This is a genomic window from Amycolatopsis sp. lyj-90 (assembly GCF_046549035.1).
GTDB lineage: Bacteria > Actinomycetota > Actinomycetes > Mycobacteriales > Pseudonocardiaceae > Amycolatopsis.
Genome location: NZ_JAJPWP010000006.1, coordinates 448,527 through 504,915, shown reverse-complemented (window position 1 = coordinate 504,915; position 56,389 = coordinate 448,527). Strand labels below are relative to the sequence as shown.

Sequence of the window (56,389 nt, the reverse complement as noted above, 5' to 3'; positions counted from 1 at the left end):
AGTGCTCCGGCGTCCGTCGGCACTCCCGCGGTGGGGCGGCGGCGGGCCAGTTCCAGCACCGTGGGCAGGCTCGCCGAACCGACGAGGTGGACGTGGAGTTCGACCTTGGGCAGGGCGTGCACGAACGCGCGCAGCGTCTCACCCGTGAGGAATCCGGACATGACAAAGCTCCCTGGGAAAGAAGTGAAGGGTGACGTGCGAAGGGAGCGGGCGGCTCAGGGAGCGAGGTCGCCGCGTTCGGTGTCGGCCCCGTAGAGCGGGAGCTTGAACAGCGTCACGGGGTCAGCTTAGCCGCCCGGAGCGGGTCCGGTCTGGCATTTCGGGCAGAACCAGGTCGGCCTCGCCTGGTACCCGGCGCCCTGTGGGGCGACCCGGAGCCGTCCGCCGCAGCGGAAACAGCCCTGTTTCGTCCGTTCGTAGGCCCAGTGCTCGCGGCCGCGGCGCAGATCGCCGGTGGTGGTCTGCGAGGTGCGCCAGGCGTTGGCCTTCAACAGTTTGCGGCCGAGCGCGACGGCCTTCGCCGGGTCGACCGCGGACACCGGCGTCCACGGCGTGACACCGAGCAGGAAGCACATCTCGACCTTGTACATGTTCCCGATCCCGGCCATGATCCGCTGATCCAGCAGGGCGTCGCCCAGTTCGCGATCCGGGTTCGCGGCCAGTGCGGTCGCCGCCCGTTCCGCGAGCTCGTCCGTCCATTGTGGATCGAGCAGATCCGGGCCGAGATGCCCGACCAGGCGGTGTTCTTCGTCGGTGGGCACGAGTTCGAGGTCGTGGACCCGGAAACCGACCGCCTGCACGCCTTCGGCCGCCAGGACGACGCGCGCGTGATGAGCCGGATGGCGCCAGCGCGCGCCCGCCGGATAGACCGCCCACTTGCCGTCCATCCGGAGGTGGCTGTGCAGGGTGAGGTCGCCGGAGAAGCGCGTCAGCAGATGCTTGCCGACCGTGCCGACGCCGAGCACGTCGCGGCCGGCGAGATCCGTCGTGGCCAGCTGGGGGACCCTGAACTCGCCTCGTACGAGGGTCTTCCCGGCCAGCGCCTTGTCGAGGACCTTGCCTGCGAGGAAGACGGTGTCGCCTTCGGGCATCGGCGCTAACCCGTGCCGGTGTCGCTCAGCTTGGCGGGCGCTTCGGTGGTCTCGGGCTCCGGAGGGTCCTCGTCGCCGCGGACGCGATGCCGTCCCGCCCGGCTCGAGCGGAGGACCTTCGCCAGCACCATGTTGAAGGTGAGCGCGATCTCCTGGGCGCCGGGGGAGTGCCACTCGTGGATCGGGCTGCACGCGCCCTGCGCCTGCTGCACGGCGAGCCGGTCCGGGATGGCCGTCGGCATCACCAGCGGGCCGAAGTTCTCCCGCAGCTCGGCCACGCGGAACTGGTGCTCGTAGGAGCGCACGCGGAGCTTGTTGACCACGACACCGATCGGCCGGAGGCCCGGGTTCTGCTCCTCGCGGATCTTCTCGATCGCTTCGAGCGCGCGGCGGGCGCCGGAGACGGCGTACATCGTCGGCTCGGTGACGATCAGGGCGCTGTCCGCGGCCACCAGCGCCGAACGGGTCAGCCTGCCCAGTGACGGCGGGCAGTCGAGGATCACCAGTTCGTAGGGCTCCTCGCGCAGCGGGTTCGTGTGCAGTTCGTCGAGCGCGCGGGACAGATTCTCCAGACGGCGGATGTCGGCGTCGGGCTCGTTGAGCATCTCGAGCTCTTCGGCGCCGACGAGGACGTCGATCTGGTCGCTCCACACGCTGGGCGCGATCGCGCGTTCGAGCACCGAGCGCACCGGCGTCTCCAGGACGTCCGCCAGCGTGCGATCGGTGAGGGGCGGGTCCAGCGAGGTGGTGGCGTTGCCTTGCGGGTCGAGGTCGGCCACGAGGGTCCTGGCGCCCCTGCGCAGGGCGGCGGACGCGACACCGAGGGCGACCGTCGTTTTACCGACGCCACCCTTCAGGCTGAGAACAGCGACCGTGTGCACTCGACACAGCCTACGGGCAGTCGGCGGGGTGGCTCCTTGGCAAGGTGTCGAACACCGCATCGGACTACACCCGCAGGTCGCTCGAGGGCGGGCATTACGCTGTGCGTTTATGAAGACGGACACCGTGGCCACGCGGGGATCGGGGGCGGTTCGCCGGGTTCTCGAAGCAGAACTCCGGGCCGCACGCGCGCGAGGCGCACAACAGCCGCACGTCGTCGACGTCGGAGGCGGCAGCGGCGGCTGGGCGGTGCCGCTCGCCTCGGCGGGCTGCCTGGTGACCGTGGTCGAGCCGAACCCCAACGCGCTGGCGACCCTGCGGCGCCGCGCCGAGGAGGAAGGCGTCTCCGGCAGCATCACCGTGATCGCCGACGACTCCGACGCCCTCGGCGCCCACGTCACGGCCGGATCGGCCGACCTCGTGCTCGCGCACGGCCTGCTGGAAGTCGTCGACGATCCGGCGGCGGTGCTCGCGGCGCTGGCCACCGCGGTCAAGCCCGGCGGCGCGGTCTCGGTGCTGGTGGCGAACCGCCACGCCGCGATCCTGCAGCGCGCGCTGGCCGGACGGCTCGGCGAGGCGCGGGAACTGCTCGCGGCCGAGAGCGGCGTCCTGGGCGGCGGCCGGGAGACCGTGCTGCGGCGCTTCGACGCCGAGGCCCTCAGCGCGCAGCTGGTCGCGGTGGGGCTCGAGGTGACCTCCCTGCAGGGCGACGGCGTCGTGGCGGACTTCGTGCCCGGCGGGGTGCGGGAAGAGGACCTGGCGGAATTCGAGCTGGCGGCGGCGTCCGTTTCGCCACTGCGGGACATCTCCAGCCGGCTGCACGTCCTGGCCCGCCGTCCCGCCTGAGCGCTGCTATGAAAGGCCCGTTACTTGCAAATTTTGCAAGTAACGGGCCTTTCATGTCACACGGCGGCGGGAACTGTCGGTGGTCCCGGCTAGCGTCCACCCGTGGGACGAAATGCCGAACTGCCCGGTGGGATGAGCCGCTACCGGGTCACCACCGGGGCCACCACCTGGCCGGACGACACCGGATGCGGCCTGCTGCACGTCGACATGGACGCCTTCTTCGTGTCGTGTGAGCTGCGCACGCGCCCGGAGCTGGCGGACAAGCCGGTGGTCGTCTCCGGTGGCGGTCCGAGGTCGGTCGTGGCGGCCGCGAGCTACGCGGCGCGCGAGTTCGGCGTCCGGTCGGCCATGCCGTTCTCGACGGCCAAGCGGCTCTGCCCCCAGTTGATCTGCATCACCCCGACGCCCGGGCTCTACGGCGAGGTGTCCAAGGGCGTCATGGGGATCTTCCGCGAGCTGACGCCGCTGGTGGAGCCGCTGAGCCTGGACGAGGCCTTCCTGGACGTCAGCGGGGCGCTCAAACGGCTGGACTCGTCGCCGGCGCGGCTCGGCGCGGTGATCCGGGAGCGGGTCGCCGCCGAGTTCGGGATCAGCTGCTCGGTCGGCGTCGCGAAGATCAAGTTCGTCGCGAAGCTGGCGTCCGGGATGGCGAAACCGGACGGCATGGTCGTCGTCCCGGCGGCCGAGACGCTCGCGTTCCTGCATCCGTTGCCGGTGTCGGCGCTGTGGGGCGTCGGCAAGCGCACCGAGGAGCAGCTGCGGCAGCAGGGCCTCGACACGATCGCCGACCTCGCCGCCGCGCCGTTGTCCAGGCTGAGGCGTTCGCTCGGGCGGGCGCTGGGGGATCACCTCTACGCGCTCGCGAACGGGCACGACGAGCGCGAGGTGGTCCCGGAGACGCCGGACAAGTCGATCGGCGCCGAAGTGACCTTCGACGTCGACCTCCACGACCGCTCGGCGCTCGGGCTGGAACTGCTCCGGCTCTCGGAGCGCGTCGCGGCCACCCTGCGCCGCCGGGGGCTGCGCGGGCGGACGGTGTCGATCAAGGTCCGGTTCGCGGATTTCAAGACCATCACGCGCGCCAGGACGACCGCCGTCCCGGTGGATGTGGCCCGCGACATCCACCGCACCGCCGTCGAACTCCTCGCCGAGCACGCGCCGTCGGGCGCAGTCCGCCTGATCGGCGTAAGAGTCGAGGGATTGAACACGGAGAGTAGCGGAGAACAGCTACTTTTCGACTCACCCGAACCCCGTTGGCGGGATGCGGAAGTCGCCGCCGACGTCGCACGGTCGAAGTTCGGCGCCGCGGCGGTGCGGCCCGCGTCACTGCTGACCCCCCGTGACCAGTGACATTGCCTGTTCGGCCGTCTTCCAGAGAGCCGAGTCGGGTGGTTTCGCCCAATTCGATCCCTTCTGGATACGGGATCGGGTAGTCGGACGAGCGCGGGGCTCGTATCCTGGACAGAGACACCCCGCCTGGGGTTGTCTGTTGGGTCCATGACGTTGCGCGGCCCGGCGCCCGCGACAGCTGTGCCGGAGGAGGAAAGATGCCACTCTCCGAGCATGAGCAGCGGCTGCTCGATCAGATCGAGCGCGAGCTCTATGCCGAGGACCCCAAGTTCGCATCCACGGTGCGAGGCACCCGGTTGCGCCGCCCCGCCCGCCGACGGCGTTTGCAGGGCATCGCCCTGTTCGTAGTGGGCGTCGCACTTCTGGTGCTCGGCGTGGTGGTCAACATCCGGGTGGCCGAGATCCCAGTGATCAGCGTGCTCGGGTTCCTCGTGATGTTCTTCGGAGTCATGTTGGCCGTCACGTCGATTCGGCAAGGAGCCGAAACGGAAGGCGGTAAGGACAGCGCTGGCCAAGGGGCAGGCGGAGGTGGCGGCGGCAAGTCGTCCCCGCGCCGCAGCTCCTTCACCCAGCGCATGGAAGAGCGTTTCCGCCAGCGCTTCGAGGAGCAGTAGCTCTCACACACGCGAACATGCCGACGGGGCACGGCCCCGTCGGCATGTTCGCGTGTGTGAGAGCTGGAGCGGAAGGGGCCCATACCCGCATCGGACGCGGTGAAGGGCGCTTTCCCCGCATCCCATGCGGGGAAAGCGCCCTTCACGCCGTCTACTTGCCTCGCCGCAGCGACCGCGGGAACAGGCGGCCCTTCCAGGACATGGGCGCGTTCCGCTTCAGGCTCTTGCGGACCTCGTCGAAGGCCGGGCCCAGCTCCTGGTCGTCCGGGGGCTGGTCCGAGTACCAGGACTTCTCCACGACGCCGATGACCGTCCGCAGGCCGGAGCGGCCCTCTTCGTCCAGACGGTGCTTCTCGACGACCTTCCGGCCCGCCACGCGCACCGTGTCGCCGTCGGAGAGCGGCAGGCCGCGGTCCGCGCACTCGTCCATCAGTTCACGCCAGGCCGCGTCGGCGGCGGCGGGGGAGTGGGACGCGATCTTCTGCAGTCGCAGCCGCCGCTTGATCTCCCGGATCGTGGTCGGCGTGCCGAGCCCGCCGAGCACGACCACCACGGCCAGCGCGAACCACCACGACACCCACGCCGCCAGGAACGCGAACGCCCCCACCCACAACCCGATCGCGATCAGGGGCAGCCAGTTCGTCACGTTCGGGTTGTCCAGGAACCCACTGCCTTCACGGACCGCGGTGGGCGAGTCCGGTTCGCGGGACGGCGAAGGCGACGAGCGCAGGAGCGCCCGGTATCTCAACCGCGACCGCACGATGACGACCACGGACAGCGCGGCCGCCAAGCCGCCGAGAAGACCGGCGAGGATGGCGGGCCACAGCGGCTCTTCCTCCTGCTGGTCCGCGCCGCCGTCCGCGCCGGGATCCGCGCCCGGGTCGCGGGGGGTGCCGGTCGCGGGGGCGCTCGACGCCGGCGCGCTCGGGACTTCCTGGGTGTCGTTGGTCGCGGAGCTGCTCGTGTCCGTCTGCAGGTACGGCGGGACGACCGCGCGACCGTCGACCAGCGGGGTCGGGTCGAAGCTGACCCAGCCCTTCGTCTGGAAGTAGACCTCGACCCACGCGTGGGCGTCCTCGGAGCTGATCGAGAGGTGATCGCCCTTCGGTGTCCCGGAGGTGAAGCCGATGGCGACCCGCGACGGGATGCCGACCGCCCGCAGCATCACGGCCATCGCGGACGCGAACTGCTCGCAGAACCCGCGTTTGCCGTTGAGGATGAAGTCGGCGAGCGCGTCGGAGTCGGTGGCGTCGGCGGTCTTGGTGTCGTAGACGAAGCCGTTCTGCGCGGTGAAGAACGACCAGATCGCCTGGGCCTTGTCGAAGTTGTTGGACTCGTTCTCCGTGATCTGCTTGGCCTTCGCGGTCACCCGGGGGTCGACGTTCTCGACCAGGGTGAACTGCGGCGGCACCTCGGCCAGCCGGGCGTCGTCGAGCCGGAGTTCGTCCTTCGACGGTTCCTTGATCGCCGCGGTCTCGGTGTAGGCGGGCGCGTTCTGCTTGGTCGTGGTGAACACGGCACCGCCGACGGGGTCGTACAGCCAGTTGTCGGCCAGCCCGTTGAGCGTCCGCGGCACACCGTAGATCGGCAGCCAGTTGTCGACCCAGTTCGTCGGTTCGATCCGGATCTCGCGCCCGGGACCGGCACCGTCGTCGCCCTTGACGGCCGGAAGCGGCTGGTTGGCCTGCACTCCCTGCTGGGCGCGGCCGTTCTGCGCCAGCCCCCAGCCCTTGTTCGGCGTGTACGTGTCGAGGGTGAACGCGCGCAGCAGCCGCTTGTCCGCGCCCATCCCGTAGACCTTGAACAGCTCCACCTTCTCGCCCTGGTCGAGCAGGCCGCGCAGCTGCGTGAACGGCTCGACGCCGAACCCGCCCGCGCCACCGCGGCCCGAGCCGGTCCCGCCGGGAAGGCTGCCGACCGTGCCGACACCGGTGGCGGCCGCGCCGATGACCAGGCCCAGCGCGATCGCGGCGCTCACCACGCCGACGGGGGCGGACAGCGTGCTCGCCGAGTTGCCCAGTCCGGGCGCGTCCCGGTTGCGCCAGCGGCGATGCCGGTGGTTGCCGTCGACGGCGAGCAGCGCGGCGAACGCGGCGGCGCCGAGCAGGAACGTCCACCACGGCAGCATTTCCTCGGCCAGCGCGGCGGGCACGGCGTACACGCACAGCAGCACCAGGCCGGTCGCGGCGGGCGCGGCGGCGGCCACGGCCAAGGTGTCGACCAGCACCGCGACCAGGCCGATCGCGATGGTGACCAGGCAGAGGATCGGCGGCGTGCCCTCGATCGGCGGCAGTCCGACGCGGATCTGCTCGGCCGCCGCGGCGAGCACGCCGCGCAGTTCTTCGAGCGCGTCCGGGCCGGGGATGATCTTCAGGATCCCGCTGGTGGTGAACGCTCCGGTGATCAGGAACAGCAGCACCAGCAGCTGCGCCAGGCCGACGACGATGGTCGGCGCGCGCAGCGAGCGCAGGGCGAGCCCGGTGGAGGCGATCAGGACCACCGCGACCAGCAGGTAGCCGAACCAGGCCCAGCCGTTGACGACCCCGGTCAGCGAGGTGGAGGCGAAGAGCGTGGCGAGCCCGGCGGCGATCGGCGCGAGCACGCTGCTCGTCCAGACCGGCGGTGGCGCTTCGGGACGAGGCTTGGGGGTGTGCGGCAGGGGCGGCGCGGTCGCGGTCACAGGCCGCCTCCGATCAGCGTGCCCCGGCGCATGGCGGTCTGGCACAGTTCGGCCCAGACCTGCTGCATGGGCGACCCGGGGCCGGCGACGACGACGCCCCAGCCCGCGGCGCGCAGCAGCGCCGCCGACTCTTCGGTGGCGGCGGCACGGGTTTCGGGCCGGTTGACGCCCGAGGACCAGCCGGGGGTGTCGAGCAGCACGGCGAGGCTCCGGATCCCGCGCGGGCGGTACCGGGACAGCTCGTGCACGGATTCGTTGCTGACGGTGCCGAGCACGGCGATGAGTTCCTGTCCTTCGGCCGGGTCGTGGCCGAGGGTGATGTCGCGCTGGTGCGCGGGCTGGAGTGCGGCGAGGACGTCGAGCACGACGTTGTCGTAGTGCTCGCCACCCTCACCGGGGGTGTCGGCCAGGGTCTGGCCGTGTTCGGTGATCAGCCGGACGCGGTGACCGGAGCGGCGCAGGTGCAGCCCGACCGAAGCGGCGAACGAAACGGCCCATTCGAGGCTCGCGGCGGGACCGGTGCCGTGGTGCGCGGCCGCGCGGTGGTCCAGCAGCACCGTGGTGCCGCCTCGCCACGGCCGCTCCTCGACGCGGACCATGATCTCGTCGCGGCGGGCGGTCGAGCGCCAGTGGACCTTCCGCAGGTCGTCGCCCTGGCGGTACTGCCGGACGATCACGTCCGCCTCGCCCTGTCCGGCGTGCAGGCGGATGCTGCCGTCGTCACCGGCGCCGATCCCGGCGCCGCTGGGCAGGCCCCACAAGCCGACCACCTTCGGCACGACGACCAGCCGCGAATGCCCGATCAGCTCGCGTTCGAACTCGCACAGCCCGAACGGGTCGGTGATCGTCGCCCGCAGCGGGCCGACCTGCTGGATCCCCCGCAGCACCGGCTGCAGCGGGTACCGCAGCGCGACCCGCCGGTCGTGCGGCAGCCGCTCGACGACGAACCGCGGCCGCGAACCGAGCGCGTAGGGCACGCCGTCTTCGAGCAGCACCTCACCCGCCGGGAGCCTGCCGTCACGCCAGAGTTCGAGCTGGACCTCGCCGGGCGAGCCGACGGAGACCCGGTCCGGGCGCAGCGCGCGCGCCGCGCCCAGCCGCAGCCGGGTCGCCGAGATGAAGAAGGCGACCAGCAACGGCAGGGCGACGACGAAGATCGCGACGCGCAACAGGTCCCGTTCGTTGAGCACGAACGAGCACACCGCCGCGGCGACGCCGGCGGCGAGGAGGCAGCGGCCGCGTGTGGTCAGGCCGGACAGAGCACGCAGCATGCGCTGTTTTCCCTAACGTCAGCGGTGGTTCGTGCCCGGGGAGCCCTGCGGGACGGGAACGCGGTGCAGGATCGCGCGGACCACGTCGGTGGCGGAACGCCGGGCGGCGTGCGCTTCGGTGGTGAGCACCATCCGGTGCGCCAGCACCGGGACCGCGACCGTGTGCAGGTCGTCCGGGACGACGAACTCGCGGCCCGAAAGCGCGGCCTGCGCCCGGGCGGCGCGGACCAGCTGCAGGGTGGCGCGCGGGGAAGCGCCGAGGCGGATCTCCGGCACCTGACGGGTCGCGGACACTAGCTCGACGGCGTACCGGCGGATCTCCGGCGACATGTGCACCGAGCGCACCGTCTCGATCAGCCGCTGCACCGAGTCGCGGTCGGACACGGGCTCGAGATCGGCGAGCGGGTTGTGCCCGGCGTGCTCGTCGACCATGGCCAGTTCGGCCTGCTGGTCGGGGTAGCCGATGGACACCCGCGCGGTGAACCGGTCCCGCTGGGCCTCGGGCAGCGCGTAGGTGCCCTCCATCTCGATCGGGTTCTGGGTGGCGATCACCATGAACGGCTCTTCGAGGTGGTACGTCGAGGTGTCGACGGTGACCTGGTGCTCTTCCATGCATTCGAGCAGGGCCGACTGCGTCTTCGGCGAGGCGCGGTTGATCTCGTCGCCGACCACGATGTTCGCGAACACCGGGCCGGGCCGGAACTCGAACCCGCCGCTCTGCCGGTTGTAGATGGACACCCCGGTGACGTCGCTGGGCAACAGGTCGGGGGTGAACTGGATCCGGCTCACGGTGCAGTCGATCGAGCGGGCCAGCGCCTTCGCCAGCGAGGTCTTGCCGACCCCGGGGACGTCTTCGACCAGGAGGTGGCCTTCGGCGAGCAGGGTCACGAGCGCGATGCGGATGACGTCGGGTTTGCCGACCAGTACCCGCTCCACGTTGGCGGCGATCCGCCGCGCCGTTTCGTGCAGTTCGTCGAGGGACGCTCTGCTCGCACGGCCGTTCTGACGGCCGCTCACCGAGCCCGCTGCCGTGGGGTACGGCGCTTGCCCGGTTGCCTGCTCGCCCTGCTGTTCGCCGGGCGTCGCAGACTGGATTCTCGACGTCACTCGACCTCCTGATGCCGCGTGGCTGGATGTCCGCTTGGTCTGCTGAGGGCCAGCTTTTCTCACCCGGGTGGTCCCCCGGGCAGCGGTCAGCCTCCCACGAAGTGTGTCAAACTCGGGCGAACTCGTGGGGGGAACCCCGCCAACCCCGGCCGATGACTCTGTGCAACCGGAGACCTTACCTCGATCGGGTGAGGTGAGCGCGTTTTCAGGTGCTCCCGCTGACACGCGGTTTTGTCGTATGCTCCGTTGCGAGGTCGCTCGACTACGGAGAGGCGTAATCGCATATGAGCGAGGTGAGTACCGCCAAACCCCGGTTCGATCTGAGCGGGTTCGCGGTCGCCCCGGAGCTGGCGTCCGACGCCCACGTGAAGATCTCCGCCCTGCAGGACGTGGTCGGCCAGATGGTCCGCGAGGCCAAGGTGCTCGGTCGCACGGTTCCCCTCGGCGGGGGATACGCGGACGAGGTCGGCCGGTTCATGGCGCAGTACGGGATCGGTGCCGACGGCTCCGCGGTCGAGGCGCTCACCGCCTTCGGCAAGGAGCTCGAGGCGCTCAAGAACCGGATCGAGAAGGCGTTGGCCCGGTACACCCGTCAGGATGAACAAGCGGCGGCGGATGTGGACTGTGTCGGCGGCTGAACCCATGGCGTCCCGTGTCCCCCTTCTCGCCCTTTGTGGCGCGCTCACCGTCCTCACAGTGTCCGCCTGTGGGCAAGGAGCCGCAGGCCAGGCGCAGGTTCCGAGCACCGAGAAGGTGGTCGCCGGAGCTTCGGTCCAGGGCACGCTGCCGCCCGCCGTGCTGGATCCCTGCGCGCTGCTCGGCCCGCGGGACCGGTCGAGTGCCGGCCTGAACGTGCTCGGTGTCCCGAAGGAGATCAACGGCGCCCGCGCCTGCGACTGGACGGTGCCCGCCACCTTCGGCGTCACCATCACCGTGGACGAGAAGAACGGGCTGGCGGACCTCGAGATCGCGCGCAAGACCGCCACCAGGACCAAGGTCGGCGACCGGGAGGCGCTCAAGGTCGCGGACAAGAAGGCCGCCGACGGGACCTGCGCGGTCCTGCTCGGCATGGGGGACAAGGCGAGCGTCCAGATCGACGTGAGCAACACGAACTTCACCGACACCCCGCTCGCCTGCGAGCGCGCGGTGACGGTGGCGGGACTGGCCGAACCCAAACTGCCTTAGGAGAATCGGTGCCTGAAGGAGAGACGCCGGGCCGCGAGGTCCCGGTCGCGGCCACGCGGTACGAGGCCTACAGCCACGAGGCACTGGCCGCCGAAGTCGAAGCGGGCAACGACCCCGAGGCGGCCGGCGGCATCGGTGCCGCCTGGGACGCGCTCGCGCGGCGGATGCACGACGCGACGTCCGAACTGGCCGGGCTGGTCAGCAGTAGTGAGGAGAACTGGCGCGGTGAAGCGGGTGACGCGCTCCGCGGCGTGCTGTCCACGGCGTCCGGCTGGCTGACCTGGTCCGCCGATCTCTCGTCCGCGCTGGGGCAGGCCGTCTCCGGACAGGCCGAGGCGGCCGCGCGCGCCCGCGCGGACATGCCGCCGCCGGTGGACTACGACCCCGGCGCGATGATCCGCGGCGCCGCGGCGGGCGGGAACCTCGCGCTTCTCGCCGCGCTCGCCGACGAGATGGAGGCCAAGCACGCGGAGGCCGAAGCGGCGAGGCGCAAGGCCGTCGACGTCATGAACACCCGCGACGCCTCACTGCATTCGCTGACCCCGCGGATCTCGTTCGGGAAGCCGCCCGAGCTGGGGCGGTCTTGATCCGGGTTTCCGCGTCGGCGTTCGATGTCCTCTGGTCCGATCTCGGCCACGCGGCCCCGCCATGGCCGCTGTCCGTCCGCAGTGTCGGCGGCACGGAAGCGGAACGCGCGGAGATCCGCGGCGCGGTCTACGAAAACCTCGCCGAACGCGGCCTCTATGACGGAGATCGGCTCGATGCCGCCTTGGAGGCGCGGCTGGACCTCCTCGCGCGCGCCGACGTCTACGTCGAATGTGAGGCCCTGGCCGACATGACGGCCGAAGCGCCGTTTCGCGCCGTCGCGGCCGCGCGCGGACGGCACGGCGTGCTGGCCACCCAGCCCGAACAGACCATCGCGCTGTCCGGGATCGGCGACGGCGAGGTGTTCGCCGCGATCGTCGACGTCCTGCCGGAGCTGCGGCCCGGCCCCGGTTATGGGATCAGCCTGCCCGCGGCGCGCTTCGACGGTGACCTGGAAGACCCGGTGTTCGGCGACGGCGGACGATCGTCGGCTTCGGACGATCAGCTGCGCGAGGTGCTCGCGATCCAGGCGCGGCCGGTCTACAGCGCGGGCCAGTTCACCGTGCGGACCCGGGACCGCGACGGCCGGGCGCACCGGGCGGGCGGGCTGACCTGGTTCGACACCGACGTCGGCGCGTACTGCGCCGCGCGGACCGAGGGGCGCGGCGGGCAGGCCTGGGTCACCGTGTCCCCTGTGGACGGTCCCCGGCTGGCCGCGCGGCTGGCTTCGCTACTGGACCCTGACCGCTAGGTCTTTCGAAGTCCGTGAAGGCCTCCTTCCCTACCGTGAGGGTAGGGAAGGAGGCCTTCACGGACTTCCGCTGTCAGCAGTCCTTTGTCGACATTTCATGGGATGAACCGACGTCACCCTCCACAGTGTCCCCACCGCTCCCCACCGGATTCCCCACTTTCGCCCCCACTTCGCCCCACAACAGGGTTCCGGCTGCCGATAACCGGACGCATCAGGCATCGGTGAGGTTGCTTCGATACCCGCCCAGGGGGATCTTGGCCACCGTCCCCCACCGCGCCCCCACCTGGCCCCACCTGGCTGACCAGCGAAAACGCCTGACACGACGGAGTGGTCGCGGCTTTTGACGCGTTGACTGTGGTGAAAAGTGGGGTACGGTGGTGCGCAGTGGGGCAGTAGGGAGCCCCGTGACCGGCATTGGTTGTTCACAGCCGAAGTCGGTAGGGAGGTGGAGCCGATGTTCCTCGGCACCCACACCCCGAAATTGGACGACAAAGGGCGGCTCACGCTGCCCGCGAAGTTCCGCGACGCGCTCGCCGGTGGGCTGATGGTCACCAAGGGACAGGATCACTGTCTCTTCGTCTTTCCCCGGGCCGAGTTCGAGCAGATGGCGAGGAAGGTCGCCGACGCCCCGTTCACGAACGAGGCGGTCCGGGCCTACCAGCGTTATCTCTTCGCCGGGACGGACGAACAACGCCCGGACGGGCAAGGACGTGTCGCGATCGCGTCCGAGCTCCGGCGCTACGCCGGGTTGAACAAGGAGTGCGTGGTGATCGGGGCGATCACCAGGTTGGAGATCTGGGATGCCCAAGCGTGGCAGGGCTACCTGGACGAACACGAAGACAGCTACGCGAAGGCTCGAGAGGAAGTTCTGCCGGGCGTCTTCTAGACGTGACCGAGGAAGCACCCACGCCGTCGGGGGGCGCGGGTTCCTGCTTCGGACACGCCGGAAACCGCCCACACGGATGCCGTGAGGCCTCTGTCCGCTCAGTGGCCCTGGTACACCTTCCCCGGTACCAGGTCAGTAAGCGGGCGGACAGGGACCTGACGGCATCCGGCATCTTCCCCGGCACTACAGGAAAGGGGGGAAGACATGGCAGACGAACACGAGCACGTTCCGGTGCTGCTGAAGCGCATCGTCGAACTGTTCGAGCCGGTCTTCTCCGACCGCGAGGCCGTGCTGGTCGACGCGACCGTCGGACTCGGCGGTCATTCCGACGCGCTGCTCACCGCGTTCCCCGCACTGCGCCTGGTCGCGCTCGACCGGGACCCCAACGCGCTGGAACTCTCCGCGAAACGGCTTGCGCCGCACGGGGATCGCGTCGACTTCGTGCACGCCGTCTACGACGAGATGCCGTCGGCGCTCCAAGGTCTCGGACTGTCCAGAGTGGACGGGATCCTGTTCGACCTCGGTGTCTCTTCGATGCAGCTGGACCGCGCCGAGCGTGGTTTCGCCTACTCCAAGGATTCCCCGCTCGACATGCGGATGGACCCGACCACCGGGATCACCGCGGCCGACGTGCTCAACACCTACCCGCCGGGCGAGCTGATCAGGATCCTGCGCGACTACGGCGAGGAACGGTTCGCCCAGCGGATCGTCAAAGCCGTTGTGGCGGAACGTGAGAAGGAACCTTTCACGCGCAGCGGACGGCTGGTGGAACTGCTGTACGACGCGGTTCCCGCGGCGAGCAGGCGCACCGGCGGGCATCCGGCGAAGCGCACCTTCCAGGCGTTGCGGATCGAGGTCAACGGCGAGCTGGAAGTGCTGCGGCGGGCGATGCCGCGGGCGCTGTCGGTGCTGGCCGTCGGCGGCCGCATCGTCGTCGAGTCCTATCAGTCCCTCGAGGACCGCCTGGTCAAACAGGCACTCGCGGAACTGGCGAAATCCCGGACCCCGGAAGGGCTTCCGGTGGAACTGCCGGGCCACGGCCCGGAACTGAAACTGCTCACCAGAGGGGCCGAGAAGGCCGGCGAGGCGGAGACCGAGCTGAACACACGGGCCGCCTCCGTGCGGCTGCGAGCCGCCGAACGGATCGGAGACCGAGCACGATGACCGCTCCCGCGAAGTCCCGCGGCCGCCGGACACCGGCGCCCGGACGGCGTGCCCGCGCGACCAGCACGGTCGACGAGACGCCGGACACCACCGAGACCACGACGTCCACCCGCGCTTCCCGCGGCCGGACGTCGGCGGCCGAACGCGCCTACGCCCGCCGCGCCCAGCGCGCGGATCTGCTGCAGCGCGACCAGCAGCGCAACCGTCCCGACGCAGAAGGCGGCGCGGGCAAGGCCGAGCCGAGGAAGAAGCTCAAGCTGCGCTGGCCGCGTTCGCGCGCGTCGTTCGTGCTGATGATGATGGGCATGCTGGCCGTCGGCGTGGCGTGCACGCTGTGGCTGACCACGCAGGCCATCGCCGACTCGTACCGGCTCGAACAGCTTCGCACGACCAACGCCGGGCTCGCCGAGGCGAAGGAACGGCTGCAGCGCGAGGTCGCGAAGGCCGAGTCGCCCGCTTCCCTCGCGCCCAAGGCCAGGGAGCAGGGCATGGTGCCCGGCGGCGACCCCGCACACCTCGTGGTCGGTCCGGATGGACAGTCCACTGTGGTCGGTGAGCCGAAGAAGGCGGAAGCCGACACGCCCGCGGCACAGGCCGATCCGGTGCCGCCCGCCGAGGGGACGCAGCAAGGCGCGCCGATCGAGGGCGACCTGCCCGCGGTCCCGCAGGAGAACGCGGCGACCCCGGCGCAGGGAGGTCAGTGATGCCACCCGGCCGCCCGGCGCAGGCACGGGCCCGGTCGGCGGGGAGCGCGCGGCGGACCTACGCCGCCGGGACCCGCCGCGCCACCGCCCGGCGGGGCAACGGAGGGAACCCGAGCCGGTTCACCGGCGTCCGGATCCTGCTGATCATCATGATGGTGCTGGCCGGCCTCAAACTGGTGCAGGTGCAGTGGTTCGAGGCCGGTGCGCTGTCCGAAGCAGCGGAACGGCAGCGGACGTCCGTGATCGAAAGTCCCGCGCAGCGTGGGTCCATCATGGACCGCAACGGGACGAAGATCGCGTTCAGCATCGAGGTGCGGACCCTCGCGGTGAGCCTGAACTGGCTCCACAAGACCATGGACGACTTCGCCGCGAAGAACCCGGCCAAGGGCAAGAACTTCGAGACCGAGGTGGCGGGCGCGGCGAAGCTGATCGCGGCCAAGCTGCCCGGGGTGATCACCGAGAAGGACCTGCTGGACAAGTTCCACAAGCCGGACGCGTTCACCTACCTGGTCCACGACATCGAACCGTCGGTCGCCGACTCGATCGTCAAGGAATACCCGTGGATCAGCGTCGAGAAGCGCTCGAAGCGGGAGTACCCCGGAGACTCGGTCGGGGCGAACATCATCGGCTTCGCGAACTGGCGGACCGACGACAAGGACATCTCCAAGCACAACCTGCACGGCGGCTACGGCCTCGAAGCCTCGCGGGACAACGACCTCGCCGGAACGCCGGGCCGCAAGATCGTCAACACCCGGAACGGCAACGACAACCTTGTCATCCCCGGTACCGAGCGGGACATCCAGAACGCCGTCCCCGGTTCGGATCTGCAGCTGACGATCGACACCGACCTGCAGTACGAACTGCAGCGGCAGCTGAGCGAGTACGTCGTCAAGTCGAAGGCCAAGGGCGGCCAAGCGGTCATCATGGACGCGAAGACCGGCGAGGTCTACGCGCTGGCCAACGACAAGACGGTCAACCTCAACGACCCGGCTTCGCGCAGTGAGACGGAGAACCTGAACAACCGCGCGGTGACCACGCCGTTCGAACCCGGTTCGGTGAACAAGATCGTCACCGCCGCGGGCGCGATCGACCAGGGCGTCACCACGCCGGAGTCGTCGATGTCGGTGCCGGGTTCGCTGCAGGTCGCGGACAAGATCGTCAAGGACGCCTGGCACCACGGGGCGCAGCAGTTCACCACCACCGGCATCTTCGCGAAGTCCTCGAACGTCGGCACCCTGTTGCTGGCACAGAAGCTCGGCGAGGACCGTTACGCGGACCTGCTCAAGAAGTTCGGTCTCGGCCAGCGCACCGGTCTCGGCCTCCCCGGCGAGAGCCCGGGCGTCGTCCCGCCGCGCAACCAGTGGTACGCCACGACTTTCGGGAACCTGCCGATCGGGCAGGGGCTCTCGATGACCGTCGTGCAGATGGCCGGGATGTACCAGGCCATCGCCAACGACGGGCTGCGCGTGGAACCCCGCGTGGTGAAGGCGAAGGTCAACCCGGACGGGACCGTCGTCCCCGAACCGGCGCCGAAGACCGTGCAGGTCATCAGCCCGCAGGCGGCGAAGACCGTACGCGACATGATGCGCGCCGTGACGCAGAGCGGCCGCGGGCAGCAGAGCGGCACCGGGCCGAAGGCAGCGCTGGAGGGCTACCAGATCTCGGGCAAGACGGGCACCGGCCAGCAGGTCGACCCGCAGACGAAGACGTACAGCAACCATCTGTACAACATCACCTTCGCCGGGATCCTGCCCGCCGACAACCCGCGGTTCGTGGTCGGAATCCGGCTCGACGCGCCGGACACCTCGCTGCCGGGCGGCGGCTCGTCCGCGCCGCTGTTCCACTCGGTGGCCGCCTACCTGGCGCAGCGGTTCCAGATCCCGCTTTCGGACGGTCCCACGCCTCAGGTGCCGCTGGTGCTTTCCTGACGGACCACGCGTGATGGGAGCCGGGACTCGCTCATCCGTCCGGAGACACGTGAGATCCGGCTTCGGTCACGCGAGAGCCGGCTTCGGTCACCCCGGCTGAGCGGCCCGGCACCCGCGTTGCGAAAGCCACTTTCGCAACTTTCAACGTTGCGAAAGTGGCTTTCGCGTCATGCCCGGTCGGCACGGCATCAGAGAGCGCGGTCGTCGCTGTGCGTGAACGGGTCCCCGCACCGGGCACCGCCCGAAACGCCGGCGCCGCTCGCCGCCGAAGTCCTCAAGCGACAGTCGGAAGCCGTTGCGTGCCAAGGAGAGCTCATGAAACCCATTACCACGAGCATGATCACCGCGCTCACACCCCGCACCGCTTCCGTCACCCGAATGCCGCGCCGGTAACCTCCTTTGCTGTGTCGGTGCCTACTTCAGATCCCCGCAGCGGTCCCGCCGTCGAAAGCGGGTCCGGCGCGACGGCTGCCCAGGTCCCGGACAGCCCGGTCAAGGCCGTCGCCGCACCCCCTCGTCCGGCCAGGATCGAGCCGATGCCGCTGGGCACGCTGCTCGCCAGGGCGGGCGCGCGGCTCGTGGTGGGCGGTGACGACTACCCGTCCGCGGCCGAGCTGACGGTCACGGGAAGCACGCTTCGCGCGCAGCACGTCCTCCCCGGAGACCTCTTCGCCGCGCTTCCCGGTGCCCGCGCCCACGGCGCGGACTTCAGCGACCAGGCCATCGCCTCCGGCGCGGCCGCGGTGCTCACCGACGAGGCGGGCGCCGGGCGTCCGGTGCTCCGTGACGCCGGCGTGCCGATCCTGGTGCACCCGGACCCGCGGGCGGCGCTCGGCGAGATCGCCGCCTGGATCTACGGCGAGCCGTCGCTGGAGCTGTCCGTCCTCGGTATCACCGGGACGTCCGGCAAGACCACGACCTCGTACCTGGTCGACGCCGGGCTCAAGGCGGCCGGGCTCACCACCGGGCTGATCGGCACGGTCGAGACCCGGATCGCGGGCGAGCGGCTGGCCAGCGGGTTCACCACCCCCGAGGCGCCGGATCTGCAGGCGCTCCTGGCGGTGATGGTGGAGCGCGGGGTCACGCACGTCCCGATGGAGGTCTCCAGCCACGCGCTGTCGCTGGGCCGGGTCAACGGCACGCGCTTCGCGGTCGGTGCCTTCACCAACCTCTCCCAGGATCACCTGGACTTCCACAAGGACATGGAGGAGTACTTCGCCGCCAAGTCGCTGCTGTTCGACGGCCGCTCCACCGCCGAGGTGGTCGTCGTCGACAGCGCCTGGGGCCACGCACTCCTCACCCCGCACACGGTGACCGTCTCCACCGAGCCGGGAACGGACGCGCTGTGGCGCGCCACCGACCTGACGCCCACCCCGGCGGGGGAGCAGACCTTCACCCTTCACGGCCCCGGCGGTCTCGCCGCTTCGGCGAAGATCCCGCTGCCGGGTGAGTTCAACGTGGCGAACGCCGTCCTCGCGGCCGCGATCCTCGACACCGCCGGTGTCCCGCTCGAAGCCATCGTCGCCGGGCTCGCCTCGGTCGAGGTGCCGGGCCGGATGGAGCGGGTCTACCTCGGCCAGCCCTTCACCGCGGTGGTCGACTACGCGCACAAGCCCGCCGCGGTCGCGCAGGGGCTCGACGCGCTGCGTGCCCGCACCGAGGGCCGGATCATCACCGTCCTCGGCTGCGGCGGCGACCGTGACACCGCGAAGCGCCCGGTGATGGGCGAGGCGGCGGTCCGGCGCAGCGAGGTGCTGATCGTGACCGACGACAACCCGCGCTCGGAGGATCCGGCCGCGATCCGGGCGGCCATGCTGGCCGGTGCCCGCAACGCCGGACCGGCGCTGGGCGGCGAGATCCTCGAGATCGCCGACCGCCGGGAAGCCATCGTCCACGCGGTCGAGCTCGCCCGCCCCGGGGACATCGTGCTCATCGCGGGCAAGGGCCACGAGACCGGCCAGGAGGTCCAGGGTGTCGTGCACCCGTTCTCCGACCGGGACGAGCTCGCCTCCGCCATCCGCAGACGTCTGGAGACAGTGTGATCGTGCTCAGCCTCGCCGAGATCGCCGGCATCGTCGGCGGCAGGCTGCATCGGACCGACGGCACCGCCGAGGTCACCGGAAGCGTCGAATTCGACACCCGCGAGATCACGCCAGGTGGCCTGTTCATCGCGCTGCCCGGTGCCAAGGTCGACGGCCATGACTTCGCCGCGAGGGCCGTCGAGTCCGGCGCCGTCGCGGTGCTCGCGGCCCGCGAGGTCGACGCCCCGGCCGTGATCGTGCCCCCGCTCGACGCCGGTGTCGCCCATGATCGGGCGTTCGCGCTGGTCTCGGACAAGGACGGAGCGGGCGCCGCGGTGCTGGCCGCGCTGGCCAAGCTCGCCCGCCACGTGATCCAGAAGCTTTCCAGTGACCACCTGACCGTCGTCGGGGTCACCGGTTCGGCGGGCAAGACCTCGACCAAGGACATCATCGCCCAGCTGCTGGAGCCGCTCGGCCCGACGGTCGCGCCGCCGGGATCGTTCAACAACGAGCTGGGCCACCCCTGGACAGCGCTGCGGGCCGACGCCTCGACCCGGCAGCTGGTGCTCGAGCTGTCCGCCCGCGGGCCCGGCCACATCGCCGAGCTGGCGGCCATCGCGCCGCCGCGGATCGGGGTCGTGCTCAACGTCGGCACCGCGCACGTCGGCGAGTTCGGCTCGCGCGAGGGCATCGCCAAGGGCAAGGGCGAGCTCGTGGAGGCGCTGCCGAGCGCGGAGGACGGCGGCGTCGCCGTGCTGAACCTCGACGACCCGTACGTCGCGGCGATGGCGAGCCGCACGAGCGCGCGGGTGGTGTTCGTCGGCGAGAGCGAGTCCGCGCAGGTCCGCGCCGTGGACATCACCCTCGACGGCGAAGCACGCCCGTCGTTCCGCCTGGTCACTCCGGAGGGCGAGGCGCCGGTGAAGCTCCCGCTCTACGGCGAGCACCAAGTCGGCAACGCGCTCAGCGCCGCCGCCGTGGCACTGGAAATGGGCTCGACGACCGAGGAGATCGCGGCGCGTCTGTCGGGCCTCGAGCGGCGCTCGGACCGCCGCATGGAGGTCAGCACCCGGGCCGACGGCGTCACGGTGCTCAACGACTCGTTCAACGCCAGCCCCGAGTCGATGCGGGCCGCCCTCAAGGCACTCGCGTCGATGAGCGAGCAGCGCCGCTCCTGGGCGGTGCTCGGTGTGATGGGCGACCTCGGCGAGGACTCGGTCGCGGCGCACGACGGCATCGGCAGGCTCGTCGTCCGGCTCAACATCGACAAGCTCGTGGTCATCGGACAGGCCGCCGCGGCCACGCACCAGGGCGCGCAGCAGGAGGGTTCCTGGGGCGAGGAGTCGGTACTGGTACCCGACGTCGAGGCCGCCATCGCCCTGCTGCATGATCAGCTCCGCGCGGGCGACGTGGTGCTGGTGAAGGCGTCCAAGGCCGCCGCGCTGTGGAGGGTGGCCGACGCCGTGCTCGCCTCTCCCGCAACGAACGTTGAAACCCCTGAAGTAGCCCCTTCCCCCTCTCAAGAACGCTCGAACGGTGGTGACGCGTGATCAGCATCCTGATCGCGGCCGCGGCGGGCCTGCTGGTCTCCATCCTCCTCACTCCCTATCTGATCCGGGTCTTCTCCCGGCAGGGCTTCGGCCAGGAGATCCGGGAGGAAGGACCGCAGGGACACAAATCCAAGCGCGGTACCCCGACGATGGGTGGTGTCGCGATCATCGTCGCGATGGTCGTCGGGTATTTCGTGGCTCATCTGATCAGCTCGCTCAGCGGCGGCAACGGCACCGGCGGCCCGTCCGCTTCGGGCCTGCTGGTCCTCGCGCTGGCGGTGGGTCTCGGGATCGTCGGATTCCTCGACGACTTCATCAAGATCCGCAAGCAGCGCAACCTCGGGCTGAACAAGACCGCGAAACTCGTCGGCCAGCTGGTGGTCACGATCGGATTCGCGATCCTGGCGCTGCAGTTCGCCGACGAGCGCGGGCTGACCCCGGCGTCGGAGAGCCTGTCCTACGTGCGGGACCTCGCGCTGATCACCTTCCCGTCGGTGTTCTTCGTGATCTTCTGCTACATCGTCATCTCGGGCTGGTCGAACGCGGTGAACTTCACCGACGGCCTCGACGGTCTCGCGGGCGGCACCGCGGCGATGGTGCTGGCGACCTACGTCGTCATCGCCTTCTGGCAGACCCGCCTCTCGTGCGCGGTCACCCCGCAGGCCGCCTGCTACGACGTCCGTGACCCGCTGGACCTGGCCGTGGTGGCCGCGGCGGCGACCGGTGCCTGTGTCGGGTTCCTCTGGTGGAACGCGGCACCGGCGAAGATCTTCATGGGCGACACCGGTTCGCTGGCCCTCGGTGGCCTCGTCGCCGGTCTGTCGATGACCACCCGCACCGAACTGCTCGCCATCGTCATCGGCGGTCTGTTCATGGTCGAGATGATCTCGGTGGTCGCGCAGATCGCGGTGTTCCGCACGACCCGGCGGCGGCTGTTCCGGATGGCCCCGTTCCATCACCACTTCGAACTCGCGGGCTGGGCGGAGACCACGGTCATCATCCGGTTCTGGCTGCTCTCGGCCATCTGCTGCATGTTCGGTCTCGGCCTGTTCTACAGCGAACAGCTCGGTCTCGGGGGTTAAGCGGTGCCGTCAGTGTCGCTTGATGGCCGCCACGTCCTCGTCGCCGGCGCCGGGGTCACCGGCAAGTCGATCGTCCCCGTCCTGCGGGAGCTGGGCGCGCGGATCACCGTCACCGACGGCAACGCCGAACGGCTGGCGGAGCTCGAAGGCCTCGGCGCCGAGCTGGTGCCCGGCCTGACGGAGCCGCCCGAAGGTGTCGAGCTGGTCGTGACCAGCCCCGGCTGGAAGCCGACGTCGCCGTTGCTGGTGGCGGCGGCCGAGGCGGGGATCGAAGTGATCGGCGACGTCGAGCTGGCGTGGCGCGTCGGGCAACTGCGCGACAAGCCGCCGGTGTGGCTCGCGATCACCGGCACCAACGGCAAGACCACCACGGTCGGGATGCTGGAGTCGATCCTGCGTGCCGCCGGGGTCGACGCCGTGGCCTGCGGGAACGTCGGCTTCGCGGTACTCGACGCGGTGCGCGCCGGGCACGAGGTGCTCGCCGTGGAGCTGTCGAGCTTCCAGCTGCACTGGTCGTCCACGCTGGCCCCGCTCGCCTCGGTGGTGCTGAACCTGGCCGAGGACCACCTCGACTGGCACGGCTCGATGGAGGAGTACGCGGCCGCGAAGGGGCGGGTCCACACCCACTCCCGGAACGTGGTGCACAACCTCCACGAGGAGTGGTCCATCCGGCTCGCCGACGAGCACGCGCCCGCGGACGCCCGCCGGGTCGCCTTCGGCATGGACACCCCGCGGCCGGGCGAACTCGGGATCGTGGAAGACCTGCTGGTCGACCGCGCTTTCGTCGCCGAACCGGCGACCAGCGCCGACGAACTCGGCACCCTGGCCGACGTCCGACCCGCCGGACCGCACAACGTCTCCAACGCGCTCGCCGCGGCCGCGCTGGCCCGCGCGTACGGCGTCAGCGGCGAGGACGTCGCCAAGGGCCTGCGCGAGTACCGCCCCGCCCCGCACCGCGCCGAGGAGATCGGCGAGATCGACGGCGTCCGGTACATCAACGACTCCAAGGCGACCAACCCGCACGCGGCGAGTGGATCACTGCGCGCGCATCTGAACGTCGTCTGGATCGCCGGTGGCCAGCTCAAGGGCGCTTCCGTGGACGAGCTCGTCGGCTCGATCGCCGGCAGGCTCCGCGGGGTCGTGCTGTTCGGCGTGGATTCACCCGTGATCGCCGCCGCTGTTGCGCGACACGCGCCGGATGTCCCGGTCGACAGCCTCCCTTCGGGTGACGATGACACCATGACTGCGGCGGTGAAGGCGGCCCGCGCCCTGGCGCGCCCTGGAGATGTGGTGCTGCTGGCCCCCGCCGCGGCGTCGTTGGACATGTACTCGAGCTACGGCGCACGCGGCGACGCGTTCGCGAGCGCGGTCCGTGTCCTGCGCGACGGTGCGGGGGAGACCAGTGACGGCGGTTGAGGAAAAAAAGGGTCAGCCTGCCCCACGGCAGCGCAAGTCTCGTGACGGGCGTGAGCGCAAGGAAAGCCCGTTCGTCGCCTTCCGCACCGCGCTGACGGCGTGGCTTTCGCGGCCGCTCGCCTCGTTCCACCTGGTGCTGGCGCTCACCGGCGTGCTGACCGTGATCGGCGTCGTGATGGTGCTGTCCGCGTCCTCGGTCGCGTCCTACAACCCGAAGACCGGCACCGGCGTGTACGCCCAGTTCAGCAAGCACATCATGTTCGTCGCGATCGGCGCGGTGGTGTTCTGGGTCGGGCTGCGGATCCCGCTGGAACGCGTCCGGCGGCTGTCGGCGACGGCGACCGTGGTCTGCCTCGGGCTGCTCGTGCTGGTGCTGACCCCGCTCGGGTCCGAGGTCAACGGCTCGCAGGGCTGGTTCCGGCTCGGCGGATTCGCCTTCCAGCCGGTCGAGGCGGCCAAGGTCGCGCTCGCCTTCTGGGGCGCGCACATCCTGGTGATCAAGTACAACATCATCAACCAGTGGCGGCATCTGCTCGTCCCGGTCGTGCCGATCGCGCTGCTGATGTTCGCGCTGGTCATGATGCAGCCCGACCTCGGCGGCACGATCACCCTCGCGGTGGTGCTGCTGGCCCTGCTGTGGTTCGCGGGCGCGCCGAAACGGCTGTTCGGCGTCATCCTCGCGGGTGGTCTCGCCGGGATCCTGGTGCTGGCCATCATCGCGCCGTACCGGCTCGCGCGGGTCATGTCGTTCGTCTCCGGCGACCCGGACACCAGCGCGGACGGCTTCCAGGCCAACCAGGCGAAACTCGCGCTCGCCGACGGCGGGATGTTCGGCAAGGGCCTCGGTCAGGGCCAGTCCAACTGGGGCTACCTGCCGAACGTGCAGAACGACTTCATCTTCGCCCTGATCGGCGAGGAACTCGGCTTCATCGGCTGCGTGGTGGTGCTGGGGCTGTTCGCCGGGGTCGCCGTCGTCGGCCTGCGGATCGCCACCCGGAACCTCGACCCGTGGATCCGCATCGTCGCCGGCACACTGACCGTTTTCCTGGTCGCGCAGGCGGGTATCAACATCGGGTACGTCGTCGGCCTGCTGCCGGTCACCGGGGTCACGCTGCCGTTGATCTCCTACGGCGGAACTTCGCTGGTGATCACCATGCTCATCATGGGGATCCTCGCCAACGCCGCCCGGCACGAACCGGAGGCGGTGGCCGCACTGCGCTCGCAGGGGCCGGGTAAATTCGGACGCCTGCTGAGGCTTCCCGCGCCCGAGCCGTACCGCCCGCCCGCCAAGCGCAAGGGCAGCGCGGCCAGGAGCGTCGCCGCCAAGGCGGCGAGGCCCGCGCCGAGGACGGCGAGGCCTTCGCCCGCCCAGGAACGGCGCCGTTCGGTGCGGGAACCCGGCAGGCGGACGGCCGCGCGAACGGCAGTGAACCGCGGTACCGCGAAACGGGGTACCGCAAACCGGAGAGGTCATAGGTGAACAACCCCGTTAGGGCCGACGCCGCAGCCGAGGTCGCGGGCAAGGCGCCGGTGGTCGTGGTCGCCGGCGGCGGCACCGCAGGACACATCGAACCCGCTCTCGCCCTCGCCGACGCGGTGATGCGCCTGCGTCCCGACGCGAAGGTGATCGCGCTGGGGACCGAGCGCGGGCTGGAGAACAAGCTGGTCCCGGCACGCGGCTACCCGCTCGAGCTGATCCCCCCGGTGCCGATGCCGCGCAAGCCGACTCCCGAGCTGCTGAAGATGCCGATGAAGGTCCGCGACTCGGTCAAGCGCACCCGGGAAATCCTGGAGCGGGTCGGCGCGGACGTCGTCGTCGGCTTCGGTGGTTACGTCGCGCTCCCGGCGTATCTCGCCGCGCGCGGGCGCACGCCGATCGTGGTGCACGAGGCCAACGAGAAGCCGGGCCTGGCGAACAAGGTCGGCGCGCGGTTCGCCGTCCGCGTCGCCGTCGCCGTCCCGGGGACGCCGCTGGCGAAGGCCGAGGTCATCGGCATCCCGCTGCGGCGCTCCATCACCTCGCTCGACCGGGCCGCGCTGCGCGCCGAGGCCCGTGAATTCTTCGGGCTCGACCCCGACGCCCCCACGCTGCTGGTCTTCGGCGGCTCTCAGGGCGCGGTGTCGATCAACGGCGCCGTCTCCGGCGCGGCCAAGGAGTTCGCGGACGCCGGCGTCGGCGTCCTGCACGCCCACGGGCCGAAGAACACGCTGGTCGTCCAGGAGTTCCCCGGAAGGCCCGCCTACGTCCCGGTGCCGTACCTGGAGCGCATGGACCTGGCCTACGCCGCCGCCGACGCGGTGCTGTGCCGCTCCGGCGCGATGACCGTCGCCGAGGTCTCCGCGGTCGGCCTGCCCGCGGTGTTCGTCCCGCTGCCCTACGGCAACGGCGAACAGGCGGGCAACGCCCGTCCCGCGGTCGACGCGGGTGCCGGGCTGATGCTCGACGACGCCGACCTCAGCCCCGCCAAGGTCGCGGAGCTGGTGATCCCCCTGGTGACCGACGCCGACAGGGTCGCGAAGATGAGTGCGGCCGCGGTCGGCCTCGGCCACCGTGAAGCCGACGAGACCCTTGCCAAGATCGTGCTGGAGGCCGCCGGTGCCTGACACTGGGTTTGATCAAGAGCTGCCCGACACGCTGACGCGTGCCCACCTGATCGGGATCGGCGGCGCCGGGATGAGCGGCATCGCCCGCATCCTGCTGGCCCGCGGTGCCCAGGTCTCCGGTTCCGACGCCAAGGAGTCGCGCGCGTTCCTGTCGCTGCGGGCCCAGGGCGCCGAGATCGCCGTCGGCCAGGCTCCCGAGAACCTCGACGCGTTCCCCGAAGGCCCGTCCTCGGTGATCATGTCGACCGCGATCAAGGAGACCAACCCGGAACTGGTGGCCGCGCGGGAACGCGGCATCACCGTGCTGCACCGTGCGCAGGCGCTGGCCGGGCTGATGGAGGGTCACCGGGTCGCGTGCATCGCCGGGACGCACGGCAAGACGTCGACGACGTCGATGCTGACCGTCGCGCTGCAGCACTGCCATCTCGACCCCTCGTTCGCCATCGGCGGCGACCTCAACGAGTCGGGCGCGAACGCGCACCACGGCGAGGGTGGCGTCTTCGTCGCCGAGGCCGACGAGAGCGACGGGTCGTTCCTGGCCTACTCGCCGTCGGTCGCCGTGGTGACCAACGTCGAGCCGGACCACCTGGACCACCACGGCACCGCCGAGGCGTACGTCTCGGTGTTCACCGACTTCCTCGGCCGGATCGCGCCGGGCGGGCTGCTCATCGTCTGCGGTGACGACGAGGGGGCCGACGCGCTGGGTGCGCGGGCCTCGGCGCGGGGCATCCGCGTCCGCCGCTACGGGCGTTCGGTCACCGGCGCGGACGACGCCCGGATCCTGGACTTCGCGCCCGCACCGGACGGTGGCGTAGTCCGGATCTCTTTGCAGGGCGAGGAGATCACTCTCCGGGTCGCGGTGCCGGGCGAGCACATGGCGCTGAACGCGATCGCGGCCCTGCTGGCCGGGATCGAGCTGGGCGCGCCCGTCGAGGGACTGGCCGAAGGGCTCGCCGCGTTCGGCGGCGTCCGGCGGCGGTTCGAGTTCAAGGGCCGCTCGGGCGACGTCCGGGTGTACGACGACTACGCGCACCACCCGACCGAGGTCGACGCGCAGCTGCGCGCGGTGCGGACGGCCGCGGGCACGGGCCGGGTCATCGTGGTCTTCCAGCCGCATCTGTACTCGCGCACGAAGACGTTCTCGAAGGAGTTCGCGGCCGCGCTGTCGCTGGCCGACGAGGTCGTCGTGCTGGACGTCTTCGGCGCGCGCGAGAAACCGGAACCCGGGGTGAGCGGCGCGCTCATCGCCGACCAGATCTCCGGCACCCCCGTGCACTACCAGCCCGCGTTCGACGTCGCGGCGAAGCTCGCGGCGGACCTGGTCAAACCCGGCGACCTGCTGGTGACCATGGGCGCCGGCGACGTCACGCAGCTCGGCCCCGAGATCCTGGCCGAGCTGGACCGGCGGGCGGGCTAGCGATGACATCGGCCGGCGGGCAGCCATGACACAGACCGGGGAACGCCGCCGCCCGGCCGAACCCGGTCGGCGTCCGAGCAGGGACCGGACCGGGGCCGACCGGGCTCGCCGGGCGAAGGCCCGGCGCGGCAAGCGGTCCGTCCAGGACCGCCGCCGCACCACCCGGCCGGTCAAGCGCAGGGAGATCCGGCGGCGCTGGGTCGCGCTGCTTTCGGTGCTGACCGTCGTCGCGCTCGTCTACCTGCTGTGGTTCAGCTCGATGCTGGGCGTGCAGCAGGTGGACGTCGTCGGCGCGAGTTCCGTGCCCGCGGACCAGATCCGCGGCACGGCGGCGGTGCCGGACCAGAAGCCGATGCTGCGCCTGGACACCGACGAGATCCGCGACCGGGTGGCGCAGATGCCCGGTATCGCCACCGTCGACGTCTCCCGGTCCTGGCCGAGCACCCTCGAGATCACCGTGACCGAACGTGCCGCGATCGCGTTCTTCGACAGCGGGCCCGGCGGCGACGGGGTGCACCTCGTCGACGGCGGGGGAGTGGTGTTCAAGACGGTCAAGGAACGGCCCGCGGGGCTGCCCGAGCTCAAGCTGCCGTCGGTCTCGGCCGACGACCCGGTGACCCGCGCGGTGACCGGCGTCCTCGGCGTGATCCCGCTGCAGTTGCTCAAGCAGGTCACCACCGCGACGGCGAAGACTCCCGGCAGCGTCGAGTTCGCGCTGGCCGACGGGAAGACCGTGCGGTGGGGGACCCCGGCCGACACCGAACGCAAGGCGAAGGTCCTCGCCGCGCTGCTCACGCGCGAGGGGAAGGTCTTCGACGTCTCGGCCCCGGACCTGCCCACCGTCTCCTGACGCGTTTAGTCCTCTAGTTGCGGTTGTTCGCGTTGCCAACTACCGCAACCAGAGGACGAAACGCGGGGTGGGTCAGGGAGTGACCAGGGCTTCGATGCCGTCCAGCATGCGCTCCAGGCCGAACGTGAAGCTTTCGTCGGCGGCTTCGCAGGTCTCGGAGTCGTACCCGCCGCTTTCCCACATCCGTGTCATCGCCGGATGCCGCTCGACGTCGAAGTACTTCTCCCAGAACACCGACCGCTGCCCCCACCAGGCGTCGGTCGACTGCCCGGTCTCCTGCTCGACCTGGGCGGTCTCGGCCGACAGCGCCGCGTTCGCCTGGACGTAGATCTCGATGCTGTTCGCCGCGGCCGCGGCCTTGCGCGGCGGCAGCCCGATGTCCGACACCGCCGCGATCAGGTACTCCTGACCCGCCATCAGCCCGGGTCCGAGCACCGGCCGCACCATCGACGTCGAGCGCAGCCACGGATGCGCCCGGAACACGGCCAGGGTGCGCTCCGCGTACAGCCGCACCTGCTCACGCCAGCCGTCCGGCCGTGGCTCGCCGGGGCCGGGGAGGTCCCGTCCGGCGAACACCGAGTCCACCATGAGGTCGAGCAGTTCGGTCTTGCCGGGGACGTAGGTGTAGAGCGTCATCGTGCCGACGTCGAGTTCCTTGGCGATCTGGCTCATCGACACGGTCGCCTCGCCCGCGCCGTCGGCGAGCGCGATGGCGGTGGAGATCACCTGGTCGAGGGTCAGTTTCGGCTTCCGCCCCCTGGCCGGCTGCCGGGCGTCGCCGCGGTCACGCCACAACAGATCGAGGCTGCGCTCGACGTCCATCCACACTCCACTCGGCCGTGAAGCTGGATTCTACATTCTCGTATGCGGTACGGTTAAACTATTACCGTAGGACGTACGAAAAGGAGTGGGGAATCGTGACGATCCTGGTGACCGGTGCGACCGGAAGCGTCGGCAGGCTGCTGGTCGACGAACTGGTGAAGGCCGGGGCGCCGGTACGGGCGCTGACCGTCAACCCGGTGAAGGCGGCGCTGCCGGAACAGGTGGAGGTCGCCAAGGGCTACCTGGGCAAGCCGGAGACTCTGCCCGAGGCCTTGAAGGGCATCGACACCGTGTACCTGGCGCCGCTGGCGGACACGGTGGACGACTTCGTGAAGCTGGCGAAGGAGGCCGGGGTGCGCCGGGTGGTGGCTCTGTCGGGCAGCAACGCCGACGACCCGTCGGAGGGCTCGAGCGGCGTGGCCTACGCGATCGTCGAGAAGGCCGTCCGGGAGGGAGGGTTCGACTGGACGTTCCTGCGGCCGGGCGCGTTCATGAACAACACGCTCGGCTGGGCGGAGACGATCAAGGCCGAGCGGGTGGTCCGCGAGGCCTACGCCGAAGCGCGGATGACGCCGATCGACCTCGGGGACATCGCCGCCGTCGCGGCGCACGTCATCCTGACCGAGGGGCACGACGGCAAGAAGCACACGCTGAGCGGGCCGACGGCGATCAGCCAGCGCGAACAGGTCGCCGCCATTTCGGCCGCGCTCGGCGAAGAAGTGGTCTTCCAAGAGCTCACCCGGGACGAGGCGAACCAGCAGTGGGCGGCCGCCGGGATCCCGGTGGAGATCGCGGAGTGGCTGCTCGACGGCTTCGCGTACTTCACCGAGAACCCCGACACGCCTACCGGCGTCGTCCAGGAGCTCACCGGTCGGCCCGGTGTCTCCTATGCGGAGTGGGCCGTGGCGAACGTCGAAGCGTTCCGCTGACGAAACGCGGGCGGTGGGCCCTCAGCGTGCCCGGCGGGGGAGGCGCGTCGGCAGTGGCGCGCCTCGTCGCGGCTGCTCCGTCGTCGCCTGAACGGGTGGCGGGGCAGACCGTTTCGGCTGGGGCAGCGGGGGCGGGCCCTGCGACTCGCGGGGCCAGGTGGGGGTGATCATCGCCTGCGCCCCGACCCGGCGGACCGGTAGCCCGTGCGTCTCGCGGGCGGGCAGGCCGGGCCAGATCTCGCTCGCCTCCTTGGCGGCGTCGTGGATCGCGGTGCCGTCGAGCGAGGTGCGCGTCTCCTCGATGTCGCGGTCGAGCCACTGGACGACGAACTCCAGCGGGCCGGCGGGCGGCAGCGGCCACAGGAAGATCTCGTGGTCGACGTGGAACGCCGAACCGCCCAGCCCTTGGGCACGCAGCACCGGCTGATCCGGTTTGGTGGCGGACGGCACGGAGATGGTCTCCGAACTGGCCCGGCGTCCGTCGGGGAAGAGCACCCCGACCAGCAGCGCGTTGTAGTCCGGGACCCGGCGGTGGTCGATCAGGCCCTCGCCGGGTTCGTCCAGCAGGAGATCCCGCGAGTACACCGACAGCTGGAAGGTCACCGCCTCCGGCCACACCTCGATGCCGCGCAGCGCCACGATGGTCCGTTCGGCGCGGCCCAGCGGCATCGACCAGGGCAGGATCGCCGGGACGATGTACTCGTGCGGCGAGTCCACCCAGGGGCGGCCGTTGTAGCCGAAGAGCTCCTGCTCCGGCACCGGGAACAAGGGACGGCTGCGCGGACCGTCCGCGAAGAAGCTCATCGCGGACCGGGTGGGGCGAACCTGGCTGACACGCCGTTCACGCAGTCAATGACCACCATGCGGTTCACGGTATCCGATGACCATGCCGGTACTGAACGGTTTCAACGCACCTTTCGCGTCACCCGAAGCCCCTGAGCCGCACTTTCGTGCCCTTCGGCACCTTGGTGCCCGGCTGCGGATCCTGCTGCAGGACGAAGTCGAAACCACCGTTTCCGCCGCCGTGACCGTTGCCGTTTCCTCGACCCTCACGGTCGGCGTCCAGCCCCGCCTGGCGCAGGATCTGGACCGCCTCCTCCATCCGCTTGAAGGTCACGTTGGGTACTTCGACGGCATTCGAAACGAACACGCCGATCCGGCGGTTGCTCGCCTTGCCGCCGCCCTTGGGGTCGGTGCGGGTCACCTGGCCGGCGGCGAGCTGATCGGAGAACTCCTCGCCCGCCTGGAACGGCTGGAAACCGGCCTGCTGCAGGATCTGGAAGGCGGCGTCCTTGGCCTGGCCCGTGACGTCCGGGACCGGCGGCAGCGGTTCGGGGCCCTTCGACAGGATGAGCGTGACCTGCCCGCCGATGTTCAGCTGGGAACCGGCGCTCGGGTCGACGCGGATCACCTTGCCCTTGGCGACGTCGCTGTACTCCTGCTCGCCCGGCACCGGGGTCAGCTGCGCGGCCTTGATCGCCGTCTCAGCGTCCTGCTGGCTCGTCCCGGCCTGGATGTCCGGCACGATCGGGCGGCCTTTGGACAGCACGACGTTGACCGTGGCGCCCGGCGCGAGCGACGTGCCCGCTCCCGGGTCGGACCGGATCACCGTGTGCTGCGCGGCGGTGTCGCTGTACTCCTCGGTGTAGGCCGGGGTCAGCTTCGCCGACCGGAGCGCGTCACCGGCGGCGGCCTGGTTCATCCCGGCCAGCTTCGGCACCGACGACGAGGTCGGGCCGGAGTCGTTGAGGATGAAGGCGAAGGCGCCGATCAGGCCGCCGAGGATCACCACCGCGGCCGCGATCATCAGATAGAGGCGTTTGCGCGACTGCGGTTCGTCGTCGTCCGCGGGCGGTTTGGGACGCGGGGGAGGCGTCCGGGGCGGCTGGGCGGCGGGGAACTGCGGCTCCCGGTGCAGCGCCTGCGTTCCGCGCGGCCCGGTGACCGGCATGGTCGCCTCGGCGACCGGGGTCAGCACCGTCGTCGCCATGGCGGGGTTCACCGCGGGGACGGCGGGGATGCCGGGGGTGGTGCGCTCGGCGTCGGTCTCCCGGTCGGAGTCCGCGGGCAGCGGCACGGGAACCGGGACGGCCGGGACGCCGAGGGCGGTGCGCAGGTGGTTCAGTTCGGCGAGGAACGCCGCGGCGTCGGGCGGGCGCTGCGCGGGGTCGCGCCGGGTGGCGCGCAGGATCAGCTCGTCCAGCATCGGCGGGAGGTCCGGGCGCAGTTCGCTCGGGCGCGGGACGTCGTCGTTGACGTGCCGGTACGCCACCGAGATCGCGGTGTCGCCGGTGTACGGCGCGCGTCCGGTGAGCATCTCGTACAGCAGGATCCCGGCCGAGTAGACGTCGCCGCTCGAGGTGGTCGCGCCGGTGGCGACCTGCTCGGGCGAGACGTAGGCGACGGTGCCGAGGATGACGCTCGAACTCGTGGTGCCCGCGCTCGCGATCGCGCGGACCAGGCCGAAGTCGCCCACCTTGACCACGCCGCCCGAAAGCGCCGTGCCGCCGCGGCCGATGAGCACGTTCTCCGGTTTGACGTCGCGGTGCACCAGTCCGGCGGCGTGCGCCGCGGCCAGCGCGGACAGCACCGGTTCGGTGATGCTCAGCGCGAGCGCGATGTCCAGTGGGCCGCGTTCGGCCAGCAGTTCGCGCAGGGTCCCGCCGTCGACGAGTTCCATCACCAGGAACGCGCGGCCGGACTCCTCCCCGCCGGGGGTGTCGAAGCCCTGGTCGTGCACCGCGACCACGTGGGGATGGTGCAGCCGGGCCGCCGAACGGGCTTCCCGTTCGAAGCGCTCGACGAAGGACCGGTCGTCGGCGAACCGCGGGTCCATGATCTTGATGGCGACCTGGCGGTCCAAGCGGGTGTCGACGCCGCGGTACACCGACGACATCCCACCGCGTGCGAGCAGCTTGTCCACCCGGTAGCGGCCCTCGAGCAGAGTGCCCACCAGAGTGGGGTCCGTGCGTGTCACGGCTATGGATCGTACGGAAGTGCCCATGTTCTGGTGTACGGGACCTGGCTCGCCGGGGATCACGATTTCCGTCATTTCGTCGAATCGGCGGTATGCGTGATCGTGCCAGTACTCTCCGTTATGTCCAGGCCGTCACCCAAGCGTACTAACGGAGCCGGAGACGGAATGTGGCACAGTGTCACCTGTGAGTGGTATTCCCGTCGCCGACGACGTTCTCGATGCAGATGTGGCCGTTCTCCCGATTCCGGAGGTCGCGACCGCGCTGAACGTTTCGGCCAACAAGGTCCGCCAGATGCTGCGCGACGGTCACCTGATCGCCGTCCGGCGCAAGGGCGACCTGTACGTGCCGGGCGCGTTCCTGGTGAAGGACGGCGTGGTCAAGGGCCTGGCGGGCACCATCACCGTGCTCGCGGACTCCGGGTTCAGCCGGACGGAGATGCTGCGCTGGCTCTTCGCCGAAGACGAGACCCTGCCGGGTGCCACCCCGGTCAACGCGCTCCGCACCAGCCACGGCACCGAGGTCAAGCGGCGCGCGCAGGCGATGGCGTTCTAGGCGTTCTGACCAGGACATACGTCGCGGCGGCGAGCAGCTGACAGCCCGCCGCGAAGCCCAGTGCGGCGGTTACGGAGAGTGCGCTCAACGGCCCCGCGGCCGCGGCGCCCGCCGCGAGTCCGGTGATCTTCACGCTCGCCGCCGTCGTGAAAACCTGAGCCCGCACCTCCGGGGGCGCCTCGCGATGCCGGATGGCGAAAAGCGCCGAAAGTTGCGGTCCTTCGGCGAGTCCGGCGAGGACGGCCGCGGCCAGCAGGGTCACCATGTCGTGGCCCGCCGCCGCGAGCAGGAAGCTCGCGCCCAGCAAACCGGTGGTGACGAGCACGGTGCGGTCCGGTGGCGGCGGCCTGCGGGCCAGCACGGCGTTCGCGACCAGTGACGCGGCGGCCAGCACGGTGAGCAGGAGCGCGCCGAATCCCGGGTTTCCCAGCCGCTGGGCGCCGAGCAGCGGATAGCAGACGACGGCGATCCCGATTCCGGCGAAGGACACCGTCGACGTCGCGGTGGCCCGGAGCAGCGCGCGGTTGTGGAAGAGGACCGCGAACCCGTCGGCGAGCCGTCGCCGGATCGGTTTCGCGGGCTTCGCCTCGACGGCGGGAAGCGACCAGGCCGCGGGGAAGGCCACCGCGACCAGCGTGATCGCGACGGCCACGGCTGCCGGGGCACCGGCGTAAGCGGCGACGAGCCCGGCGAGCCCCGGCCCGGCGAGGCTCGCGGCGGTGAACGTCATCGCGTCGAGCGTGCTCGCCCTGGCCAGTGGGGTCGCGCCGCGGACGTGGGGGAGTTGCGCCGTCCAGCCGCCGGCCAGCGCCGGATTGAGCAGCCCGGCCGCGACGGCCACCGCGATCGCCGCGGGGACTTCGACGAGCGCGAGCACCGCGCCGAGTCCGCCCGCGTAGGCGAGCAGCGCCCATGCCAGCAGCCGCCCCGGCCGGGTGCTGCGGTCGAGCAGCGCGCCGAGCAGCGGCCCGCCCGCCGCCGCGGAAATCGTCAGGCCCGCGAGCAGAGCGGATCCGGTCGCCGCCGAGCCGTCGACACTGAGGCCGAGCAGGAGCAACGCCGGCCCTGAGAGTTCGTCGCCGGTCCTGGCGACCGTCGCGCCGGCGAGATAGACGGCGAGTCTGTAACGGCCTCTCATGAGAAAGACGTTACAATGGGGTATGGCTTCGACGCAGCGGGATTTCCTGCCCGGCCGGTCCGCGCGGGCGGCGGCGCAGCGTGCGGTGGATCTGCTGGAGGTCTTGCTCGGGGCGCCTACGGTTTCGGGTGTCCAGGCGGTCCTGGAGGCGCACGGCGAGACTTCCGTCGAGCTGGGACCTTCGGATATGGCTTCGCTGCGCGAGGCGGCCCTGGAACTGCGTGAGGTCTTCGCGGCGCGGGATGCCGCGGAGGCTGCTGGGACGCTCAACCGGCTGCTGGCCCGCTACGCGCACCCGCCCCGGCTGACCGACCACGATTCCGGCTTCGGCTGGCACCTGCATGTGGACGCCGACGACGACGGCCCGTGGGGCGCGTGGCTGGTGACGTCGTCCGCGCTGGCGCTGGCGGTCCTGTTGGCGGACCGTCAGGCGGCGCCGGGTGGGCTGTGTGCCGCTTCGGGCTGTGGGAAGCCCTTCGCGCACTTGGGTGGGGGGAGTCCGCGGCGGTACTGCTCGACGCGGTGCGCGACCCGGGAGCGGGTCGCGGCTCACCGTCGGTCGCGGTCGTGAGTGGGGTGCCGGGACGCTATGAAAGGCCCGTTACTTGCAAAATTTGCAAGTAACGGGCCTTTCATAGCGCGCGCGACGGGGAAATCAGCCCTGCTTGTCCCGCCAAGCGATCCAGGACCGGAGCTTGTCGAGGTTGAAGTCCGGTCCGCCGGTGGCCACGGTGAACAGCGAGACACCCTGCTCCAGCAGCTTCGGACCCAGTTCCTCGGGCTCGCCCTCGACGGCGACCGAACGCTCGATCTCCTTCGGGTCCCGGCCGACGTCGGCGCAGTGCTGGTCGAGGATCCTGACCTTGCGCTCGACGACCTCCGGGTCGCCGAAGCCGTGCCAGATGTCGGCGTGCTTCGCGACCAGGCGCAGCGTCTTCTTCTCGCCGCCGCCACCGATCAGCACCGGGATCTTGCGGACCGGCTGCGGGTTCAGCTTCCCGAGCCTGCTCTCGATCCGGGGGAGCGCCTCGGCGAGGTTGTCGAGCCGCCCGCCCGCGGTGCCGAACTCGTAGCCGTACTCGTCGTAGTCCTTCTCGAACCAGCCGGAGCCGATGCCGAGGATCAGCCGCCCGTCGGAGATGTTGTCGACGGTGCGGGCCATGTCGGCCAGCAGCTCGGGATTGCGGTAGCTGTTGCACGTCACCAGCGCGCCGATCTCGACCCGTGACGTGGACTCCGCCCAGGCGCCCAGCATGGTCCAGCACTCGTAGTGCAGGCCCTCGGGCTCGCCGTACAGCGGATAGAAGTGGTCCCAGTTGAACACGATGTCCACACCGAGGTCTTCGGCTTCCGAAGCCGCCCGGCGGATCGCCTTGTACTCGGCGTGCTGCGGCTGCAGCTGCACGCCGATCCGGATCTTCCTGTTCGCAGCAGAGGTCATGATCGCACCTTAAGCCTGGAGTTGCTCCACGCGCTCGCCAGTAACCTCGGCAGGGCGACGGCCGCGCGACGACGGCGGGGCACGACGGCGCGCGTGTTCAGCACGTCGTAGCCGAGGGCCACGATTTCGTCGAGAATGCCTTCGTAGAGTACGAGCGCGGTCCGCACACAGTCCCGGGATTCCTCGCGCAGCAACGGGATTCCCGCTTCGGCGCGGCGGTACACCGCCCGGTTGCGCGCCACCGTCACGGCGAGCGCGCGCCGCACCCGCCGGTCCGGCAGCCCGCGGGCGCGGGACCATGCGAGCAGTTCGCGGTCGACGCCGAACGCGGCCAGTTCCTCGGTGGGCAGGTACAGCCTCCCCCGGTCGAGGTCCTCGCCGACGTCACGCAGGAAGTTGGTCAGCTGGAACGCCTCGCCCAGTGCGGCCGCGCCGGCGGCCGCCTCCGCGACCGGGACGACGGTGCCGAAGACCGGCAGCATCTGGAGGCCGATCACCTCGGCCGAACCGTGGACGTACTCCTTGAGGTCGGCGTAGGTCGCGTACTCGGTGATCTTGAGGTCCATCGCCATCGACCGCAGGAAGGCGTCGAACAGTTCGCGGTCCAGATCGTGGCGCCGCACGGTGTCGGCGAGCGCGGCCAGCACCGGATCGCCGGGTGTGGCGCCGTCGAAGACCCGTGCGACCAGGACGGCGACCTCGTCCAGCGCGACCGCGGGATCGGTGCCGGGCGCGGGATTGTCGACCAGCTCGTCCGCCATCCGGGCGAAGCCGTACAGCGCGTGCGCGAACGGCCGCGTCCGCGACGGCAGCAGCCGGGTCGCGAGGAAGAACGTGCGGCCGTAGTGCGCGTTGATGCGGCGGCATTCGGTGTACGCCGCCCGCAACGCCGGTTCGGTGATGCCCGCGGCGTCGAGTTCGTTCATCGGCCGGTGACCCTTCTCGCCGCGAGCCTGCCGGAGATCACCACCGGCGGGATGCCGACGCCCGGCGTGGTCCCGCAGCCCGCCAGTACGACGTTTTCCGCCGCCCGCACCAGGTTTCCCGGCCGGAACGGGCCGGTCTGGGCGAAAGTGTGCGCGAGGGAGAACGGGGTGCCCGCGGTGAGCCCGCGTTCCGCCCAGCCCGCCGGGGTGATCGTCTCGTCGACGGCGAAGTCGTCCGCGAAGCCGGTGAGGCCGCGGGTTTCCAGTGTCCGCAGGAGTTCCGTGCGATAGGCGGGACCGACCCGGCCCCAGTCGATCTTGCCGCGGCGCAGGTTCGGCGCCGGGGCCAGCACCGAGATCACCTGGTCGCCACCGGGGGCGAGCCCCGGTTCGGTCGCGGTCGGCCGGGTCACCAGCAGCGACGGATCGCTCATCAGTCTGCCCTCGCGGATGATCTCCGAGAACGTCTTTTCCCACGCGTGACCGAAGTAGATGGTGTGGTGGCCCAAATCCGGCCACGATTTCGGCGCGTGCCCGTGCAGGACGACGGCCGACGGCGAGTACCGCAGCGGCAGCGGGCGACGCGGGCGGGCGCCGAGCAGCCGGTACGCGGTGCCCAGCTCGGTCGCGAGAACCACGGTGTCGCAAGGGATCCGCTCGCCCGAGCGGGTCCGCACCGCGCGCACCCGCGAGGAAACCCGTTCCAGCCAAGCGGCTTCGGTGCCGAAACGCACTTCGGCGCCGGCCCGTTCGGCCGCGTTCGCCATCGTCCGCGCGATCTCGCCCATCCCGCCCGAGGGGTAGTAGACCCCGCCGACGGTGTCCATGAAGGAGATGACGCCGTACGCGCCGATCGCGCGGGCCGGGTCGAGCCCCGCGTAGAGCGCCTGGAAGGAGAACAGGCGGCGCACCCGGTCGTCGCGCAGGAATCCGCCGATCTTCGGGCCGAGCCGTCCGAAACCGCCCAGCGCGGCCAGTTTCGCCAGCTCCGGGCGGACGAGATCGAGCGGGGAATCGAAGTTCGCGCCGATGAAATGGTCCTTCTGGACCGCGTACAACTCGGTCAGCCAGCGCCGCAGACGACGGTAGCCCTCGGCTTCGGCCGGACCGGCGGCCGCGCGGATCTCGGCCTCCATCGCCGCCGCTTCGGTGTGCACGGCGATGGTGCTGCCGTCGGCGAACCTCGCGCGGTAGGCCGGGTCGAGCCGGGTCAGTGTCAGGTTGTCCGCCAGCGATTCGCCGACCGCGGAGAAGGCCTCGTCGAGCAGCTCCGGCATGGTCAGCACGCTGGCGCCGGTGTCGACGGTGTTGCCGCCGAAATCCGCCTGCCCGGCTCGTCCGCCGGGGCTCTTGTCCTGCTCCAGCAGGGTCACCCGGCGTCCGGCGCCGAGCAGGTGCAGCGTCGCCGACAATCCGGCGAGTCCGCCACCGATCACCACCACGTGGTCACTCGGACCGGTGACGGTGCGCATCAGTACGTCCGCTGGGTCGCCTTGACGACCAGCCCGGTCAGCGCGGCGGGAGCGGGCTCGGCCAGGTGGGCGCGGTCCAGCGCCGCCATCGCGGACTCGGTGAGCTCGTCGATACGGCGTTCCACCGCGTCGACGGCGCCGACGTCCTGCAGTGCCTCGCGCACGCTCTCGACGGCGTCTTCGGACAGGTGCGCGTCGCCGATGGCGTCGGAGATGACCCGCGCCGCGGCGTCCTTGCCCTGCTCGGCCGCCCGCTGGAGACCCAGGGCGACCAGCAGCGTCCGCTTGCCCTCGCGCAGGTCGTCGCCCGCGGGCTTCCCGGTGACCGACGGGTCGCCGAAGACGCCGAGGAGGTCGTCGCGCAACTGGAACGCCACGCCGACCTCGTCACCGAACTCTCGCAGCGTCGCGATCAGGGCGTCGTCGGCGCCGCCGAGCGCGGCACCGAGGTGAAGCGGGCGCATGACGGTGTACGCGGCCGTCTTGAGCTTGCAGATGTGCAGCGCGGCCTCGGGGGAGGCGTCTCCGGTGGCCTGCGTGCGGACGTCGAGGTACTGCCCGGCGAGCACCTCGGTGCGCATCGCGCGCCACGCGGGCCGCGCGGCGGCCAGTGCGGCGGGCGGAAGCGGGGCCTCGCCGAACATGTCGTCGGCCCAGGCCAGCGCGAGGTCGCCGACCAGGACGGCGGTCGCGAGCCCGAACGTGCTCGGCGAACCCATCCAGCCGCTGTCGGCGTGCAGTTTCGCGCCCGCGATGTGCACCGTCGGCGCACCGCGGCGCGAATCGGAGGAGTCGATGAGGTCGTCGTGGATCAGCGCGCACGCCTGGATCAGCTCCAGGCTCGCGACAGCCTGCAGCACGCCTTCGACGTCCGGCCCCGCCGGATCGCCGCCCGCGCCGCGCCAGCCCCACCAGGCGAACGTCGGGCGCAGGCGTTTGCCGCCGCCCAGCACGAATCCGGCCAGCGCGTCGATCCCGGCCCCGACGGTCGGTTCGGTGCGGCGGATTTCGGCACCGGCGCGCTCGAGGAACCCGGCCAGCGCCCGCTCGACGTGGGCGGGCAGATCGGCGTCGTAGGCGGACGTGTCCATGAGCACATCCTCCGGGAAGGACACCGCCGTGACCCAGTCGGGTGCCGCGGAATGTGGCGAAACAGACGCGCCCCTCCCCGCTTTTAGTCCTCTAGTTGCGGTAGTTGCACGCGCATGGACCGCGACCAGAGGACCAAATGCGAGGGATGTCAGCCGCGGCCCTTGTCGTAATGCCGCTTCGCGCGCGCCCGGTTCCCGCAGTCCGACGAACTGCACCATCGCCGCGACCGGTTGCGCGTCTGGTCGGTGAAGATCCAGCCGCACCCCGGCCCCTCGCACTCCCGGATCCGCGCGAGTTCGCCGGACCGCAGCAGTTCCTCGGCCGACAGCGCGAGGAAGTGCGGCAGCGCGGCGTCGCCGGTCAACGGCACCGTCCACCGCAGCGGCAAGGACGGCGCGAGTTCGGCGTGCCGGTACGCCGCGACCAGGGTCTTCCGCAACGCCGTGACGTCCGGAGGGGCCGAAACGAGCACCCGGTAGAGCGTCTCGCGGAACGACTTCACCGTGTCGAAGACGGCCTCGGAGATCTCCAGTCGTTCGGTGCCCGCGCCGACCAGGACGACCCACTCGGACAGCCGCGCGGGATCCGAAAGCCGATCGTCCCGCCTGGCCGGATCGCGCCGCCAGGAAACGGTGTTGACCAGGTCCAACGGCACGCTCCCGCCGATGCTGTCGTACCCGTCCCAGTGGCCGTCCACGTGCCCTCCTAATGGTCAAACTCAGTTTAGCTTGTTAGAGTCGGCCGTATGACAACGCTCCGGCAGCACTATCTGGCCGGCGCCCGCGTCGGCCTCGGGCTGGGTGTCGCGACCTTCGTCCTCGGTGTCACTTTCGGCGCCTACAGCCAGACTCTGAACTGGGGGATCGCGGCCCCGATCGTCGCGTCGATCGTCGTGTTCTCCGGCTCTGCCCAGTTCGCGATGGCCACCGCGCTCGCGGGCGGCGGCAACCTCGCCGTCGCGGTCGGCGCCGCGGCCCTGATCAACGCCCGGTTCCTGCCGATGGGCGCCGCCGTCGCCAAGGACCTGCGCGGCGGGCGGCTGCGCCGGGCATGGGAGGGCCAGGCCGTCGTCGACGGTTCGTGGGTGGCCGCCCACCTCGGCGGCGGGCGCTTCGACCGCGAGAAACTCATCGGCTGCACGCTCGTCCAGTTGCCCGCGTGGGTGCTGGGCACGGTGCTCGGTGTCGTGGCAGCGCCCTCGCCGGACGTCGTCGCGCGCTTCGGGCTCGACGTCGTCTTCCCCGGCTTCTTCCTGGTCCTGCTCATCGACGAGCTGCGCCGCTCACGCGAGGCCGTCCTGACCGCGGCCCTCGCCGCCTGCCTCGCCGGGGCCCTGGTGCTGTTCGTCCCGGTCGGGCTCGCGCTGATCGGGGCCTCGGCCGCCGCGCTGGTGGGCCTGGGGGTACGGCGATGACGCTCTGGATCGCCATCGTCGCCGTGGCGCTGGTCAGCATCGGGTTCAAGGCGGTGGGCCCGGTCCTGCTCGGCGACCGGGACCTGCCGCCGCGCCTGGCCGGGGTGATCGCGCTGCTCGCGCCCGCCCTGCTGGCCGGGCTGGTGCTCACCGACGTGACCGGCCCGGCCTGGTCCGGCGTCGACTGGACGCTCTGCGCGGGACTGGCCGCGATCGCCGTCACCTACGTGCTGCGCGTGCCGGTGCTCGCCGCGATCCTGTGCGGCGTCGTCGTCACCGCCGCGCTGCGGTTCCTGATCTAGCTCCAGAACGGCCCGGAGAGCCCGGCCTTGGCGAAATACGCGGCCGCGTCCTTCGGCCCGCGGCGGGTGTAGCCGTGGTCGAGCCTGCCTTCGTACCAGCCTGCCGCGAGCCGCCACAACGTCGCCAGGTCCAGGACATAACCCTTGTCCTGGCCCGTTTCCGTGAGCCATCCGTCCACACAGGACTCGCCGCAGAACAGGCGCTGGTTGCCGCAGGTGTGCACGACGTCGTCCCACATCCGCGCCGCCGGGACCAGGAAGTGCGCGACGAGTTCACCCTTCGGCGGGGTCCGGTCGTTCACCATCAGGGCCTGCGGCTCGCCGCAGCCGCGGCAGCGGGTGGACACCAGCACCTCGGGTTCGCCCTTGACCAGATGCGGGATCGCGAACGCGTCCCACGCGCAGCCGCCCCACCACAGCGTCCGTTCACCCATCACGGAGAACCCCAGCGGGATCGCCGCGAACGGATGCGCCATCACGACGTGCTCGCGGGCGTCGAGCACCACGTGGCGTTGCTCCGCGAGCCGGTGCAACGCCTGTTTCGCCACCGCCAGCGACCCGTGGGCGGCGTCGGCCAGCTCCGGCGCCGTCGGCCGCCTCCCGTGCTCGGCGAACGCCCGGTAGACCGCGACGCGGACGTCTTCGTCCCAGCTGGTGTCGTCTTCGGCACTCATGGCTCCAGAGTCTCCCCAGGTGGACGCCGCTCGGCAACCGTTGGCAGTGGCTGAAGTCGCAAGTCCAATGCCTGAGAGGGGGCTCCCAGCCAGCGGACTTTCCCCCCTAACATGACGGTATGACGTCGGTGGTCGAGCGGTTGCAGGGTGATGGACCCGTTTTCTCCATCGAGTTCTTCCCGCCAAGGGACACGGCGGACGAGGCCGTGCTGTGGAAGTCGATCCGGGAACTCGAACCACTGGACCCGGCGTACATGTCGATCACCTACGGCGCGGGCGGCTCCAGCCGCGACGGCACCATCCGCAGCATCGCCCGCGTCGCCACCGAGACCACGCTGGTGCCGATGGCGCACCTCACCGCCGTGAACCACTCGGTCGCGGAACTGCGCAACGTCATCGGCTGGTACGCCGCGGTCGGCGTGCGGAACATCCTCGCGCTGCGGGGTGACCCGCCGGGCGACGTCTACGGCGACTGGGTGCCGCATCCGGACGGGCTCAACTACGCCGAGGAACTCGTCGAACTGGTGCGTTCGCTCGGCGACTTCTGCGTCGGCGTCTCGGCGTTCCCGTACGGCCACCCGAGGTCGGCGAACCTCGAAGCCGACACCGAATACCTCGTGCGCAAGCTCCGCGCGGGCGCGGATTTCGCCATCGCGCAGCTGTTCTTCGAACCCGAGGACTTCCTCCGCCTACGGGACCGGGTGGCGGCGACCGGCTGCGAGGCGCTGGTCATCCCCGGCATCATGCCGCTGACCACGCTGCGGACGCTGCACACGTCGATCAAGCTGTCCGGCGCGCCCGCGCCGCGGCGGCTGCTCGACCGGCTCGAACCGCTGGCCGACGACCCGAAGTCGTTCCGGGCGGCGGGGATCGACACGGTGACCGAACTGTGCGAGCGGCTCATCGCCGAAGGCGTCCCCGACCTGCACTTCTACACGTTCAACCGGTCCAAGGCCACGCGTGAGGTGGTCAGCAGGCTCGGGCTGGTCCCGGCCCGCGCGTAACTCCGTACCGAAGTCGCCCGTCGTCCCGGTAGCGTGCCGGGCATGGCTTCGACCGCGCAAAGTGTGCACCAGATCTGTGACCGGTACGTCGACGAGTACGCGGCGGCCGACCCGGTCACCGCGACGACGTACGGCATCTCCGGATACGACGACCAGCTGACCGACTACTCGCCCGCCGGGTACGCGGCGCGGGCCGCGATCGCCTCCCGGGCACTGGCCGACATCGAAGCGGCCGAGCCGCGCGACGACGGCGAACGCGCGGCCAAGGCGGTCTTCACCGAGCGGACCGGGCTGATCCTGGAGATCCACGAGGCGGGTCTCGACCTCGCCGAGTTGAACGTGATCGAGAGCCCCGCGCAGAACCTGCGGATGGTCTTCGACCTCATGCCCGCCGAGACCGAGTCGGACTGGGCGAACATCGCCGCCCGCATGGCCAAGGTTCCCGAGGCGCTCGACCAGTACCGCGCGTCGCTGCTCGCCGGCGCCGACGCGGGCCGCGTCTCGGCGCTCCGCCAGGTCAGCAAGGTCGCCGAGCAGGCCGAGACCTGGGCGGGGCTCAAGGAAGAGACCGGGTTCTTCACCACGTTGATCTCTGGCGCGAAGAGCGTGAGTTCGGAGCTTCGCACCGAACTCGAGCACGCCGCCCGCGCCGCGCAGGAGGCGTACGCGGAGTTCGCCGGTTTCCTCCGCGCCGAGCTCGCCCCGCGGGCCCCGGTCAAGGACGCCGTCGGCGCCGAGGTCTACCGGCTGTGGTCCCGGATGTTCACCGGAGCCACCCTCGACCTGGACGAGGCCTACGCCTGGGGCTGGGCCGAGTTCACCCGCATCGAAACGGAGATGCGCGAGGTCGCGAACCGGATCAAACCCGGCGCCACCCTCGCCGAGGCGGCCGCCGTCCTCGACGCCGATCCGAAGTACGTCGTGCGCGGCCGGTCGGAATTCCAGGCCTGGATGCAGAACCTGTCCGACAACGCGCTGAAGTCGTTGCGCGGCAAGCACTTCGACATCTCCGACCAGGTCATGGAGCTGGAGTGCAAGATCGCCCCGCCCGGCGGCACCGTCGGCGCGTACTACACCGGCCCGAGCGAGGACTTCTCCCGCCCCGGCCGCATGTGGTGGTCGCTGCCGCAGGGCCGGGAGGAGTTCATCACCTGGCGTGAGGTCAGCACCGTCTACCACGAGGGCGCGCCGGGCCACCACCTGCAGATCGCGACCGCCGTCGACCAGTCGGAGTCGTTGAACAAGTACCAGCGGCTGCTCGCGTTCACCTCCGGGCACGCCGAGGGCTGGGCGCTGTACTCCGAGCGGCTGATGGAGGACCTCGGGTTCCTCGCCGACGACGGCGAACTGCTCGGCATGCTGTCCGAGCAGCTGTTCCGCGCCGCGCGCGTGATCGTCGACCTCGGCATGCACCTGGAACTGGAGATCCCGGCGGGCACCGGTTTCCACGAGGGCGAGCGCTGGACGCCCGAGCTGGGCCTGGAGTTCATGCTCACCCGGACCGTCACCGACCCGGCCCACGTGCACGACGAGATCGACCGCTACCTGGGCTGGCCGGGGCAGGCGCCGTCGTACAAGCTCGGCGAACGCCTCTGGCTCACCGCGCGCGACGAGGCCCGTGCCCGCCAGGGCGACGCCTTCGACATCAGGCAGTTCCACACGCGGGCGTTGGCGCTCGGCGGGATGGGGCTGGACACGCTGAGGGAGACGCTGGCCGCACTGGACTAGCCGCTCTCTCGCGCCTTCCGCGGTCCAAAAGCGCGCTATGAAAGGCCCGTTACTTGCAAAATTTGCAAGTAACGGGCCTTTCATAGCATCCGGAGGGGGCACCGGCCGCGCGCAATTCACGTGCGGCACCGGCCGGAGCCTTGCTACGTTCCCCCCGTGCACCGGATCTTTCTCGTCACCCCACCCCCCGCCTCCTGAGCGGGGTGTGTGCGGCCGCGCGGCGTTCCCGCCGCCCGGCCTCTTCCTGATGCGCTGAAGAAGCACCCCGCGTCGTCGCCGTCCTCAGACACCGACACCAGACGCAGGAGCGTTTCCCATGTCCGTTGCCGTACCCACGCGCGCCCGATCGTCGGCCGCGCTCGTCCTCGCCGGCGTCCTCTGGGGGACCGGCGGCCTCGCCGGCTCCCTGCTCGCCTCCCGCGCGGGACTCCATCCGCTGAGCGTCGCCGCGTACCGGCTGCTCATCGGCGGTGTGATCGCCACCGGCTATCTCTGGCTCACCGGCGGCCTCCGCGGCCTTCCCCGCACACCGGAGGCCCGCCGTCGCCTCCTGGCGGTCGGTGGCCTGTTCGCCCTCTTCCAGACCAGCTATTTCGTCGCGGTCTCGCTGAGTTCGGTAAGCGTCGCGACCATGACCACCATCGGCAGCGCGCCCGTGCTGCTCGCCGTCGCGACGGTCGTCAAGTCCCGGAGTCTTCCCTCGGCCTGGACGACGGTGTCCCTGGCCGGGTCCCTGATCGGGCTCGTGCTGCTGCAGTGGACGCCCGGGGAAGAAGCCGACGTCACCGGAGTGCTGTTCGCCCTGCTCGCCGCGGCCGGGTTCGCCGCGCTGACCCTGGTGACCGCGACCCGCGTCGACGGCCTGGATCCCTTGCCCACCACGGCTTTCGGCTGCCTGATCGGCGGTGCCGCGCTCACTCCCGCCGCGTTGTGGTTCGGGATGGCCGTGCCGCCGCAGGTGGACGTGCTCGCGCTCGTCGTCTACTTCGGCGTCGTGCCCACGGCGCTGGCCTACGCCGCGTATTTCCGCGGCCTCGAGGGCGCGCACCCCGTCCTGGCCGCGTTGTCCGCCCTGCTCGAACCGCTCACGGCCGCGCTGCTGTCCATGGTGGTGCTCGGGGAACGGCTCGGCGCGGTCGGCTGGTGCGGCGCGGCGGTGCTCATCGCCGCGCTCGCCGTCGCCTATTCGAAGCCCTAGAGCGGCAGCGTCCGGCCGAGGATCGCGAACGCCCGCGGATCCCCGGCGAAGTGGTAGTCCCGCAGCACGTCGACGAAACCGACACGCCGGTAAAGGTTCCAGGCCCGGCTGGTGCCTTCCGGCGTGGAAAGGAGGACGTGGGCGCTGGGCACGCCGTCGAGCAGCCGTCGCAGGAGGTCCTCGCCGATCCGCTTCCCCTGGCTCGCCGGGCTGACGTGGATCTCGGTGAGCTCGAAGTAGTCGGACATCCACTGCTCGGCGGCGGCCTGGCCCTCACGGCGGGTCAGGCCGTGGCGGACCTGTTCGTGCCACCACTGGCCGCCTCGGCCCTTGTAGCCGTAGGCGAGGCCGAGCAGGACGCCGTTCGCGTCGAGCGCGGCCATACAGCGCCATCCTTCGCGCAGCGCGTGCGTGAGCCACATCGGCGCGCGTTGTTCCGCCGTGCCTTCGGGATAGCGCATGGCGTCGACGTAGATGGTCAGCGCCTCGGGGAGCCGGGCGCGGAACTCGTCCGCGGACAGCTGGACGTAACGGGTGCATTCCGAGGACATCGCGGTCACGGGCGCCCATCCTGCCCGTCGCCCGCGACGTCCGCGGGAGTACCCCCGGTCAGCGCGACGAGCCCGTCGAACGTCGTGGGGTACACCGACTTCGGATGCCCGGCGGCGGCCCAGACGACGTCGTGAGCGCGTAACGCGGTGTCGACGAGAGTGGTCAACGCCTTCGGGTGACCGACCGGGGCGACGCCGCCGATGGGCTGCCCGGTGTGCGCACGGACGAAATCCGCGTCCGCCTTGCCGATCTCGTCGGCGCCGGTCGACGCGGCGAGGATTCCGGTGTCGGCGCGGTGCGCGCCCGACGTCAGCGCGAGCAGGGCCGTCTCCGCGTCACCGGTGCGGCTGCGGAACACGAGGCTGTTCGCGATCGCGCCGACCTCGACTCCGAGCGCTTCGGCCGCCTGCGCGGCCGTGCGGACTTCGGCGGGGAGGATCCGGATCCCGTCCGCGGCGGCCTGCTGACCCGCCTCGGCGAGCGCGGCCGCGACCTTGGCCACCGAGGGGTGGCCGGACTGGTCGATGGTGCTCATGAGCCTATGAGATCACGTGGCCGATCCCGTGTCCCGCGCCACATGCGGCGATCACCCCGCTACGGGGTTGAAGAAAGGGGCACGTCAGGGTTACATTGGTCTTGTTCGAACAGACGTTCGACATTCGGTGAGCGCGCACCGGTAGGTGCCCGGAGCGGGGGCGGGGGAAGCGCCTCGGCACCGGGCACCGGCCGGCGCTCACGTACAGGAGGAGGGTCGTCATGTCCGTTTCGGTCGTGTCCCCTGACGAAGCCGAGAGGCCGGGGGGCACCGCGCAGCCCGCCCTGCCGATGTCGTTGCGCCCGCCGGCACCACCCGCGGCGGTCTCCTTGTACGCGCAGGCAAGGCGTGGCCTTGGCGAAGCAGAGCGGGAGACCGATCCCGCGGAGCGGTTCATCGGGGCGTACCTCGCCGCGCTGCGGGGCGCCGCGGCGGTGCTGGAGGCACGCGGCCGTCCGCACCGGGGCCGGGCCCGCCCGGCGAGCGGCTGGGTGCTGCTCGACTCCGTCGCGCCCGAGCTCAAGGAGTGGGCGGCGTTCTTCGCGGCCAACTCCGCGACGCGGGCCGCCGCGCAGGCGGGCATCACCGGGAAGGTCACCGTCGACATGGCCGACGAGCTGGTGCGTGCCGCCACCGTGTTCCTGGAATTGGTGCGACGGGTGGTGCACGGGCTGCCGATGGGTGATTCGGCGCATGTGGCCTAGGCCACCGCGGAGAGGGGGTGCCCGATGGCCGGGCAGGCCATGATCGACCAGGGCAGGTTCCTGGAGGTGATCGGCGCCGAGACCGAGCTGATGGCTCAGGTGGCGCACACCGCGTCCGCGGACGCGCCGGTCCCGACCTGCCCCGGATGGACCCTCGGTGAGGTGCTCCGGCACGTGGGCAGCGTGTACCGGGTCACCCGCCGCTGGATCACCGACGGGCGGCGTCCCGAGCACTGGCAGCGCAAACCGGGGCCGGGACAGACCCTGGAGGAGTACTTCCGCGAGGGCCGGGACGAACTCGTCGCCGAACTGTCCGCGCACGACGCGGACGAACTGGCGCCGACCTGGTGGCCGGCGGACCGCAGCTACGGGTTCTGGCGGCGGCGGATGGCGCACGAGGCGACGATCCACCGGATCGACGCGGAGAGCGCGGCCGGACGGGACGTGTCGGAGATCCCCGAAGACGTGGCGCTCGACGGGATCGACGAGGCACTGACGCTCTGGTTCGGCCAGCGGCTGCCGTTGCTGGGACTGTCCGGCACCAAGACCGGATCGGTCGGCGTGCGCACCGCGGGCCACCACTGGATCGCCAGGGCCGGGCCCACGGAAACGATCGCCTGGCGATGCTCGGCCGAGGAGGCCCGGCGCGCGGACGATCTGGTCACCGGGCAGCCGGACAAGATCTACCGCTGGCTCTGGGGCCGGGCGGGTCCGACGGCGGTGACGGTCAGCGGAGACCAGGACATGGCGGGACAACTCTGGGCCCTTTTGCGGCTCGCGACCCGATGACCGGTCGGTGGGGAAGCCAAACCGGTCAGAAATGTCGGTGGTGCCGTCTAGATTCACCGGTGTGGCGGTACAGCTGGTGAATCTGGTCTTCGACTCGGCCCTTCCCAGAGATCTGGCGGGTTTCTGGGAAGGGCTGTTCAGCTGGGACGCCCCGTTCCAACCGGCCTTCCGCTCCGAGGCGGGCCCCAAACGGGGCAAGAACCGGCTGCATCTGGATCTGGCGAGCCGTTCCCTGGAGCACCAGGCCGAAGTGGTGGACCGCGCGCTGTCCCTCGGCGCACGGCACATCGACATCGGCCAGGGGCCGCCGGAGGAGAAACGGGTGCCGTGGGTGGTGCTGGCGGATCCCGAGGGCAACGAGTTCTGTGTCCTCGAGCCCCGCGAGCAGTACGCGGGCACCGGCGCGCTCGCGTCGGTCGTCACCGACGCCCTCGATCCGGAGCGGCTCGCGCGGTTCTGGTCGGCCGCGCTGGGCTGGCGGATCGGGGTCCGGGAAGAGTCGGTCGTGGGTCTGCGGCCGCCGGACGGCCGCGGCCCGTGGATCGAGTTCCTCGCCACGGACGAAAGGAAACGGCACCGGAACCGGCTGCGGTTCGAGGTCGCGCCACGGCGAGGCAGCAGCCGCGTGGCCGAGGTACGGCGCCTGCGGGAGCTCGGCGCGACAGGGCAGTTCGGTCAGGCGATGGTGGACCCGGAGGGCAACGAATTCAGCGTGCTCACGCGGCGCTGAGTTGTTTCGCCCGGTTGTTTCATCGGAGTTGCGTGGCGGGGCCGAACGCTGACCTGAGCGAAACACCCGCGCCGTGGGCAGGCAACAACCGGCCGGGAACGTTGAGGTCATGGAGACTTATCGAGTCCTGCCGGCCCAGATCCACCCCGGAGAAGAGACCACGGCCGCGTCCGCCTGGCGGGTCCGGATCCGCGTGGACGACCGGCCGGGCACCCTGGCCAGGATCGCGATCCGGCTCGCCGACCTCGAGTGCAACATCCTCGGGCTGTCGGTGCTCCCGGTGCCCGGCGGCGTGCTCGACGAGATCGTGCTGCGGCCGGCCACCGGCCTGCCCCGGCAACTGCTCGTCGACGCGATCCGTGACGAAGGGTGCGAATGCTCCGCCGTCATCGACGCGGATCTGGCCGAACTGGTCGATCCGGCCACCGCGACGCTCACCGCGGCCAAAAGAGCCGTCGATGAGCCCGGTGGCCTCGCGGAGGTGCTTCGCGGCGTTCTCGCGGCCGACGTCGTCACGAAGGTCCCGTCGATCGAGGCGAACCCTGCCCGCACGGAGGGCGGGCACCGGGCGGTGTTCGCGGCGGGGGACGGCACCGCGTTCGTCGCGCGCCGCCGGTGGTCGCCGTTCGTCGAACTGGAGCTGAGCCGGGCCGTCGCGCTGACCGGCCTGATGACCGCCGTCCGCGACAACGTGACCGGGCCGATCGTGCTCGACCGGCCCGATGGCGCCGCGATAATCCTGCGGAAGGGCGTCCCCGGTGACGCGGAGGCGGTGTCCGCGCTGCACCAGAGATGCTCGATGACCACGCTTTTCCACCGCTATCACACCGGAATGCGCGCCGTGCCGCGCCGCTGGCTGCACCGGCTGCTGATGCCGCCGCGCGGAAGCAGCCTGCTGGCGGTCTGCGGTCGTGACGTGATCGGTCTCGGCCAGCTGATCCCGTCGGCCGACGGCGGCGCGGCCGAAGTCTCGCTCCTGGTCGAGGATTCCTGGCAGCGCCAGGGCATCGGCTCGGCCCTGCTGAGCAGGCTCGCCGTCCTCGCCAAGGCCACGGGAGAACGCGAACTCGCCGCCGTCTGCCTGCCCGGCGACGACTCCCTCTACCGCACCGCCGCCCGGATCGGCCTGCGCCCCGAACGCACCCCCGGGGACTCCGGCACCCTGCGCTTCCGCCTCCCCGACCCGCGCGTCCCAGAGCCCCGCGTTTAGTCCTCTGGTTGCGGTCGTTCGGCTACTTGCGGTTCCAGAACCAGTCTTTGCCGCGGGCCTCGCCCAGCGCCCGCTTCTTGCGCTCGGCGGTGAGCCGGTCCAGGTAGAGCTTGCCGTCGAGGTGATCGGTCTCGTGCTGCAGGCACTGCGCGAGGACGTCGAAGCCTTCGACCTCGATCGGCTCGTTGCGCAGATTGACACCGCGCACGACGGCCCGTTTCGCGCGGACGACCGGGAACCACAGTTCCGGCACGGAAAGGCAGCCCTCGCCGATCTCGTGGGTCTCCTCGGAGAGTTCGGCGATCTCCGGGTTGATCACGTAGCCGGTCAGCCCGCCGACGTCGTAGCTGAACACCCGCAGGCCGACCCCGATCTGCGGTGCCGCGAGACCCGCGCGCCCCGCCGGTTTCACGCCGTCCATCAGATCGGTCACGAGCGACTCGATCTTCTTGTCGAATGTCGTGACCGGATCGCATACGGTCTTGAGCACGGGATCCCCGAAGTAGCGCAGGTCGCGCATCACCATGTTCGAACGTCCTTCTCCGCAGGTCTGGGCGGCAAGTCTAGGCCCGCAGGCGCAGCCCCTTGGGAGTCGCCCGGAATCCCGCCTCCTGAAGGACGGCCGAAAGCTCGGAGGTGAGCGCCACCTCGCCGTCGGCCTTCTGCACCGCGAGCTGCCCCAGCCAGCCTTCCCGGACCGCCGTGGACAGGGCCCGCGCGGCCGAACGCAAGGTGTCCTGATCCTCGGTGAAACTCAGCAGCGACCGGCCGCCGCGTTCGACGTACATCGCCGGGACGCCGTCCACGAGCACCGCCAAGGCACCCGCTTTCCTGGCCGGACGGTGCTTCGTGTCGCCCGTCGCGGCGGGCCACGACAACGCGGCGCCGTAGGGCTGGGCCGGGTCGGCGGCGGCGAGCACGACCGCCCCTTCCTGGGTGGTGCGCTGGTTCCCGGACTGCGCGCGCAGCCTGTCGACGGCGCCCTTCGCCGCGAACTGCGCGGCGCCGAGTCCTTCGACGACGTAGCCCCGGACGACCTGACCCGAGTCCTCCATCCCGCGCAAAACCTTGTAGATCCCGGAAAAACCGCCCGTCACCCGCTCGGTGTCGAGCGCGCCCCTGGTGAGCACGCCGTGCCGTTCCAGGAAGGCCTCGGTCCGCGCGTGGGCACGCCTGGTCGGATCCGGTTCGCGCTCCGGGGTCAGCGCCCAGCGGCCGGCCACCATCGGCGGCCCGGAACGCGACGGCATCGCCGGTCGCCCGGCGCGAAGCCGCGCGTAACGGCCCCGAGGTGCCTGGCGCCGGGGTTTGTGGGCCGCGCCGGAACCGGAGACCCGCGCCCGCAGCGGCCCCAGCGTGTCCCCGGTGACCAGCCCGGCCCACACCAGATCCCACAGCGCGTCGACGACTTCGCCGTCGTTCGGCGGGGTTTCGACCAACGGCGACGCCCGGTCCACGAGCTGGCGGAAGAACTGCGCCCCACCCTCCAAAGTGGACAGGATCGCCGCGTGGAGCGGGCCGGAGGGCAGATCGTCGTCGAGGTCGGGCAGCAACAGATCGGCGACGTCCGTCGGCGCGAGCGCGAGCCAGCCGTCCCCGCCGGACAGGGAACCGCAGCCACACCAGGTGACCTCGCCCGCCGTGGTGAGTTCGTCGAGCAGCGAGGGGGTGTAGCCGGGCAGCCTGCTCGGCAGGATCAGCGACTCGACCGCGCTCGCCGGGAGCGGGGCGCCCGCCAGTTGCTCGACCACGGACAGCACGTCGTCCGCCGTCGGCGCCGAACGCACTCGCGCGCCGATACCGTGCCACGACGGCAGGAACCGGCCCAGCGCCGCCGGTTCGACCGGCTCCACCTCGGCTCGCAACCGAGCCAGCGACGCCCGCCGGAGCCTGCGCAGCACCGACGAGTCGCAGAACTCCATGCCGACGCCGTGGGTTTCCGGATGCCCGACCGGGCTCAGTTCGCCCCGGACCAGCCTGCCCTGTGCGGTCAGCCTGTCCAGCACGCCGGTGACCACGGCCGTCCCCAGCCCGAACCGCTCGGCGGCTTGCCGGGCGCTGAACGGGCCACGGCTACGGGAGTAGCGCGACAGCAGGTCGCCGACGGGATCCTCGACCGGTTCGGTGAACGCCTCCGGCACCCCGACCGGCAACGCGGTGCCCAGCGCGTCCCGCACCCGGCCCGCGTCCTCGATGGCGATGAACCGTTCGCCGCCGCCGATGCGGACCCGGATCACCCGCCGCGCGGATTCCAGTTCCTCCAGCCACTCCCGCTGGATGCCCCGCGCGGCGGCCTCCTCGATCGAGAGATCTCCGAGGAACCGCAACAGATCCGCGGTTTCTTCGGCGTTGCGGGCGTGCCTGTCGGGATCGAGCCGCTGCAGGGAGCGCTCGACTTCGGCGACGACCTCGGCGTCCAGCAGTTCCCGGATCGCCTCGGTGCCGAGCAGTTCGGCCAGCAGCGTCGAATCCAGCGCCAGCGCCGCCGCGCGCCGTTCCGCGAGCGGGGCGTCGGTCTCGTACAGGAACATCCCGACGTAGCCGAAGAGCAGGCTGCGCGCGAACGGCGACGCCGACGGCGTCTCGACCTCGACCAGCTTGACCTTCCGCGACCGGACGTCGGCCATCAGTTCACGCAGCCCGCCGACGTCGTACACGTCCTGCAGGACTTCCCGCATCGCTTCCAGCACCACGGGGAACCGCTCGTACTTGGCCGCGACCGAAAGCAGCTGCGACGCGCGCTGCCGCTGCTGCCACAGCGGCGTGCGACGGCGCGGATCCCGGCGGGGGAGCAGCAGCGACCGCGCCGCGCATTCCCGGAACCGCGCGGCGAACACCGCCGAACCGCCGACCTCGGTGACGATCAGCTGCTCGACCTCCTCCGGGTCGAGCAGTACGTCCTCGACGCCGATGGTGATTTCCGAGCCCTCGGAGTCCAAGGCCTCCGGCAGCCGCAGCACGATGCCGTCGTCGGAATGCGCCACCTGCGCGTCGACCCCGCGGTTCTCCCGCAGCCTGGCCGCGATCGCGAGCGCCCACGGCGCGTTGACCTGAGCGCCGAACGGGGAGTGCAGGATGACCCGCCAGTCCCCGAGTTCGTCGCGGAAGCGTTCCAGCAGCACGGTTTTGTCGTTCGGCACATGCCGTGTCGCGGCCTTCTGCTCTTCCAAGTAGCCGAGCAGGTTGTCGCACGCGTACTCGTCCAGCCCGGCGACGGCGGCGCGTTCCCTGGCCACCGAAGGCTCCGAAGTGGACAGTTCTCGGACGAACGCGCCGAGCGCGCGCCCCAGTTCCAGCGGACGGCCGGGAGCGTCGCCCTTCCAGAACGGCATCCGCGCGGGCTCACCCGGCGCGGGCACCACGATCACCCGGTCGTGGGTGATGTCGGTGACCCGCCAGGAGGAGGTGCCCAGCAGGATCGTGTCCCCGACGCGGGACTCGTAGACCATCTCCTCGTCGAGCTCACCCACGCGCGACCCGGGTTTGCCGTCCCCGCCCGGCGTCATCACGGTGAACAGGCCGCGGTCGGGGATCGTGCCGCCCGAGGTCACCGCCAGCCGCTGCGAACCCGGGCGGCCGTGCAGTTCACCGCTGACCCTGTCCCAGGTGATCCGCGCCCGCAGTTCACCGAACTCCTCGCTGGGATACCGCCCGGCGAGCATGTCGAGCACCGCGGACAGCGCGTCGTCCGGCAGGGAGGCGAAGGGCGCCGCGCGGCGGGCGAGGGCGGCCAGCTCGTCGACCGTCCACGATTCGAGCGCCACCATCGCCACGATCTGCTGCGCGAGCACGTCCAGCGGGTTTCGCGGATACCGCACCGCCTCGATCGCGCCGGACGCCATCCGTTCCGCGACCACCGCGCAGGAGACGAGGCCACCCCGGAACTTCGGGAACATCACCCCGCTCGACACCGCGCCGACCTGGTGCCCGGCCCGGCCGACGCGCTGCAGCCCCGAAGCGACCGTCGGCGGCGCCTCGATCTGCACGACGAGATCGACCGCGCCCATGTCGATGCCCAGTTCCAAGGAGGACGTCGCGACGACGCACGCGAGGCGGCCCGTCTTCAGTTCCTCCTCGACGTGGGTGCGTTGCTCCCGCGACATCGACCCGTGGTGCGCCCGCGCGATCACCGGCGCCGCGCCGGTGGTGAGCCCGGACTGGCCGATCGCCTCGGCCGGATACCGCTGGTCGGGCTCCAGCTCGGTCTGTTCGGCGACGAGCTCGTTGAGCCGGGCCGTCATCCGCTCGGTGAGCCGCCGTGAGTTGGCGAACACGATCGTCGACCGGTGCGCCTGGATCAGTTCGAGGACCCGTTCCTCCACCGCCGGCCAGATCGACGGCCGCCGCGGGGTGCCGTCGATCGCCTCCAGCGCGCCGGGGAGCTGGGCGAGACCGGCATCGAGGTCTTCGTTCTGCTTCGGCCCCTGTGGACTGTCGAGAGTGGACATGTCCTCGACCGGGACCTCGACGCGGACCTCGATCGTCTTCGCGAGCTTCGGCTGGACGACGGTGACCGGCCTGCCGCCCGCCAGGAACGAAGCGACCTCGTCGATCGGCCGGACCGTCGCCGACAGCCCGATCCGCTGCGCGGGCTTCTCCAGGAGGGCGTCGAGCCGTTCGAGTGAAAGGGCCAGATGCGCGCCGCGTTTGCCGCCCGCGACCGCGTGCACCTCGTCGATGATCACCGTCTCCACGCCGCGCAGCGAGTCTCGCGCGGACGAGGTGAGGATGAGGAACAGCGACTCCGGCGTGGTGACCAGCACATCCGGCGGCGTTTTACCGAAGGAGCGCCGCTCGGCGGCGGTGGTGTCGCCGGTGCGCATGCCGACGCCGATGTCCGGCACCGGCAGCCCCAGCCGCCGCGACGCCTGCGAGATACCGGCCAGTGGCGCGCGCAGGTTGCGCTGGACATCGACCGCCAGCGCCTTCAACGGCGAGACGTAGAGGACACGGCAGCGTTTCCGCGGCTCGGACGGCGGCGGCTCGACCGACAGCCTGTCCAGCGCCCAGAGGAACGCGGACAGTGTTTTACCGGACCCCGTCGGGGCCACGACCAGCGCGTGTTCCCTCGCGTGCGCGGCACGCCACGCCCCTTCCTGCGCGCGGGTGGGCGCGGCGAAGGCCCCGGTGAACCAGTCCCTGGTCGCGGGGGAGAAGAGGTCGAGTACGTCTGCCACGTTCTCCATAGTGCGCCGGACCACCGACAGTTTCGCTCCGAGGGCTGTGACACGGCACCCGGACGGGGACGAGTTCGGCGGGTTCCGCACGTACGGTGACCTCGCTCATGGGAGCATCACGGCCAGCGCGGCCGGATCGGTACTGGGGCGGCCGCCGTTCGTCTGTTGAAGGGGTATGAGCTGTGCGGATCCTGTCGGTGGACCTCGGGACGTCCAACACCGTGGCCGTGCTTTCGGCGCACGGGAGGCCGCCGCGGGTGGTCGAGGTCGACGGCTCGGCCAACATGCCGTCCGCGGTGTTCGCCACCGAAGACGGCACGATCATGGTCGGCCGCGACGCCGAACGCCGCGCCCGCCTCGACCCGACCCGCTTCGAGCCCAACCCCAAGCGCCGCATCGACGAGCAGACGCTCCTGCTGGGCACCGACGTCATCCCGGTCACCGAGGTGCTGGCCGCGATCCTGCGCCGCGTCCTCGACGAGACCACCCGCCAGCTCGGCGGCGAACTGCCCGACGAGGTCCGGCTCACCCACCCCGCGCAGTGGGGCCAGACCCGCCGCAACGTGCTCCTGTCCGCCGCCCGGCTCGCCGGGATGGGCGGCAACCTGGTGCTCGTCCCCGAGCCGGTCGCCGCGGCCGCGCACTTCGCGTCGTTCCCCGGCAAGACGCTCGCGCCGGGGCAGGCGCTCGCCGTGTACGACCTCGGCGCCGGCACCTTCGACGTCGCCATCGTCGGCGCGACGCCCAACGGCGGCTTCACCGTCGTCGCCGAAGACGGCCTTCCCGACCTCGGCGGCCTCGACGTCGACCAGGCCCTCCTGGTGCACGTCGGCCGCGAGGTCTCGCACAGGGATCCCCAGCGCTGGCAGCGGGTCCTGCGACCCGAGTCCACCCCGGACCGTCGTACGCGACGCGCGCTGCAGGAGGACGTGAAGGCGGCGAAGGAGGCCCTCTCACGGCACCCGCAGACCGAGGTCCCGATGCCGGAGCCGTTCGAGGACGTCCTGGTCACGCGAGGCGAACTCGAAGCGCTGGTGCGGC

Annotated in this window: 52 protein-coding genes (2 of these 52 only partly in view); 32 read left to right on the top strand and 20 right to left on the bottom strand. The window is 71.0% G+C overall.

The window, feature by feature from the left end:
* The 3 genes from add to ACLJPX_RS25620 form a co-directional block, all read right to left on the bottom strand.
* Positions 1-161, bottom strand: the 5' end (the start) of a protein-coding gene (gene add, locus ACLJPX_RS25630) for an adenosine deaminase (protein ID WP_410602346.1). The gene continues 889 nt to the left of window position 1, outside the view; the window shows 161 of its 1,050 coding nt (coding positions 1-161); its start codon is at positions 159-161; its stop codon lies beyond the left edge, outside the window.
* A gap of 126 nt (positions 162-287) precedes the next feature.
* On the bottom strand, positions 288-1,091 hold the full coding sequence (locus tag ACLJPX_RS25625; RefSeq protein WP_410602344.1) for a DNA-formamidopyrimidine glycosylase family protein: 804 nt from the start codon (positions 1,089-1,091) through the stop codon (positions 288-290).
* 5 nt (positions 1,092-1,096) lie between these two features.
* On the bottom strand, positions 1,097-1,972 hold the full coding sequence (locus tag ACLJPX_RS25620) for a ParA family protein (RefSeq protein ID WP_410602342.1): 876 nt from the start codon (positions 1,970-1,972) through the stop codon (positions 1,097-1,099).
* A 109-nt stretch (positions 1,973-2,081) separates the two neighbouring features.
* On the opposite strand from ACLJPX_RS25620, the gene ACLJPX_RS25615 reads away from it, so the two are divergent.
* The 3 genes from ACLJPX_RS25615 to ACLJPX_RS25605 all read left to right on the top strand — a co-directional run bounded on the left by ACLJPX_RS25615 (position 2,082) and on the right by ACLJPX_RS25605 (position 4,780).
* A complete protein-coding gene (locus ACLJPX_RS25615) occupies positions 2,082-2,816 on the top strand; it encodes a methyltransferase domain-containing protein (protein ID WP_101606334.1) in 735 nt (244 codons plus the stop codon).
* Positions 2,817-2,948: 132 nt separating this feature from the next.
* Positions 2,949-4,166, top strand: coding sequence for a DNA polymerase IV (gene dinB / locus ACLJPX_RS25610; RefSeq protein ID WP_410602592.1), 1,218 nt, complete (start codon positions 2,949-2,951; stop codon positions 4,164-4,166).
* A 197-nt stretch (positions 4,167-4,363) separates the two neighbouring features.
* Positions 4,364-4,780, top strand: coding sequence for a DUF3040 domain-containing protein (locus ACLJPX_RS25605; RefSeq protein WP_410602340.1), 417 nt, complete (start codon positions 4,364-4,366; stop codon positions 4,778-4,780).
* A 151-nt stretch (positions 4,781-4,931) separates the two neighbouring features.
* Here the strand turns inward: ACLJPX_RS25605 and ACLJPX_RS25600 are convergent, their stop codons facing one another.
* From ACLJPX_RS25600 to ACLJPX_RS25590, 3 genes are read right to left on the bottom strand one after another with little or no spacing between them, the layout of a single operon-like run.
* Complete coding sequence (locus ACLJPX_RS25600) at positions 4,932-7,460, bottom strand: DUF3488 and DUF4129 domain-containing transglutaminase family protein (RefSeq protein WP_410602338.1); 2,529 nt, start codon at positions 7,458-7,460, stop codon at positions 4,932-4,934.
* Positions 7,457-8,731: a DUF58 domain-containing protein gene (locus ACLJPX_RS25595; protein ID WP_410602336.1), complete on the bottom strand. Its 1,275-nt coding sequence runs from the start codon at positions 8,729-8,731 to the stop codon at positions 7,457-7,459. The genes ACLJPX_RS25600 and ACLJPX_RS25595 overlap by 4 nt, the downstream gene beginning before the upstream one ends.
* 18 nt (positions 8,732-8,749) lie before the next feature.
* Complete coding sequence (locus ACLJPX_RS25590) at positions 8,750-9,838, bottom strand: AAA family ATPase (RefSeq protein ID WP_410602334.1); 1,089 nt, start codon at positions 9,836-9,838, stop codon at positions 8,750-8,752.
* A 284-nt stretch (positions 9,839-10,122) separates the two neighbouring features.
* On the opposite strand from ACLJPX_RS25590, the gene ACLJPX_RS25585 reads away from it, so the two are divergent.
* The 16 genes from ACLJPX_RS25585 to ACLJPX_RS25510 all read left to right on the top strand — a co-directional run bounded on the left by ACLJPX_RS25585 (position 10,123) and on the right by ACLJPX_RS25510 (position 27,981).
* Entirely contained in the window at positions 10,123-10,476 is a 354-nt protein-coding gene (locus ACLJPX_RS25585; RefSeq protein WP_410602332.1) for a hypothetical protein, read from the top strand.
* A 58-nt stretch (positions 10,477-10,534) separates the two neighbouring features.
* A complete protein-coding gene (locus ACLJPX_RS25580; protein WP_410602330.1) occupies positions 10,535-11,023 on the top strand; it encodes a DUF3558 family protein in 489 nt (162 codons plus the stop codon).
* Positions 11,024-11,031: 8 nt separating this feature from the next.
* Complete coding sequence (locus ACLJPX_RS25575) at positions 11,032-11,610, top strand: PE-PGRS family protein (RefSeq protein ID WP_101606339.1); 579 nt, start codon at positions 11,032-11,034, stop codon at positions 11,608-11,610.
* Positions 11,607-12,359 carry an ESX secretion-associated protein EspG gene (locus ACLJPX_RS25570; RefSeq protein ID WP_410602328.1) on the top strand — a complete coding sequence of 251 codons (753 nt, stop codon included), beginning with the start codon at positions 11,607-11,609 and terminating at the stop codon, positions 12,357-12,359. The genes ACLJPX_RS25575 and ACLJPX_RS25570 overlap by 4 nt, the downstream gene beginning before the upstream one ends.
* Before the next feature lie 454 nt (positions 12,360-12,813).
* Complete coding sequence (mraZ, locus tag ACLJPX_RS25565; protein ID WP_076155107.1) at positions 12,814-13,245, top strand: division/cell wall cluster transcriptional repressor MraZ; 432 nt, start codon at positions 12,814-12,816, stop codon at positions 13,243-13,245.
* A 204-nt stretch (positions 13,246-13,449) separates the two neighbouring features.
* Complete coding sequence (gene rsmH, locus ACLJPX_RS25560) at positions 13,450-14,409, top strand: 16S rRNA (cytosine(1402)-N(4))-methyltransferase RsmH (RefSeq protein WP_410602325.1); 960 nt, start codon at positions 13,450-13,452, stop codon at positions 14,407-14,409.
* Positions 14,406-15,113, top strand: a complete 708-nt coding sequence (locus ACLJPX_RS25555) for a hypothetical protein (RefSeq protein WP_410602323.1) — start codon at positions 14,406-14,408, stop codon at positions 15,111-15,113. The genes rsmH and ACLJPX_RS25555 overlap by 4 nt, the downstream gene beginning before the upstream one ends.
* Positions 15,113-17,041 (top strand): peptidoglycan D,D-transpeptidase FtsI family protein, encoded by a 1,929-nt coding sequence (locus tag ACLJPX_RS25550; RefSeq protein WP_410602321.1) that lies wholly within the window; start codon positions 15,113-15,115, stop codon positions 17,039-17,041. Before ACLJPX_RS25555 ends, ACLJPX_RS25550 begins: the two co-directional genes overlap by 1 nt.
* Positions 17,042-17,577: 536 nt before the next feature.
* Positions 17,578-19,083, top strand: a complete 1,506-nt coding sequence (locus ACLJPX_RS25545) for a UDP-N-acetylmuramoyl-L-alanyl-D-glutamate--2,6-diaminopimelate ligase (RefSeq protein ID WP_410602590.1) — start codon at positions 17,578-17,580, stop codon at positions 19,081-19,083.
* Positions 19,080-20,612, top strand: coding sequence for a UDP-N-acetylmuramoyl-tripeptide--D-alanyl-D-alanine ligase (locus ACLJPX_RS25540; protein WP_410602319.1), 1,533 nt, complete (start codon positions 19,080-19,082; stop codon positions 20,610-20,612). Before ACLJPX_RS25545 ends, ACLJPX_RS25540 begins: the two co-directional genes overlap by 4 nt.
* A complete protein-coding gene (mraY, locus tag ACLJPX_RS25535) occupies positions 20,609-21,694 on the top strand; it encodes a phospho-N-acetylmuramoyl-pentapeptide-transferase (protein WP_076154832.1) in 1,086 nt (361 codons plus the stop codon). The genes ACLJPX_RS25540 and mraY overlap by 4 nt, the downstream gene beginning before the upstream one ends.
* A 12-nt stretch (positions 21,695-21,706) precedes the next feature.
* Complete coding sequence (gene murD / locus ACLJPX_RS25530) at positions 21,707-23,110, top strand: UDP-N-acetylmuramoyl-L-alanine--D-glutamate ligase (protein WP_410602317.1); 1,404 nt, start codon at positions 21,707-21,709, stop codon at positions 23,108-23,110.
* Positions 23,097-24,590, top strand: coding sequence for a putative lipid II flippase FtsW (gene ftsW / locus ACLJPX_RS25525; protein ID WP_410602315.1), 1,494 nt, complete (start codon positions 23,097-23,099; stop codon positions 24,588-24,590). Before murD ends, ftsW begins: the two co-directional genes overlap by 14 nt.
* Entirely contained in the window at positions 24,587-25,714 is a 1,128-nt protein-coding gene (gene murG, locus ACLJPX_RS25520) for an undecaprenyldiphospho-muramoylpentapeptide beta-N-acetylglucosaminyltransferase (RefSeq protein WP_410602313.1), read from the top strand. The genes ftsW and murG overlap by 4 nt, the downstream gene beginning before the upstream one ends.
* A complete protein-coding gene (gene murC, locus ACLJPX_RS25515) occupies positions 25,707-27,131 on the top strand; it encodes a UDP-N-acetylmuramate--L-alanine ligase (RefSeq protein ID WP_410602311.1) in 1,425 nt (474 codons plus the stop codon). Before murG ends, murC begins: the two co-directional genes overlap by 8 nt.
* 25 nt (positions 27,132-27,156) lie before the next feature.
* The gene (locus tag ACLJPX_RS25510) at positions 27,157-27,981 is read left to right on the top strand and encodes a cell division protein FtsQ/DivIB (RefSeq protein ID WP_410602309.1); all 825 of its coding nucleotides are present in this window, start codon (positions 27,157-27,159) and stop codon (positions 27,979-27,981) included.
* 72 nt (positions 27,982-28,053) lie between these two features.
* On the opposite strand, the gene ACLJPX_RS25505 is transcribed toward ACLJPX_RS25510, so the two are convergent.
* On the bottom strand, positions 28,054-28,803 hold the full coding sequence (locus ACLJPX_RS25505) for a TetR/AcrR family transcriptional regulator (protein WP_410602307.1): 750 nt from the start codon (positions 28,801-28,803) through the stop codon (positions 28,054-28,056).
* 95 nt (positions 28,804-28,898) lie between these two features.
* Here ACLJPX_RS25505 and ACLJPX_RS25500 point away from each other — a divergent pair, with 95 nt between their 5' ends.
* Positions 28,899-29,732, top strand: a complete 834-nt coding sequence (locus ACLJPX_RS25500) for an NAD(P)H-binding protein (protein ID WP_410602305.1) — start codon at positions 28,899-28,901, stop codon at positions 29,730-29,732.
* A gap of 21 nt (positions 29,733-29,753) precedes the next feature.
* Here ACLJPX_RS25500 and ACLJPX_RS25495 read toward each other — a convergent pair whose 3' ends face one another.
* Positions 29,754-30,536 (bottom strand): hypothetical protein, encoded by a 783-nt coding sequence (locus ACLJPX_RS25495; RefSeq protein ID WP_101606352.1) that lies wholly within the window; start codon positions 30,534-30,536, stop codon positions 29,754-29,756.
* A gap of 118 nt (positions 30,537-30,654) precedes the next feature.
* Positions 30,655-32,709, bottom strand: a complete 2,055-nt coding sequence (locus ACLJPX_RS25490) for a PASTA domain-containing protein (RefSeq protein ID WP_410602303.1) — start codon at positions 32,707-32,709, stop codon at positions 30,655-30,657.
* Positions 32,710-32,893: 184 nt separating this feature from the next.
* On the opposite strand from ACLJPX_RS25490, the gene ACLJPX_RS25485 reads away from it, so the two are divergent.
* Positions 32,894-33,262 (top strand): Rv2175c family DNA-binding protein, encoded by a 369-nt coding sequence (locus tag ACLJPX_RS25485; protein ID WP_101606354.1) that lies wholly within the window; start codon positions 32,894-32,896, stop codon positions 33,260-33,262.
* On the opposite strand, the gene ACLJPX_RS25480 is transcribed toward ACLJPX_RS25485, so the two are convergent.
* Positions 33,231-34,400: an MFS transporter gene (locus ACLJPX_RS25480; RefSeq protein ID WP_410602300.1), complete on the bottom strand. Its 1,170-nt coding sequence runs from the start codon at positions 34,398-34,400 to the stop codon at positions 33,231-33,233. The two genes, ACLJPX_RS25485 and ACLJPX_RS25480, sit on opposite strands and share 32 nt — an antisense overlap.
* A 22-nt stretch (positions 34,401-34,422) precedes the next feature.
* Here ACLJPX_RS25480 and ACLJPX_RS25475 point away from each other — a divergent pair, with 22 nt between their 5' ends.
* Positions 34,423-34,971: a CGNR zinc finger domain-containing protein gene (locus tag ACLJPX_RS25475; RefSeq protein ID WP_410602298.1), complete on the top strand. Its 549-nt coding sequence runs from the start codon at positions 34,423-34,425 to the stop codon at positions 34,969-34,971.
* Between the two features lie 84 nt (positions 34,972-35,055).
* On the opposite strand, the gene ACLJPX_RS25470 is transcribed toward ACLJPX_RS25475, so the two are convergent.
* The 5 genes from ACLJPX_RS25470 to ACLJPX_RS25450 form a co-directional block, all read right to left on the bottom strand.
* Positions 35,056-35,841: an LLM class F420-dependent oxidoreductase gene (locus ACLJPX_RS25470; protein WP_410602296.1), complete on the bottom strand. Its 786-nt coding sequence runs from the start codon at positions 35,839-35,841 to the stop codon at positions 35,056-35,058.
* Positions 35,838-36,767, bottom strand: a complete 930-nt coding sequence (locus ACLJPX_RS25465; protein WP_410602294.1) for a phytoene/squalene synthase family protein — start codon at positions 36,765-36,767, stop codon at positions 35,838-35,840. The genes ACLJPX_RS25470 and ACLJPX_RS25465 overlap by 4 nt, the downstream gene beginning before the upstream one ends.
* Positions 36,764-38,239, bottom strand: coding sequence for a phytoene desaturase family protein (gene crtI, locus ACLJPX_RS25460; protein WP_410602292.1), 1,476 nt, complete (start codon positions 38,237-38,239; stop codon positions 36,764-36,766). The genes ACLJPX_RS25465 and crtI overlap by 4 nt, the downstream gene beginning before the upstream one ends.
* Positions 38,239-39,330, bottom strand: coding sequence for a polyprenyl synthetase family protein (locus tag ACLJPX_RS25455; RefSeq protein ID WP_410602290.1), 1,092 nt, complete (start codon positions 39,328-39,330; stop codon positions 38,239-38,241). The genes crtI and ACLJPX_RS25455 overlap by 1 nt, the downstream gene beginning before the upstream one ends.
* Positions 39,331-39,479: 149 nt before the next feature.
* Complete coding sequence (locus ACLJPX_RS25450; protein ID WP_410602288.1) at positions 39,480-40,028, bottom strand: CGNR zinc finger domain-containing protein; 549 nt, start codon at positions 40,026-40,028, stop codon at positions 39,480-39,482.
* Between the two features lie 48 nt (positions 40,029-40,076).
* Between ACLJPX_RS25450 and ACLJPX_RS25445 the strand changes: the two genes are divergently transcribed.
* Positions 40,077-40,745 carry an AzlC family ABC transporter permease gene (locus ACLJPX_RS25445; RefSeq protein ID WP_410602285.1) on the top strand — a complete coding sequence of 223 codons (669 nt, stop codon included), beginning with the start codon at positions 40,077-40,079 and terminating at the stop codon, positions 40,743-40,745.
* Entirely contained in the window at positions 40,742-41,047 is a 306-nt protein-coding gene (locus ACLJPX_RS25440) for an AzlD domain-containing protein (protein ID WP_410602283.1), read from the top strand. Before ACLJPX_RS25445 ends, ACLJPX_RS25440 begins: the two co-directional genes overlap by 4 nt.
* Here ACLJPX_RS25440 and merB read toward each other — a convergent pair.
* Positions 41,044-41,721 carry an organomercurial lyase gene (gene merB, locus ACLJPX_RS25435; protein ID WP_410602281.1) on the bottom strand — a complete coding sequence of 226 codons (678 nt, stop codon included), beginning with the start codon at positions 41,719-41,721 and terminating at the stop codon, positions 41,044-41,046. The two genes, ACLJPX_RS25440 and merB, sit on opposite strands and share 4 nt — an antisense overlap.
* Before the next feature lie 119 nt (positions 41,722-41,840).
* Here merB and metF point away from each other — a divergent pair, with 119 nt between their 5' ends.
* The 3 genes from metF to ACLJPX_RS25420 all read left to right on the top strand — a co-directional run bounded on the left by metF (position 41,841) and on the right by ACLJPX_RS25420 (position 45,651).
* A complete protein-coding gene (gene metF, locus ACLJPX_RS25430) occupies positions 41,841-42,725 on the top strand; it encodes a methylenetetrahydrofolate reductase [NAD(P)H] (RefSeq protein ID WP_410602279.1) in 885 nt (294 codons plus the stop codon).
* Positions 42,726-42,767: 42 nt separating this feature from the next.
* Positions 42,768-44,453, top strand: coding sequence for a DUF885 domain-containing protein (locus tag ACLJPX_RS25425; protein WP_410602277.1), 1,686 nt, complete (start codon positions 42,768-42,770; stop codon positions 44,451-44,453).
* A gap of 316 nt (positions 44,454-44,769) precedes the next feature.
* Entirely contained in the window at positions 44,770-45,651 is an 882-nt protein-coding gene (locus ACLJPX_RS25420; protein WP_410602275.1) for a DMT family transporter, read from the top strand.
* Here ACLJPX_RS25420 and ACLJPX_RS25415 read toward each other — a convergent pair.
* Together ACLJPX_RS25415 and ACLJPX_RS25410 are read right to left on the bottom strand one after the other, a co-directional pair.
* A complete protein-coding gene (locus tag ACLJPX_RS25415; protein WP_101606368.1) occupies positions 45,648-46,211 on the bottom strand; it encodes a GNAT family N-acetyltransferase in 564 nt (187 codons plus the stop codon). The genes ACLJPX_RS25420 and ACLJPX_RS25415 overlap by 4 nt on opposite strands.
* Positions 46,208-46,738 (bottom strand): YbaK/EbsC family protein, encoded by a 531-nt coding sequence (locus tag ACLJPX_RS25410; RefSeq protein WP_410602273.1) that lies wholly within the window; start codon positions 46,736-46,738, stop codon positions 46,208-46,210. The genes ACLJPX_RS25415 and ACLJPX_RS25410 overlap by 4 nt, the downstream gene beginning before the upstream one ends.
* A gap of 221 nt (positions 46,739-46,959) precedes the next feature.
* Here ACLJPX_RS25410 and ACLJPX_RS25405 point away from each other — a divergent pair, with 221 nt between their 5' ends.
* The 4 genes from ACLJPX_RS25405 to ACLJPX_RS25390 all read left to right on the top strand — a co-directional run bounded on the left by ACLJPX_RS25405 (position 46,960) and on the right by ACLJPX_RS25390 (position 50,171).
* Positions 46,960-47,442 carry an SAV_6107 family HEPN domain-containing protein gene (locus ACLJPX_RS25405; protein WP_410602271.1) on the top strand — a complete coding sequence of 161 codons (483 nt, stop codon included), beginning with the start codon at positions 46,960-46,962 and terminating at the stop codon, positions 47,440-47,442.
* 24 nt (positions 47,443-47,466) lie between these two features.
* Entirely contained in the window at positions 47,467-48,231 is a 765-nt protein-coding gene (locus ACLJPX_RS25400) for a maleylpyruvate isomerase family mycothiol-dependent enzyme (RefSeq protein WP_410602269.1), read from the top strand.
* Between the two features lie 61 nt (positions 48,232-48,292).
* Entirely contained in the window at positions 48,293-48,961 is a 669-nt protein-coding gene (locus tag ACLJPX_RS25395) for a VOC family protein (RefSeq protein ID WP_410602267.1), read from the top strand.
* Positions 48,962-49,070: 109 nt separating this feature from the next.
* On the top strand, positions 49,071-50,171 hold the full coding sequence (locus ACLJPX_RS25390) for a GNAT family N-acetyltransferase (protein WP_410602265.1): 1,101 nt from the start codon (positions 49,071-49,073) through the stop codon (positions 50,169-50,171).
* A gap of 22 nt (positions 50,172-50,193) precedes the next feature.
* Here ACLJPX_RS25390 and def read toward each other — a convergent pair whose 3' ends face one another.
* Positions 50,194-50,697 (bottom strand): peptide deformylase, encoded by a 504-nt coding sequence (gene def, locus ACLJPX_RS25385; RefSeq protein ID WP_101606374.1) that lies wholly within the window; start codon positions 50,695-50,697, stop codon positions 50,194-50,196.
* A gap of 37 nt (positions 50,698-50,734) precedes the next feature.
* Positions 50,735-55,357 carry an ATP-dependent helicase gene (locus ACLJPX_RS25380; protein ID WP_410602263.1) on the bottom strand — a complete coding sequence of 1,541 codons (4,623 nt, stop codon included), beginning with the start codon at positions 55,355-55,357 and terminating at the stop codon, positions 50,735-50,737.
* 173 nt (positions 55,358-55,530) lie between these two features.
* On the opposite strand from ACLJPX_RS25380, the gene ACLJPX_RS25375 reads away from it, so the two are divergent.
* On the top strand, positions 55,531-56,389 hold the beginning of the coding sequence (locus tag ACLJPX_RS25375; RefSeq protein WP_410602262.1) for an Hsp70 family protein. The gene runs 1,049 nt beyond the window's last position; 859 of the gene's 1,908 nt are visible here — the first part of the coding sequence; its start codon is at positions 55,531-55,533; the stop codon falls past the right edge of the window.

What these genes read in the sequence shown, in the direction of transcription:
- metF (WP_410602279.1), top strand. Translation starts at nt 41,841, where the DNA reads ATGACGTCGGTGGTCGAGCGGTTGCAGGGTGATGGACCCGTTTTCTCC.
- ACLJPX_RS25615 (WP_101606334.1), top strand. Translation starts at nt 2,082, where the DNA reads ATGAAGACGGACACCGTGGCCACGCGGGGATCGGGGGCGGTTCGCCGG.
- ACLJPX_RS25470 (WP_410602296.1), bottom strand. Translation starts at nt 35,841, where the DNA reads ATGACCTCTGCTGCGAACAGGAAGATCCGGATCGGCGTGCAGCTGCAG.
- ACLJPX_RS25410 (WP_410602273.1), bottom strand. Translation starts at nt 46,738, where the DNA reads ATGAGCACCATCGACCAGTCCGGCCACCCCTCGGTGGCCAAGGTCGCG.
- ACLJPX_RS25440 (WP_410602283.1), top strand. Translation starts at nt 40,742, where the DNA reads ATGACGCTCTGGATCGCCATCGTCGCCGTGGCGCTGGTCAGCATCGGG.
- ACLJPX_RS25420 (WP_410602275.1), top strand. Translation starts at nt 44,770, where the DNA reads ATGTCCGTTGCCGTACCCACGCGCGCCCGATCGTCGGCCGCGCTCGTC.
- ACLJPX_RS25595 (WP_410602336.1), bottom strand. Translation starts at nt 8,731, where the DNA reads ATGCTGCGTGCTCTGTCCGGCCTGACCACACGCGGCCGCTGCCTCCTC.
- ACLJPX_RS25400 (WP_410602269.1), top strand. Translation starts at nt 47,467, where the DNA reads ATGGCCGGGCAGGCCATGATCGACCAGGGCAGGTTCCTGGAGGTGATC.
- ACLJPX_RS25405 (WP_410602271.1), top strand. Translation starts at nt 46,960, where the DNA reads ATGTCCGTTTCGGTCGTGTCCCCTGACGAAGCCGAGAGGCCGGGGGGC.
- mraZ (WP_076155107.1), top strand. Translation starts at nt 12,814, where the DNA reads ATGTTCCTCGGCACCCACACCCCGAAATTGGACGACAAAGGGCGGCTC.
- ACLJPX_RS25390 (WP_410602265.1), top strand. Translation starts at nt 49,071, where the DNA reads ATGGAGACTTATCGAGTCCTGCCGGCCCAGATCCACCCCGGAGAAGAG.
- ACLJPX_RS25495 (WP_101606352.1), bottom strand. Translation starts at nt 30,536, where the DNA reads ATGAGCTTCTTCGCGGACGGTCCGCGCAGCCGTCCCTTGTTCCCGGTG.
- ACLJPX_RS25455 (WP_410602290.1), bottom strand. Translation starts at nt 39,330, where the DNA reads ATGGACACGTCCGCCTACGACGCCGATCTGCCCGCCCACGTCGAGCGG.
- rsmH (WP_410602325.1), top strand. Translation starts at nt 13,450, where the DNA reads ATGGCAGACGAACACGAGCACGTTCCGGTGCTGCTGAAGCGCATCGTC.
- ACLJPX_RS25625 (WP_410602344.1), bottom strand. Translation starts at nt 1,091, where the DNA reads ATGCCCGAAGGCGACACCGTCTTCCTCGCAGGCAAGGTCCTCGACAAG.
- ACLJPX_RS25380 (WP_410602263.1), bottom strand. Translation starts at nt 55,357, where the DNA reads ATGGAGAACGTGGCAGACGTACTCGACCTCTTCTCCCCCGCGACCAGG.
- ACLJPX_RS25545 (WP_410602590.1), top strand. Translation starts at nt 17,578, where the DNA reads ATGCCGCTGGGCACGCTGCTCGCCAGGGCGGGCGCGCGGCTCGTGGTG.
- ACLJPX_RS25480 (WP_410602300.1), bottom strand. Translation starts at nt 34,400, where the DNA reads ATGAGAGGCCGTTACAGACTCGCCGTCTATCTCGCCGGCGCGACGGTC.
- ACLJPX_RS25475 (WP_410602298.1), top strand. Translation starts at nt 34,423, where the DNA reads ATGGCTTCGACGCAGCGGGATTTCCTGCCCGGCCGGTCCGCGCGGGCG.
- ACLJPX_RS25605 (WP_410602340.1), top strand. Translation starts at nt 4,364, where the DNA reads ATGCCACTCTCCGAGCATGAGCAGCGGCTGCTCGATCAGATCGAGCGC.
- ACLJPX_RS25445 (WP_410602285.1), top strand. Translation starts at nt 40,077, where the DNA reads ATGACAACGCTCCGGCAGCACTATCTGGCCGGCGCCCGCGTCGGCCTC.
- dinB (WP_410602592.1), top strand. Translation starts at nt 2,949, where the DNA reads ATGAGCCGCTACCGGGTCACCACCGGGGCCACCACCTGGCCGGACGAC.
- crtI (WP_410602292.1), bottom strand. Translation starts at nt 38,239, where the DNA reads ATGCGCACCGTCACCGGTCCGAGTGACCACGTGGTGGTGATCGGTGGC.
- ACLJPX_RS25465 (WP_410602294.1), bottom strand. Translation starts at nt 36,767, where the DNA reads ATGAACGAACTCGACGCCGCGGGCATCACCGAACCGGCGTTGCGGGCG.
- ACLJPX_RS25425 (WP_410602277.1), top strand. Translation starts at nt 42,768, where the DNA reads ATGGCTTCGACCGCGCAAAGTGTGCACCAGATCTGTGACCGGTACGTC.
- ACLJPX_RS25555 (WP_410602323.1), top strand. Translation starts at nt 14,406, where the DNA reads ATGACCGCTCCCGCGAAGTCCCGCGGCCGCCGGACACCGGCGCCCGGA.
- ACLJPX_RS25510 (WP_410602309.1), top strand. Translation starts at nt 27,157, where the DNA reads ATGACACAGACCGGGGAACGCCGCCGCCCGGCCGAACCCGGTCGGCGT.
- merB (WP_410602281.1), bottom strand. Translation starts at nt 41,721, where the DNA reads ATGAGTGCCGAAGACGACACCAGCTGGGACGAAGACGTCCGCGTCGCG.
- ACLJPX_RS25585 (WP_410602332.1), top strand. Translation starts at nt 10,123, where the DNA reads ATGAGCGAGGTGAGTACCGCCAAACCCCGGTTCGATCTGAGCGGGTTC.
- ACLJPX_RS25550 (WP_410602321.1), top strand. Translation starts at nt 15,113, where the DNA reads ATGCCACCCGGCCGCCCGGCGCAGGCACGGGCCCGGTCGGCGGGGAGC.
- def (WP_101606374.1), bottom strand. Translation starts at nt 50,697, where the DNA reads ATGGTGATGCGCGACCTGCGCTACTTCGGGGATCCCGTGCTCAAGACC.
- ACLJPX_RS25505 (WP_410602307.1), bottom strand. Translation starts at nt 28,803, where the DNA reads ATGGACGTCGAGCGCAGCCTCGATCTGTTGTGGCGTGACCGCGGCGAC.